Source organism: Rhodoferax sp. P2_H8_2 (assembly GCF_056403235.1).
Genome location: NZ_JBFUFW010000006.1, coordinates 112168 through 169838 on the forward strand (window position 1 = coordinate 112168; position 57671 = coordinate 169838).

48 protein-coding genes (2 of these 48 only partly in view) are annotated in these 57671 nt (G+C 59.6%); 31 read left to right on the top strand and 17 right to left on the bottom strand.

All coding sequences use genetic code 11. From position 1 onward, the window contains the following. The 3 genes in view from AC1DV6_RS12510 to dapC are tightly spaced (at most 14 nt apart) and all read right to left on the bottom strand, a layout consistent with a single transcriptional unit that may run on beyond the window. Positions 1-108: the start of a PilT/PilU family type 4a pilus ATPase gene (locus AC1DV6_RS12510; RefSeq protein ID WP_477977796.1), read on the bottom strand. Its footprint begins 1065 nt before the window's first position; 108 of the gene's 1173 nt are visible here — the first part of the coding sequence; its start codon is at positions 106-108; its stop codon lies beyond the left edge, outside the window. A gap of 14 nt (positions 109-122) precedes the next feature. Continuing rightward, entirely contained in the window at positions 123-947 is an 825-nt protein-coding gene (gene dapD, locus AC1DV6_RS12515; RefSeq protein WP_477977797.1) for a 2,3,4,5-tetrahydropyridine-2,6-dicarboxylate N-succinyltransferase, read from the bottom strand. A 13-nt stretch (positions 948-960) separates the two neighbouring features. After that, positions 961-2181 (bottom strand): succinyldiaminopimelate transaminase, encoded by a 1221-nt coding sequence (gene dapC / locus AC1DV6_RS12520; protein WP_477977798.1) that lies wholly within the window; start codon positions 2179-2181, stop codon positions 961-963. A 70-nt stretch (positions 2182-2251) separates the two neighbouring features. Here dapC and smc point away from each other — a divergent pair, with 70 nt between their 5' ends. From smc to AC1DV6_RS12560, 8 genes are all read left to right on the top strand, one after another. After that, positions 2252-5767: a chromosome segregation protein SMC gene (smc, locus tag AC1DV6_RS12525; protein WP_477977799.1), complete on the top strand. Its 3516-nt coding sequence runs from the start codon at positions 2252-2254 to the stop codon at positions 5765-5767. A gap of 7 nt (positions 5768-5774) precedes the next feature. Next, complete coding sequence (locus tag AC1DV6_RS12530; RefSeq protein ID WP_477977800.1) at positions 5775-6806, top strand: cell division protein ZipA C-terminal FtsZ-binding domain-containing protein; 1032 nt, start codon at positions 5775-5777, stop codon at positions 6804-6806. Positions 6807-6897: 91 nt separating this feature from the next. Next, entirely contained in the window at positions 6898-8973 is a 2076-nt protein-coding gene (gene ligA, locus AC1DV6_RS12535; protein WP_477977801.1) for an NAD-dependent DNA ligase LigA, read from the top strand. Further along, positions 8970-9509 (top strand): peptide deformylase, encoded by a 540-nt coding sequence (def, locus tag AC1DV6_RS12540; RefSeq protein ID WP_477977802.1) that lies wholly within the window; start codon positions 8970-8972, stop codon positions 9507-9509. Before ligA ends, def begins: the two co-directional genes overlap by 4 nt. Before the next feature lie 211 nt (positions 9510-9720). Then, complete coding sequence (locus AC1DV6_RS12545; protein ID WP_477977803.1) at positions 9721-10968, top strand: ABC transporter substrate-binding protein; 1248 nt, start codon at positions 9721-9723, stop codon at positions 10966-10968. 117 nt (positions 10969-11085) lie between these two features. Further along, a complete protein-coding gene (locus AC1DV6_RS12550; RefSeq protein ID WP_477977804.1) occupies positions 11086-11961 on the top strand; it encodes a branched-chain amino acid ABC transporter permease in 876 nt (291 codons plus the stop codon). A gap of 2 nt (positions 11962-11963) precedes the next feature. After that, positions 11964-13901 carry a branched-chain amino acid ABC transporter ATP-binding protein/permease gene (locus AC1DV6_RS12555; RefSeq protein ID WP_477977805.1) on the top strand — a complete coding sequence of 646 codons (1938 nt, stop codon included), beginning with the start codon at positions 11964-11966 and terminating at the stop codon, positions 13899-13901. Between the two features lie 32 nt (positions 13902-13933). Beyond that, the gene (locus AC1DV6_RS12560) at positions 13934-14656 is read left to right on the top strand and encodes an ABC transporter ATP-binding protein (RefSeq protein ID WP_477977806.1); all 723 of its coding nucleotides are present in this window, start codon (positions 13934-13936) and stop codon (positions 14654-14656) included. 292 nt (positions 14657-14948) lie between these two features. Here the strand turns inward: AC1DV6_RS12560 and AC1DV6_RS12565 are convergent, their stop codons facing one another. The 3 genes from AC1DV6_RS12565 to AC1DV6_RS12575 are packed head-to-tail and all read right to left on the bottom strand — an operon-like array spanning position 14949 to position 18962. Continuing rightward, a complete protein-coding gene (locus tag AC1DV6_RS12565; protein ID WP_477977807.1) occupies positions 14949-17546 on the bottom strand; it encodes a [protein-PII] uridylyltransferase in 2598 nt (865 codons plus the stop codon). A 10-nt stretch (positions 17547-17556) separates the two neighbouring features. Continuing rightward, positions 17557-18366, bottom strand: coding sequence for a type I methionyl aminopeptidase (map, locus tag AC1DV6_RS12570; RefSeq protein ID WP_477977808.1), 810 nt, complete (start codon positions 18364-18366; stop codon positions 17557-17559). Between the two features lie 41 nt (positions 18367-18407). Continuing rightward, positions 18408-18962: a response regulator gene (locus tag AC1DV6_RS12575; protein WP_477977809.1), complete on the bottom strand. Its 555-nt coding sequence runs from the start codon at positions 18960-18962 to the stop codon at positions 18408-18410. A gap of 159 nt (positions 18963-19121) precedes the next feature. On the opposite strand from AC1DV6_RS12575, the gene purL reads away from it, so the two are divergent. After that, a complete protein-coding gene (gene purL, locus AC1DV6_RS12580) occupies positions 19122-23147 on the top strand; it encodes a phosphoribosylformylglycinamidine synthase (RefSeq protein ID WP_477977810.1) in 4026 nt (1341 codons plus the stop codon). An 18-nt stretch (positions 23148-23165) separates the two neighbouring features. Here purL and AC1DV6_RS12585 read toward each other — a convergent pair whose 3' ends face one another. After that, positions 23166-23657, bottom strand: a complete 492-nt coding sequence (locus AC1DV6_RS12585) for a cyclic nucleotide-binding domain-containing protein (protein WP_477977811.1) — start codon at positions 23655-23657, stop codon at positions 23166-23168. A 269-nt stretch (positions 23658-23926) separates the two neighbouring features. Here AC1DV6_RS12585 and AC1DV6_RS12590 point away from each other — a divergent pair, with 269 nt between their 5' ends. Then, positions 23927-24655, top strand: a complete 729-nt coding sequence (locus AC1DV6_RS12590) for an energy transducer TonB (protein WP_477977812.1) — start codon at positions 23927-23929, stop codon at positions 24653-24655. Positions 24656-24702: 47 nt separating this feature from the next. On the opposite strand, the gene AC1DV6_RS12595 is transcribed toward AC1DV6_RS12590, so the two are convergent. Beyond that, positions 24703-27030 (bottom strand): TonB-dependent receptor plug domain-containing protein, encoded by a 2328-nt coding sequence (locus AC1DV6_RS12595; protein WP_477977813.1) that lies wholly within the window; start codon positions 27028-27030, stop codon positions 24703-24705. 98 nt (positions 27031-27128) lie between these two features. On the opposite strand from AC1DV6_RS12595, the gene AC1DV6_RS12600 reads away from it, so the two are divergent. After that, on the top strand, positions 27129-27893 hold the full coding sequence (locus AC1DV6_RS12600) for an acetyltransferase domain-containing protein (protein WP_477977814.1): 765 nt from the start codon (positions 27129-27131) through the stop codon (positions 27891-27893). Between the two features lie 269 nt (positions 27894-28162). On the opposite strand, the gene AC1DV6_RS12605 is transcribed toward AC1DV6_RS12600, so the two are convergent. The 6 genes from AC1DV6_RS12605 to AC1DV6_RS12630 form a co-directional block, all read right to left on the bottom strand. After that, entirely contained in the window at positions 28163-29770 is a 1608-nt protein-coding gene (locus tag AC1DV6_RS12605) for an EAL domain-containing protein (protein ID WP_477977815.1), read from the bottom strand. Between the two features lie 105 nt (positions 29771-29875). Continuing rightward, on the bottom strand, positions 29876-30661 hold the full coding sequence (locus AC1DV6_RS12610) for a peptidylprolyl isomerase (protein WP_477977816.1): 786 nt from the start codon (positions 30659-30661) through the stop codon (positions 29876-29878). A gap of 39 nt (positions 30662-30700) precedes the next feature. After that, on the bottom strand, positions 30701-30973 hold the full coding sequence (locus tag AC1DV6_RS12615) for a BolA family protein (protein WP_477977817.1): 273 nt from the start codon (positions 30971-30973) through the stop codon (positions 30701-30703). Continuing rightward, positions 30970-31509: an inner membrane-spanning protein YciB gene (locus AC1DV6_RS12620; RefSeq protein WP_477977818.1), complete on the bottom strand. Its 540-nt coding sequence runs from the start codon at positions 31507-31509 to the stop codon at positions 30970-30972. The genes AC1DV6_RS12615 and AC1DV6_RS12620 overlap by 4 nt, the downstream gene beginning before the upstream one ends. After that, positions 31506-31913 carry a peptide-methionine (R)-S-oxide reductase MsrB gene (msrB, locus tag AC1DV6_RS12625; protein ID WP_477977820.1) on the bottom strand — a complete coding sequence of 136 codons (408 nt, stop codon included), beginning with the start codon at positions 31911-31913 and terminating at the stop codon, positions 31506-31508. The genes AC1DV6_RS12620 and msrB overlap by 4 nt, the downstream gene beginning before the upstream one ends. 13 nt (positions 31914-31926) lie before the next feature. Next, the gene (locus tag AC1DV6_RS12630; RefSeq protein WP_477977822.1) at positions 31927-33423 is read right to left on the bottom strand and encodes a protein adenylyltransferase SelO; all 1497 of its coding nucleotides are present in this window, start codon (positions 33421-33423) and stop codon (positions 31927-31929) included. A gap of 98 nt (positions 33424-33521) precedes the next feature. On the opposite strand from AC1DV6_RS12630, the gene AC1DV6_RS12635 reads away from it, so the two are divergent. The 20 genes from AC1DV6_RS12635 to AC1DV6_RS12730 all read left to right on the top strand — a co-directional run bounded on the left by AC1DV6_RS12635 (position 33522) and on the right by AC1DV6_RS12730 (position 56266). After that, a complete protein-coding gene (locus AC1DV6_RS12635) occupies positions 33522-35150 on the top strand; it encodes a 3-(methylthio)propionyl-CoA ligase (protein ID WP_477977824.1) in 1629 nt (542 codons plus the stop codon). 117 nt (positions 35151-35267) lie between these two features. After that, positions 35268-36503, top strand: a complete 1236-nt coding sequence (locus AC1DV6_RS12640; protein WP_477977826.1) for a branched-chain amino acid ABC transporter substrate-binding protein — start codon at positions 35268-35270, stop codon at positions 36501-36503. A 97-nt stretch (positions 36504-36600) separates the two neighbouring features. Further along, positions 36601-37635 (top strand): branched-chain amino acid ABC transporter permease, encoded by a 1035-nt coding sequence (locus AC1DV6_RS12645; protein WP_477977828.1) that lies wholly within the window; start codon positions 36601-36603, stop codon positions 37633-37635. Between the two features lie 5 nt (positions 37636-37640). After that, entirely contained in the window at positions 37641-38921 is a 1281-nt protein-coding gene (locus tag AC1DV6_RS12650) for a branched-chain amino acid ABC transporter permease (RefSeq protein ID WP_477977830.1), read from the top strand. Next, entirely contained in the window at positions 38918-39706 is a 789-nt protein-coding gene (locus AC1DV6_RS12655) for an ABC transporter ATP-binding protein (protein ID WP_477977832.1), read from the top strand. The genes AC1DV6_RS12650 and AC1DV6_RS12655 overlap by 4 nt, the downstream gene beginning before the upstream one ends. A gap of 1 nt (position 39707) precedes the next feature. Continuing rightward, entirely contained in the window at positions 39708-40403 is a 696-nt protein-coding gene (locus tag AC1DV6_RS12660; RefSeq protein ID WP_477977834.1) for an ABC transporter ATP-binding protein, read from the top strand. 393 nt (positions 40404-40796) lie between these two features. After that, a complete protein-coding gene (locus AC1DV6_RS12665; protein WP_477977836.1) occupies positions 40797-42899 on the top strand; it encodes a 3-hydroxyacyl-CoA dehydrogenase NAD-binding domain-containing protein in 2103 nt (700 codons plus the stop codon). Positions 42900-42913: 14 nt separating this feature from the next. Next, positions 42914-44416 carry a M20 family peptidase gene (locus AC1DV6_RS12670; protein WP_477977838.1) on the top strand — a complete coding sequence of 501 codons (1503 nt, stop codon included), beginning with the start codon at positions 42914-42916 and terminating at the stop codon, positions 44414-44416. A 34-nt stretch (positions 44417-44450) separates the two neighbouring features. Beyond that, the gene (locus AC1DV6_RS12675) at positions 44451-45626 is read left to right on the top strand and encodes an acetyl-CoA C-acyltransferase (RefSeq protein ID WP_477977840.1); all 1176 of its coding nucleotides are present in this window, start codon (positions 44451-44453) and stop codon (positions 45624-45626) included. A 151-nt stretch (positions 45627-45777) separates the two neighbouring features. Further along, entirely contained in the window at positions 45778-46542 is a 765-nt protein-coding gene (locus AC1DV6_RS12680) for a hypothetical protein (RefSeq protein ID WP_477977842.1), read from the top strand. 89 nt (positions 46543-46631) lie between these two features. Then, complete coding sequence (locus AC1DV6_RS12685; protein WP_477977844.1) at positions 46632-48479, top strand: acyl-CoA dehydrogenase; 1848 nt, start codon at positions 46632-46634, stop codon at positions 48477-48479. Beyond that, positions 48479-48730, top strand: coding sequence for a hypothetical protein (locus tag AC1DV6_RS12690; RefSeq protein ID WP_477977846.1), 252 nt, complete (start codon positions 48479-48481; stop codon positions 48728-48730). Before AC1DV6_RS12685 ends, AC1DV6_RS12690 begins: the two co-directional genes overlap by 1 nt. Then, complete coding sequence (locus AC1DV6_RS12695; protein WP_477977848.1) at positions 48727-49521, top strand: SDR family oxidoreductase; 795 nt, start codon at positions 48727-48729, stop codon at positions 49519-49521. The genes AC1DV6_RS12690 and AC1DV6_RS12695 overlap by 4 nt, the downstream gene beginning before the upstream one ends. Continuing rightward, complete coding sequence (locus AC1DV6_RS12700) at positions 49514-49999, top strand: PaaI family thioesterase (RefSeq protein WP_477977850.1); 486 nt, start codon at positions 49514-49516, stop codon at positions 49997-49999. Before AC1DV6_RS12695 ends, AC1DV6_RS12700 begins: the two co-directional genes overlap by 8 nt. 81 nt (positions 50000-50080) lie before the next feature. Next, a complete protein-coding gene (locus tag AC1DV6_RS12705; protein ID WP_477977852.1) occupies positions 50081-51097 on the top strand; it encodes an NADP-dependent oxidoreductase in 1017 nt (338 codons plus the stop codon). A gap of 10 nt (positions 51098-51107) precedes the next feature. After that, the gene (locus tag AC1DV6_RS12710) at positions 51108-52763 is read left to right on the top strand and encodes an isovaleryl-CoA dehydrogenase (RefSeq protein WP_477977853.1); all 1656 of its coding nucleotides are present in this window, start codon (positions 51108-51110) and stop codon (positions 52761-52763) included. Positions 52764-52789: 26 nt separating this feature from the next. Then, complete coding sequence (locus tag AC1DV6_RS12715) at positions 52790-53755, top strand: glutathione S-transferase family protein (RefSeq protein ID WP_477977855.1); 966 nt, start codon at positions 52790-52792, stop codon at positions 53753-53755. After that, positions 53752-54216 (top strand): GNAT family N-acetyltransferase, encoded by a 465-nt coding sequence (locus AC1DV6_RS12720; RefSeq protein WP_477977857.1) that lies wholly within the window; start codon positions 53752-53754, stop codon positions 54214-54216. The genes AC1DV6_RS12715 and AC1DV6_RS12720 overlap by 4 nt, the downstream gene beginning before the upstream one ends. Before the next feature lie 21 nt (positions 54217-54237). Then, entirely contained in the window at positions 54238-55140 is a 903-nt protein-coding gene (locus tag AC1DV6_RS12725) for an SDR family oxidoreductase (RefSeq protein ID WP_477977859.1), read from the top strand. Between the two features lie 4 nt (positions 55141-55144). Next, positions 55145-56266 (top strand): GGDEF domain-containing protein, encoded by a 1122-nt coding sequence (locus tag AC1DV6_RS12730; RefSeq protein ID WP_477977861.1) that lies wholly within the window; start codon positions 55145-55147, stop codon positions 56264-56266. Here the strand turns inward: AC1DV6_RS12730 and AC1DV6_RS12735 are convergent. The 3 genes in view from AC1DV6_RS12735 to AC1DV6_RS12745 are tightly spaced (at most 33 nt apart) and all read right to left on the bottom strand, a layout consistent with a single transcriptional unit that may run on beyond the window. After that, positions 56260-56769 carry a DUF1993 domain-containing protein gene (locus AC1DV6_RS12735; protein WP_477977863.1) on the bottom strand — a complete coding sequence of 170 codons (510 nt, stop codon included), beginning with the start codon at positions 56767-56769 and terminating at the stop codon, positions 56260-56262. The two genes, AC1DV6_RS12730 and AC1DV6_RS12735, sit on opposite strands and share 7 nt — an antisense overlap. A gap of 33 nt (positions 56770-56802) precedes the next feature. Then, complete coding sequence (locus AC1DV6_RS12740) at positions 56803-57567, bottom strand: substrate-binding periplasmic protein (protein WP_477977865.1); 765 nt, start codon at positions 57565-57567, stop codon at positions 56803-56805. Between the two features lie 22 nt (positions 57568-57589). Continuing rightward, positions 57590-57671 carry the 3' portion of a methyltransferase gene (locus AC1DV6_RS12745; protein ID WP_477977867.1) on the bottom strand. The gene runs 1166 nt beyond the window's last position, so 82 of the gene's 1248 nt are visible here — the last part of the coding sequence; the start codon falls outside the window, past its right edge; its stop codon occupies positions 57590-57592.

Genomic DNA, 57671 nt, shown 5'->3' on the forward strand with positions numbered 1-57671 from the left:
CGGGGAATGGGCTGACAGATAGACGTCGGAGGCCTTCTTCTCGCTCATCAAGCGCAGGATGCGCTCCATGGTTCCAGAGGGTTGTGCCGGTGCGGGTGCCGTTGACATGCTCATTTCCTCAATCAGTCACGCAACAAATCGTTGAGTGAAGTTTTTGCACGGGTTTGCGCGTCAACCCGTTTGACGATCACTGCGCAATACAAGCTGTAGCTGCCGTCTGCGCTGGGCAGATTGCCTGATACCACCACCGAGCCGGATGGGATGCGCCCATAGGTCACGGTGCCGGTGGCGCGGTCATAAATCTTGGTGCTCTGGCCGATGTAAACGCCCATCGAGATCACCGAGTTCTCTTCGACGATAACGCCTTCGACCACTTCAGAACGGGCGCCGACAAAGCAATTGTCTTCAATGATGGTCGGGCCGGCCTGCATAGGCTCCAACACGCCACCAATACCGACCCCGCCAGACAGGTGCACGTTCTTGCCGATCTGCGCGCAGGAGCCAACGGTAGCCCAGGTGTCGACCATGGTGCCTTCGTCGACGAAGGCACCGATATTGACGTAAGAAGGCATCAGGATCACGCCCTTGCCGACATGGCTGCCGCGCCGTGCAACGGCAGGCGGCACCACGCGCACGCCAGTAGCCTTCATGGCCTCAGCGTCTAGGCCGCTGAACTTGGTTTGCACTTTGTCGTAAAAACCCAGATCGCCAGCATTGATGATGGCGTTGTCGTTCAGGCGAAAGCTCAACAGCACGGCCTTCTTGATCCATTGGTGGGTCGTCCACTGACCGACGGATTCGCGGGTGGCCACGCGCAGCTTGCCAGTGTCGAGTTGGTCAATTACGTGGTTGACGGCGTCGCGAATTTCGGCGGAGACGGCGTTGGCGCTTAAAGAGGCGCGGTTTTCCCACGCGGAATCAATGATTTGTTGCAGTTGAAGGGTCATGAGACTCGGAGTTTCAGGTGTTTCGGTTTTTGACAAATTGGACGATGCGCGCCGCAGCTTCTTCACATTCCTGGGTTTCGGCGACCAGCGCCATGCGAATTCGTGACGTGCCGGGGTTGCCTTGTGGGCTTTCACGCGCCAGATAACTGCCCGGCAATACCGTCACATTGTAAAGAGCGAACAGCTCGCGTGCGAAATCGGCATCACTTCCTTGCACGCCAGCCCACAAATAAAACCCGGCATCCGGCAGGCTGACATCCAGCACTTCAGCCAGCAGCGGTGTGACGCGTTCGAACTTCTCGCGATACTGCCGGCGGTTTTCGACGACATGCGCCTCGTCGTTCCATGCCGCGATACTGGCGGTTTGAACGACCGGGCTCATCGCACTGCCGTGGTAGGTGCGGTACAGCAGGAACTGCTTGACCAGTTTGGCATCTCCGGCACAGAAACCACTGCGCATGCCAGGCACATTGCTGCGCTTGGACAGGCTGCTGAGCACCAGCAGGTTTTTAAAATCTGGCCGCCCCAGTTGGGCTGCGGCTTGCAAAGCGCCTAGCGGAGGCTCTTCCCGGAAGTAAATCTCGCTGTAACACTCATCCGAAACGATGACGAAACCGTAGCGGTCGCTCAACTCAAACAAGAGCTTCCATTCTTCCAATGGCATTACCGCGCCCGTCGGGTTGCCCGGAGAGCAGACAAACAATAGCTGCGTTTGAGCCCAGACCGCCTCGGGTACTGTGGTCCAGTCCGGTGCGAAATTGCGTGTTGGGTCGGAGTCAACGAAGTAAGGTCGAGCCCCGGCCAGTAGCGCCGCGCCCTCGTAAATTTGGTAGAACGGATTGGGGCAAACCACCCAGGGGCGTCCGTCTTCGGCGCCTTGATGGGCTGGGTTGACTACCGTCTGTGCGATCGCAAATAAGGCTTCACGGGAGCCATTCACGGGCAGGATTTGGTCCGCTGCGCCCAATTCGAGGCCATAGCGGCGTTGCAACCATGCCGCAATCGATTGGCGCAGCCCCATTTCGCCAGCCGTAGCGGGGTAGCTGGCAAGGCCTCCGTCCGTCGACTGGATGGCGGCCACATAGGCGTCCTTGATCAGTTGGGGCGTGGGGTGCTTGGGCTCGCCAATACCGAGGCTGATAGGGCGAAAGGCCCGGTTGGGCGTGATGCCGGCGAAAAGCTGGCGCAGGCGCTCAAAAGGATAAGCCTGCAGGCGGGACAAATTCGGGTTCATGGGGCGCCATTATCAGGCGGTATCATTGCAGGCTCGCTCACTTACTGCCAAGCGTCAGCATCTTTCTCCCGTGCGTCTCAATTCCATCAAGTTATCTGGCTTCAAGTCATTTGCCGAACCTACCAATTTCCTGCTGCCAGGCCAGTTGGTAGGCGTGGTGGGGCCCAACGGCTGCGGCAAATCCAACATCATGGATGCCGTGCGCTGGGTTTTGGGCGAAAGCCGGGCCAGCGAGTTGCGCGGCGAGTCGATGCAGGACGTCATTTTCAACGGCACAACCACCCGCAAGGCTGCCAGCCGCTCCAGTGTGGAACTGGTGTTTGACAACGCCGACCATCGCGCTGGCGGCCAATGGGGGCAGTTTGGTGAAATCGCGGTCAAGCGCGTGCTGACACGTGACGGCACCAGCAGCTACTTCATTAACAACCAGCCGGTGCGCCGCCGCGACGTGCAGGACGTGTTCTTGGGCACCGGTCTCGGTCCACGCGCTTACGCGATCATCGGCCAGGGCACGATCAGCCGCATCATTGAATCCAAGCCCGAAGAGCTGCGCCTTTTCCTGGAAGAGGCCGCTGGCGTGTCCAAGTACAAGGAACGCCGCCGGGAAACCGAAAACCGCCTCTCCGACACTCGCGAAAACCTGACTCGCGTCGAAGACATCCTGCGCGAGTTGAATGCCAATCTGGAAAAACTGGAAAAACAGGCCGAAGTGGCCGCCAAGTACAACGCCTTGCAAAGCGAAGTAACCCAGAAGCAGCATCAGCAATGGTTCCTGAAGCGGGCCGAAGCCCAGTCTGACCAAGCCAAAGTACAGGCCGATGCACAAGGTGCGGTCAACGCGCTGGAAAGCCGCATGGCCGATCTGCGCCATATCGAAGCCGATCTGGAGACCGTGCGCCAGGCGCATTACGCGGCGGGCGATCAGGTCAACCAGGCGCAGGGTCTGTTGTACGAAGCCAGCACCGATGTGGGCCGTCTTGAAGCCGAAATCCGCTTTGTCGTCGAAGGTCGTCTGCGTGTAGAGCAGCGATTGGTCGCGCTGAAAGAACAATTGGCCCAATGGGGCACGCGCAGAGACGATGCCCAGGCTGAGCTGGAGCGTCTGGCTGAACTGGCGTTGCACGGCGACGAACAGACCGAATTGCTGGCCGCCCAGGTGGAAGAGCAGGCGATGCGTCTGCCTGAGCTGGAAGAAGCGCAGCAAACCGCCCAGAGCGCTGCGAACGATCAGCGTGGCAGCGTGATGCAGGTGCAGCAGCAGATTCAGGTGCTGGCCGCAGAACAACGCAATATTGAAGAACAGTCACGCCAGTTGCAAAACCGCCGCGACCGGCTGGACCAGGACCGCAATGCACTGACGTCGCCCGATGAGGCGCGTCTTGTAGCGCTGCAGCAGCAACTGGAAGAAGTTCAGGAAGCCAATGAAGTGGCGCAGGCCCGTCTGCATGAATTGCAGGACTCGGTGCCGCAGCTGGATGAAGCACGCCGCGAAGCGCAGCAGCATGTGAACACCGAATCCGCTAAACAAGCCGACTTGAGTGCGCGCCTCGAAGCGCTGAAGACCCTGCAGGAAAAGGTCAAAACCGACGGCAAGCTGCAACCCTGGCTGGCCAAGCACGGTCTGGACGGTTTGCAAGGCCTGTGGAGCCGCATCCATATCGAACAAGGCTGGGAAAACGCGCTGGAAAGCGCACTGCGGGAACGCATGGGCGCACTCGAAGTGTCCCGGCTGGACATGGTGCGCGCCTTTGGCAATGACGCACCGCCTGCCAAGCTGGCGTTCTTCTCGCCACCGCAAGCGGGTGCTGCGAATTCCAACTCCAATTTGCCCCGCCTGGCCGACTTGCTTCGCGTCAACGATGCCGGCCAGAAGGCCATCCTGACGGACTGGTTGCACGGCTGCTTTACCGCCAACAGCTTCGAAGAAGCGCTGGCGCAGCGCGACAAGCTGCAGGCCGGCGAGGGCATCTTCGTGAAGTCCGGCCATGTAGTCACCGCGCACAGCGTCAGCTTCTACGCGCCCGATTCCGAGCAGGCCGGCCTGTTGGCCCGCGCGCAGGAAATCGAGAACCTGGAAAAGCAGGTCCGTGCCCAGGTCTTCATCGCCGATGAATCCCGCGTGACGCTGGCCCGCAGCGAATCGGCCTACGCCGAAAGCGCACAGCGCCTGGTGCTGGCCCGCAAGGAAGCGGTGGAAGAACAAAGCAAGGCCCATGAGCTGCAGGTCGAAACCCTGCGCCTGAGCCAATTGGCTGAGCAGGCCCGTGCGCGCAGCGCGCAGATTGATTCGGACCTGTCGGAAATCCTGGCCCAGCTGCAAGACCTGCAAGAGCGTCGCGCCAATGCCGAAGGGCAATTCGAGTCGCTGGACATGCAACTGGCCGACAGCCAGGAGCGCCACGCCCAACTGGACGAACGCGTGATCGATGCACAACGCAAGCTGGTCGAGTGCCGTGAGCAACAGCGCAGCCTGGAGCGCCAGGCGCAAGAAGCAACCTTTGCGCAGCGGAGCCTGCAGGCCCGCAATGCCGAGTTGAACCGATCGATTGAGACGGCTGCACAGCAGGCCAACTCCATCCATTCGGAAGAACAACGCGCCCAGGAAGAATTGACCCGTTTAACCGATGCCGCAGCCCAGGCCGGATTGCAAACTGCGCTGGCCCTGAAGTTGGAGCGCGAACAGGCACTGGCTGCCAAGCGCAGCGAGTACGACGATCTGACCACCAAGCTGCGCGCCAGCGACGAGCGCCGCATGCAGCTGGAGCGCGAACTCGATCCGCTGCGTTCGCGCATCACAGAATTCCAGCTCAAGGAGCAGGCCGCACGTCTGGGCTTTGAGCAGTATGAGCAATTGCTGCTGGACGCGCAAGCCGACCTGGCTGCGGTAGAGACCAGCATCCGCGAAAACAATGTGCGCCTGACTGGCATGCAAAGCGATATCGACCGTATTCAGCGCGAGATCACCTCGCTGGGCGCGGTCAATCTGGCTGCGCTAGACGAACTGACGGCATCGCGCGAACGCAAGCAGTTCCTCGATTTGCAAAACGAAGACTTGATGGCGGCGATGAACACGCTGGAAGACGCGATCCGCAAGATCGACGCCGAAACGCGCGAGTTGCTGTCTGGCACCTTCAAGCAGGTCAACGACCACTTTGGCCGCATGTTCCCCGAGCTGTTTGGCGGCGGCAATGCGCGCCTGGTCATTACCGGTGACGAAATTCTGGACTCCGGCGTGCAGGTGATTGCGCAGCCGCCGGGCAAAAAGAATCAGACCATCCATTTGCTGTCGGGCGGTGAGAAGGCGCTAACGGCGATTGCGTTGGTGTTCGCGATCTTCCAGTTGAACCCAGCACCGTTCTGTTTGCTGGACGAAGTCGACGCGCCGCTGGACGATGCCAACACCGAGCGTTATGCCAAGCTGGTGTCCAGCATGAGCAAGGAAACGCAGTTCCTGTTCATCAGTCACAACAAGATTGCGATGGAGATGGCAGAACAACTGATCGGCGTGACCATGCAGGAGCAAGGCGTGTCACGCATCGTGGCGGTGGACATGGAATCCGCGGTCAGCCTGGCCGAATTGGCATAAAGCGACTATGAGCAATTTGCAAATTGGTTTGGCCATTGCGGGCGGTTTGGTTTTGGTAGGCGTGGTCGCCCACGGCGCATGGACCTCGCACAAGAACACGCCGCGGCAAGCTTTGCCCGAACCCCCGGATGGAAATCACCCTCCCGCAGAGCCCACGCTGGACACGGTGCCAGACGCCAACCAATTCAACCTGCCACCGGTTGCGCGCAAACCGGTGATGGATTCGCTGATCGATGTGATCGCCACGCTGGCGCTGGACAGCTCGGTGCACGCGGTGTCTGGCGATGCGGCGCTGGCGGCGATGCCTGCCACACGCCGCGCTGGCAGCAAACCTTTTTCAATTGAAGGCTACAACCTGCAAACGCTGGTCTGGGAGCAACCCCAGCCCGGCCAGCGCTATGGAGGTTTTCAGGCCGGCGTGCAAATGGCCAACCGCTCTGGCGCGCTGAACGAAATTGAATACTCCGAGTTCGTTGTCAAAACGCAAGCGTTTGCGGATGCGATTAACGCGACTCCTGAATTCCCGGAGATGCTGGACGAAGTGGCCCGGGCCCGCGAGCTGGACCAGTTTGCCAGCGCGCACGATGCCCAGCTCGGCTTCACGATCCGCGCGCGCAATGCGTCCTGGAGCCCTGGCTATGTGCACCAGAGCGCTGCGCGTCTGGGCTTTGTGGCTGGCGTGATTCCGGGACGTATGGTCTTGCCCGCGAGTGCCGATGGTTTGCCTCCGTTGCTGGTGTTGAGCTTTGATTCGCAAGCCGCGCTAGCAGACGATCCAGCCCAATCCGCGATTCGCGAGCTGGCCTTGCATCTCGATGTCGCACAGGTGGACCGGACAGAGCACGCCTTCGAGCGTATGCGCGAATCTGCAACAGCGCTGGCAGAAGCCATGGAAGGCGTGGTCACTGATGACAATGGCCAACCACTGGTGCCCGCCACCTTAGACATGATTGCCGCGGATCTGCAGGCCTTGTACGACACGTTGGAGCAGCGCGATCTGGCCGCGGGCTCTCCTTTGGCGCGCCGCTTGTTCTCCTGAGAATATGACCCCCACGCTCCCTCACTCCGTGTGGTCGCTGCCCCCCGAGGGGGTGCATCAGCACCTTCGGGCGGCCGGGCGGTGCTGATATATGCCGAATTTGGAGCTTTTTGGGGCTGCAGGCGGCGTAGATAGTGCGCAAGCAGCTATCAAATTGGAAGCGATCAAGAGCAAGCTGCATCACCATGCCCACCAGTATTACGTGCTGGACGCGCCGCAGGTTCCCGATGCCGAGTATGACAAGCTGTTCCAGGAGTTGCAGGCCATTGAAGCCGCGCATCCGGAATGGGTAACGCCGGATTCGCCGACCCAGCGCGTAGGCGGCAAGGTGCTGGACCAGTTTGCGCCGGTGCGCCACGCCGTGCCCATGCTCAGTATCCGCACCGAGACCGACACCGAATCGTCTGGCGCACAAGCCTTTGACGCGCGCGTACGCAAGGAATTGAAGCTGACAGACGCTGACCCACCAGTCGAGTATGTGGCCGAACTGAAGTTTGACGGGCTGGCGATGAGCCTGCGCTACGAACGAGGTGTGTTGGTGCAGGCCGCAACGCGTGGTGATGGTGAAACGGGCGAAGACGTGACGCAGAACATTCGCACGATTGGTCAGATTCCTTTAAAACTCCCTGAAGGTATGCCCGCTGTGCTGGAAGTGCGCGGCGAGGTCTATATGCGCCGCGACGATTTCGAGGCCATGAATGAGAAGCAGCGCGAGAAGGGCGAAAAGACCTTTGTGAATCCACGCAACGCTGCTGCTGGCGCGGTCCGCCAGTTGGATCCTGGCATTGCTGCGCAGCGGCCCTTGAGCTTCTTCGCCTACGGACTGGGTGAAGTTACTCCGGCAGACCATGGTGGACCCGACTTTGCGACCCACTACGCCATGCTGCAGACCCTGAAATCATGGGGGTTTCCGGTTGCAGCGCAGGTGGGAATTGCGCAAGGCGCTACTGAATTAATAGCGTATCACCAGCGTATTGGCCGTGAACGCGACCAGTTGCCGTACGACATTGACGGCGTGGTCTACAAGGTCAATAGCCTGGCGCTGCAACGCCAACTCGGCTTCGTGACCCGCGAGCCGCGCTGGGCCGTGGCGCACAAGTATCCAGCGCAAGAGCAGATTACCAAGGTGCTGGGCATTGATGTGCAGGTGGGGCGGACCGGCAAGCTGACGCCCGTTGCGCGTCTCGATCCGGTGTTTGTCGGTGGCACGACGGTGTCCAACGCGACGCTGCACAACCTGTTTGAATTGCGCCGCAAGAAAGTTCGCGTCGGTGACAACGCCATCGTGCGCCGCGCGGGCGATGTGATTCCCGAAGTGGTGGGCATTGTGAGCAGCGGGCCGCGCGCCACCTACGTTCCCAACTTCCGCATGCCCCGCACCTGCCCGATCTGCGGCAGCGCGGTAGTACGCGAGAAGTCCGAGATGAACCACCGCTGCAGTGGCGGCCTGTTCTGCGGCGCGCAGCGCAAGCAAGCGATCCTGCATTACGCGCAGCGTCGCGCGGTCGAAGTTGAAGGGCTGGGCGAGAAGCTGGTCGACCAGTTGGTCGAAACCAATGTGATACGCACGCTGCCCGATCTGTACAAGCTGGGTTTGACCTCGCTGGCAGCCCTGGACCGCATGGCCGAGAAGTCGGCTCAGAACATTGTCGACGCGCTGGAGAAATCCAAACAAACCACATTGCCACGCTTTCTGTACGGCCTCGGCATCCGCCATGTGGGCGAAGCGACCGCGAAAGATCTGGCGCGCCACTTTGGCAAGCTCGACGCCATCATGGACGCGACCGAGGCGCAACTGTTGGACGTCAACGACGTAGGCCCCATCGTTGCCAAAAGCATCCATACTTTCTTTGCGCAACCGCACAACCGCGAGGTCGTGGAACAGCTGCGCGCCTGTGGCGTAACCTGGGAAGAGGGCGACGCCGCGGTACAAACGCCCAAGCCTTTGGCGGGCAAGACCTTTGTGTTGACCGGCACCTTCCCGACTTTGAGCCGCGATGAAGCCAAAGACCTGCTGGAGGCGGCCGGCGCTAAGGTGGCCGGTTCGGTGAGCAAGAAGACCAGCTATGTGGTCGCAGGCACCGAGGCGGGCAGCAAGCTGGACAAGGCGAACGAGTTGGGCGTGCCGGTGCTGGACGAAGCAGCCATGTTGGAGATGCTGAAATGAGCATGAAGACGATTCTGAAGATGGGCGACCCGCGCCTGTTGTTGGTTGCAAAACCCGTCACCGAATTCGACACTGACGAACTGCACCTGTTGATTAGCGACATGCTGGACACGATGCGTTCAGTCAATGGCGCCGGCCTGGCTGCGCCGCAGATCGGCGTGGACCTGCAACTGGTGATCTTTGGCTCCAACGACCACAACCCGCGTTACCCGGACCGACCCACCGTGCCGCCCACAGTGTTGATCAACCCGGTGATCACACCGCTTGGCGCTGAAGAGGAAAGTGACTGGGAAGGCTGCCTGTCTGTGCCTGGCTTGCGCGGCGTGGTACCGCGCTGGGCGCATATCCGGTACACCGGATTTGACCAGTACGGCGACCCCATCGACCGTACCGTGGACGGCTTTCATGCCCGCGTGGTGCAACACGAGTGCGACCACTTGATCGGCAAGCTGTACCCGATGCGAGTGCGTGACTTTACGCAGTTTGGCTATACCGAAGTTCTGTTCCCTGGCATTGCGGCCAACGAAGACGACTGATCCGCCAGAGCCGTCTGGCGGCTTTATGCCCCAAGATGGAGCACGCATTTCCGCCATGGGGGCTTTGCGTGAAAAAAAATCCGAATTGATTCAAAATAGTTTCAGCCGCTTAGGTGACTGCCGTCAGCTAGTTGTTGGCTATCTGTAAGCCAGATAGCAGGCACGTTGATTAGATTGCGGTGTTGAGCTAATTTTTACAACAGGAGACAACATGACAAATCGTTTGAAAAGCATGATGACGCAGGTCGCATTTGCGGCGGCAACGCTGGCTGTGGGTGGTTTGGCAATGGCCGCCGACCCGATCAAGATCGGTGTGGCAGGTCCATTTACCGGTGGTTCATCCTCCATGGGTGTCAGCATGCGCGATGGCGTGCGCCTGGCAGTCGAAGAAATCAACAAGTCCGGCGGCGTGCTGGGTCGCCAGATTCAAGTCGTCGAGCGTGACGACGAAGCCAAGAACGAACGTGGCGTGCAGATTGCCCAGGAACTGATCAACAAGGAAAAAGTCACCGCTGCGGTCGGTTACATCAACACCGGCGTGGCACTGGCCTCGCAGCGCTTCTTCCAGGAAGCCAAGATTCCGGTGATGAACAACGTGGCCACTGGCTCCATCATCACCCACCAGTTTGACGACCAGCCCGAAAACTACATCTTCCGCAATGCTGCCCATGACAGCATCCAGGCGCCGATGATTGTGGAAGAGGCGATCACCCGCCGTGGCTTCAAGAAAGTCGCGATTCTGGCCGATTCGACCAACTACGGCCAATTGGGCCGCGCGGATCTGGAAAAGGCGCTGGCGCTGAAGAGCATCAAGGCTGTGGCAGTTGAAAAGTTCAACATCAAGGATGTGGACATGACCGCCCAGTTGCTCAAGGCCAAGGAAGCCGGTGCCGAAGCGGTGTTGACTTACGGTATTGGCCCTGAGCTGGCGCAAATTGCCAACGGCATGACCAAGCTGGGCTGGAAGGTGCCAATCATTGGCAGCTGGACATTGTCGATGGCTAACTACATTGACAACGCAGGCCCTGGCGGTGAAGGGGCGCGCATGCCGCAAACCTTTGTGCAGGAACCGACCACGCCCAAGCGCCAGTCGTTCATCATCAGCTATCTGAAGACCTTCAACCCGAAGAACGCACGCATCGATTCGCCCGTGTCTGCAGCCCAGGGTTACGACTCCATCTACCTGCTGGCAGCCGCCATCAAGCAGGCCAACTCCACTGAAGGCCCGAAGATCAAGGCTGCTCTGGAAGACTTGAAGACGCCTGTGGACGGTGTGGTCACCACTTACAACAAGCCGTTCACCAAGACAGACCACGAAGCCATTACCGCCAATATCCCCGTATTTGGCGAAGTCAAGGGCCAGCGCGTGGTGTATGCCTATGAAGCTGACTTCAAGAAGGCTTCGGAAGTGCGCGTGAAAGATGTCAATGCCAAGGGTGCGCTGGCCGTTAAAAAGTAAGCGCTGCTCGCATTTCGTAGCATGATGGCACCGCGTCGGTCTTTTAGACTGCCGCGGTGCCTTTTTATGCAGGCTGTTGTGTTGGTTTGAATTTGTTCTTTTTGGCGAGTCCTATCTATGGAAATCCTGCTTCAACTTGTCTATAGCGGTATTGCGCTGGGCATGATCTACGCGGTCATTGCGTTCGGCTACCAGCTCACGTTTCAGACATCTGACACGCTTAATTTCGGGCAGGGTGACGCCCTGATGCTGGGCGCCATGGTGGGCCTGACGCTGGTCAACATGGGCGTCAACTACTGGCTGATGCTGCCCATCGTGATCGTGTTCGGCATGTTGCAAGGCGGCGTGGTCGAATGGATAGGCGTGCGGCCAGCCATCAAGATCAAAAGCGAATTTGGCTGGATCATGTCCACCATCGCGCTGGGCATCATTTTCAAAAACGTGGCAGAAAACGTCTGGGGTCGAGATGATTTGAAGTTCCCATCGCCGTTGCCAGAATCTCCCATCAAGCTGCTGGGCGCCAACGTGTTGCCCATGGAAATTTTGGTGGTGGTGGGGGCCATCCTGATGATGCTGGCGGTGGAGTTTTTCAACCGCAAAACCATTTACGGCAAGGCCGTGGTGGCCACCTTCAATGACCGCGACGCGGCCAAGCTGATGGGCATCAACACCGGGCTGGTGATTACCTTCTCCTACGCACTGTCCTCCGCGACCGCTGCATTTGCGGGGGCGCTGATTGCGCCGCTGACATTGACTGGTGCAACGATGGGCTCAGTGCTGGGCTTGAAGGCCTTTGCGGTCGCCATCATTGGTGGCCTAACCAGCGGCTTGGGCATCATTGTGGGTGGCATTATTTTGGGCGTGGCCGAAACGACCACGGGTTTTTACCTTTCCACCGGCTACAAGGATGTACCCGGTCTGGTGTTGCTGTTGCTGGTACTGGCGTTGAAGCCGTCCGGCTTGTTCGGTAAAACCGCGATCAAGAAAGTCTGACGATGAATCGCAAATCTTTTTGGGTTGCACTGATTGGCCTGGCCTTGTTGGGTGCGGCGCCGCTGTTTATCAGCAACTCCTATTACATCCACATGATCGGCACGATCATGATTTACGCCATCCTGCTGTATGGGCTGGACATCGTGGTGGGTTACACCGGCCAGGTGTCACTGGGCCATGCGGGTTTATTCGGCGTGGGCTCTTACACCGCGGGTGTGTTGTTCCTGAAGTTCGGCGCACCGTTGTGGTTGATCATTCCGGCCAGCATTGCGGTCACTGCAGGCTTTGGTGCTTTGCTGGCCTTGCCTGCCTTGCGCGTGTCAGGCCCTTACCTTGCGATGGTTACGCTGGCCTTTGGCACCATCATCCAGATTCTGATCAACGAGATGGACTTCCTGACCGAAGGGCCGCTGGGCATCAAGATTCCCAAACCGTCGATTGCCGACACACAACTGAACGAACACGGCTTTTACTGGCTGGTGTTCGCGATGATGGTGCTGTCGCTGATAGTGGTGGACCGTATTCTCAAGTCCCAGCTCGGGCGTGCCTTTGAGGCATTGCGTGGCAGCCCGGTGGCTTCGGACTGTATGGGCGTGTCGGTGTACCGCTACAAGGTGTATGCATTCGTGATTAGCGCGGGGTTCGCCGGTCTGGGTGGCTGCCTGTACGCGTATTCCGAACAATACATTTCGCCTAATACCTACAACTTTGAATTGACCGTGATGTTCCTTTTGGCGGTCATCATGGGTGGGCGAAAAACCCGTTCTGGCGCTCTCTTGGGTGCTGCGATCATTGTGATCCTGCCCAAGCTGCTGGATGATCTGGAGTTGTTCCGCATCGTGGCCAGCACATTGGCGGTGTTGATAACGGTTGGTGCGGTGGTGGGCGTCGTGAAGAAGCTCACGACACCGCGTGCAGTAATCATCCCGGTGGTTGGCACCGTGGCCTTGGCCGGATTTTCGTTCTGGCTGCAGTCCATCACCGACTGGCGTTTGTCCATCTTCGGCTTGATGATCCTGTTCGTCGTCTATTACCTGCAGGACGGTATCGTCGGCTTTGCGCGTAACCTGTTTGTCCGCAAGACCAGCCGCACTGGCGCGCCTGTTGCGGACGTGCAGGCCTCGGTCAAGGATGCGGTGATGGTGGCCTCGAACGCTGGCCAAAGCGAAACTGGCAGCGATCTCTTGGTAGCCAAAGGCGTGCTGATGCAATTTGGCGGTCTGAAGGCCATCAACCTGGTGGACCTGGTCGTCAAGCGCGGAACTATCCATGGCCTGATTGGACCCAATGGTTCCGGTAAGAGCACGATGATGAATGTGCTGACAGGCATCTACGTGCCGACGGCAGGCAGCATTGAGTTTGCGGGCCACACGGTGGTGGGCCGCACGTCGTCCGACATTGCGCTCTCCGGCATTGCGCGCACCTTCCAGAACGTCCAATTGTTCGGAGAGATGACCGCACTGCAAAACGTACAGGTCGGCTTGCACCACACGTTTGCCAGCAATATTCTGGACGTTGCCCTGCACACGCCACGCTATTTGCGTGAAGACAAGGCGGCGATTGAGCGCGGTATGGGTCTGATCCAGTTCGTGGGCTTGGGCGATTTGGCCCATGAGGAAGCGCGTAATCTGCCCTATGGCAAACAGCGCTTGCTCGAAATCGCCCGTGCACTGGCGCTCGATCCGCAATTGCTTTTGCTGGACGAACCAGCCGCCGGCTTGACCGCCCCCGATATCAAGGAACTGGTTTCCATCATCCGCAAGATCCGCGACCACGGCATCACCGTGATCCTGATCGAGCACCACATGGATGTGGTGATGAGTATTTGCGACAACGTCTCGGTGCTGGACTTCGGCCAGAAGATTGCCGAAGGCAAACCCGCAGAAGTGCAAGCCGACGAGAAGGTCATCGAGGCCTACCTCGGCGGCACGGCGGCCTGAACGTCACAGTAATAGACACCAGGATTTCACCCATGTTGCAAATCAAGAATCTCGAAGCCGGTTACGGCAAGGTGCAGGTACTGCACGGTATTTCGCTGGACGTGCCCAAGGGCAAAGTGGTCACGCTGATCGGCTCCAACGGCGCCGGTAAGACCACGACGATGCGCGCCATCTCCGGAATGATCAAGCCCACCGCCGGTGAAATCACACTGCAGGGCAAGCGTGTGGATGGCTTGGAGTCGTACACCATTGCCAAGTTGGGCCTGGCCCATTCGCCCGAAGGACGGCGCGTGTTTGCCACGATGTCCGTCACCGACAACCTGACCCTCGGCGCCTTCCCTCGGTTGACCGGCAGCCGCCCCAAAGGCGATGTGGCAGGTGATCTGGAGCGGGCGATGGAATTGTTTCCGCGCCTGAAAGAACGCCGCAATCAGTTGGCTGGCACCTTGTCTGGCGGCGAGCAGCAAATGCTGGCGATGGCACGCGCGGTGATGTTGAACCCAGACATCGTGCTGCTGGACGAGCCCTCCATGGGCTTGGCGCCGATTCTGGTGGAAGAAGTCTTCCGCATCATTGCCGACTTAAAGTCACGTGGTGTGACGATGTTGCTGGTGGAGCAGTTTGCTGCTGCCGCACTCAAGGTTGCGGACTATGGCTATGTGCTGGAGAACGGAAACATCTCTGTGCACGGTGACGCCGAGAAGCTGCGTAACGATCCGGCTGTTAGGGCTGCGTATCTCGGCGGCGGGCACTAGAGTCCGTTTTTCGTAACGACCTTTTGTACCTGCCGGGGTTGGGTATGCCTCAGGGCCTCATGCTATTCGCTGCGCGACTAGAAAATCGGCTCTGAGGCATACCCAGCCCCAGCGAGTTGAAATGGTGCGGGCACCAAAGGTTTTTTAGTCAGAACAACCGCTCAGGCTCGGGTCGGTGTGCCTTGGCCCCAGTAGCCGATTTCCTGTTCGCGAAGAGAACAGCATGAGGCCACCGGGGCCAAGGCACGCTGACCCGCAAATACCAAGGAAGTTCTAGAGCAGGACCAAAGACTCAAGCCGCAAGCGCACTCAGCAATTCAGTTTCAATCTCGATCTGCGCCCGGTTCTGCTGTAGCTGCTCGCCCTGGATCAGGAAGGTGTCATCAACGCGCTCGCCCAGCGTGGCCACTTTGGCCATTTGTACTGCAATCTTGTGCTGAGCCAGGATGCGTGCCACGGAGTACAGCAAACCCACCCTGTCGCTGGCCGAGATGTTGAGCAGCCAGCGCTGCGCCTTTTCGTCCGGACGCAGGATGATGCGTGGTGCAATCGGGAAGCTCTTCACGCGGCGTGACACGCGGCCGCGGCTCGGCGGTGGCAGCGGCCCGGCTTTGGCAATCGCCTGGCTCAAGCCGTTCTCCAGCAGGCTGGTGATTTCACGGTAGTGGTCTTCCATCTCGGTGCCGCCGACCACTTGGAACGTATCCAGCGCATACCCTGTGTTGCTGGTGTGGATGTGGGCATCCTGAATGCTGAAGGCACCTTGGTCGAAGTAACCGCAGATACGGGCAAACAAGTCAGGCTGGTCTCGGGTGTACACCAGGACCTGCAGGCCCTCACCGACCGGGGAGCGGCGTGCCCGAACGATAGGCAAATCGGTTTTCACATGGCGTGACAGTTGTTTGGTGTGCCAGGCAATGTCGGACGCATCGTGACGCATGAAGTAGCTGACATCCAGTGTGTCCCACAGCGGTTTGTGCGCTTCAAAGGGCAGGGAATACAGCGCGACCTGCACTAGCGCTTCGCGTTTGCGCGCTTCGACATCTGCATCGGGGTCGGGCGCACGCCCACCCAGCACGCGGCTGGTGTATCTGTACAGGTCTTCCAGCAGCTTGCCTTTCCAAGCATTCCAGACTTTGGGCGAGGTGCCGCGGATATCGGCCACCGTCAACAGGTAAAGCGCCGTGAGCTGGCGTTCGTTTTTTACGCGTTTGGCAAAGTCGGCGATGACCTTGGGGTCGCTAAGGTCTGACTTCTGTGCAATGCGACTCATCGAGAGGTGTTCACCAACCAGAAACTCGATCAGTTCGCTGTCTTCCTGCGCGATGTCGTGCTGGCGGCAAAAGCGACGCACTTCGGCGCGGCCCAGGTCAGAGTGGTCACCGCCACGGCCTTTGGCGATGTCGTGGAAGATTGCTGCGATGTACAGGATCCACGGCTTGTCCCAGCCCGCGGCGAGTTGTGAACAAAACGGGTATTCGTGCGCGTGTTCGACGATGAAGAAGCGGCGCATATTGCGCAGCACCATCAGGATGTGCTGGTCCACCGTGTAGACATGGAACAGGTCGTGCTGCATCTGGCCGACGATGCGCCTAAACACCCACAGGTAGCGTCCCAATACCGAGGTCTGGTTCATCAGGCGCAGCGCGTGGGTGATGCCTTCCGTCTGCATCAGCATCTTGCGGAAGGTTGCACGATTTACCGGGTCGGCGCGGAACTTCGCGTCCATCAGATCGCGTGCGTTGTACAGCGCGCGCAACGTGCGTGCCGACAGACCCTTCACGCCTATCGTGGTCTGGTAAATCAGGAAGGTTTCCAGAATCGCGTGCGGGTTACGGCGGTACAGGTCATCGCTGACCACGTCAATGGTGCCCGCTTTTTCGTTGAAGTTTTCGTTGATGGGACGGGGTGCGTGGGTCGATGGGTTCAGCCGCTCCGCGATGTTCATCAACAGAATCTGGTTGAGCTGGGTGACCGCCTTGGCCGCCCAGTAATAGCGCTTCATCAGCAGTTCGCTGGCGCGAACCAGTGAACGCCTGTCGCCATCGACATTCTTCGTCACATATCCGAATGACTCGGCCACCGCGTTCTGCATGTCGAAGATCAGGCGGTCTTCCCGGCGCCCGGCGATCACGTGTAGACGCGAGCGGATATGAAACAGCAGGGTCTCATTGCGTTGGATTTGCCGCACCTCAAAGGGCGTTGCCAATCCGTTCTTCGCCAGTGCCGTCCAGTCGCCTCCGTAGCCTGCCGCCTTCGCCACCCAAAGAATCACTTGCAGGTCGCGCAAGCCGCCAGGCGACTCCTTGCAATTGGGTTCCAGCGAGTAGGGCGTGTCTTCGAATTTGGTATGCCGCTGGCGCATTTCCAGCGTCTTGGCGACGAAGAACGCCTTGGGGTCCATCGCGGCAAAAAATGCCTTTTGGAAATCATCTACCAGCGCTGCATTGCCCGTGATCAGGCGGCACTCCAGCAGAGAGGTTTGCACCGTGACATCTTTTTCCGCCTCGGCCAGACAATCATGCAGCGTGCGCACGCTGGAGCCAATCTCGAGCCCCAGATCCCAGCAGGCGCCGATGAAGGTTTCAACGCGACCTTTTAGTGCACTGTCGGATTCCAGAGCACGGTCATCAGGCAGAAGGACCAGTACGTCGACATCGCTGTGGGGAAAGAGTTCGCCGCGTCCGTAGCCACCCACCGCCAACAAGGCCAAGGGCTCCTGCAAACCACTGTGGTGCCACAGCTCTGTCAGCAAGCCATCGGTCAGATCGGACAGGCTGCGCAAAGCCCTGCGAACCTGCGTGCCTGTGGTCGCGGGCTTGCCTATGGATTGGAGGACCAGTGCTTTCTGGGCGCGGTAGCCGGTGCGAAGCGCCTGCAAATCGGCCATGCAGTGCGCCTTATGCAGTGACGAACGCAGGAGTGGGCGGGCTGCCGGCCGACAGGGTCAACACCTCGTAGCCGGTCGGTGTGACCAGTACCGTGTGTTCCCACTGTGCCGACAGCGAGTGGTCTTTGGTGACAATGGTCCAGCCGTCTTTCTCCGGGCCTTCCTTGATCTCTTTTTTGCCGGCGTTGATCATCGGCTCGATCGTGAAGGTCATGCCTTCAACCAGTTTTTCCAGCGTGCCCGGGCGGCCATAGTGCAGCACCTGCGGCTCTTCGTGAAAGATCTGGCCAATGCCGTGGCCACAAAATTCACGCACCACGCTAAAGCCATTGCCTTCGGCAAATTTCTGGATTGCATGACCGATGTCACCCAGGTGGATACCGGGCTTGACCATTTTGATGCCGTGCCACATCGCGTCATAGGTGATGGCGCTCAGGCGCTTGGCGGCGATGGAGACCTCGCCCACCGCGAACATGCGGCTGGTGTCGCCGTGCCAGCCGTCCTTGATGACGGTCACGTCGATATTGACGACGTCACCCTTCTTCAGGGGCTTGTCATTCGGGATGCCATGGCAGACTTGGTGGTTGACCGAGGTGCAGATGGATTTGGGGTAGGGCACGCTGCCGCCACCGGTGTAGTTCAGGGGTGCGGGAATGCCGCCTTGTACGCCCGTGATGTAGTCGTAGGCCAGTTTGTCCAGCGCATTGGTGGTGACGCCGGGTTTGACGAAAGGGGTCAGGTAGTCCAGAACTTCGGAGGCGAGCTTTCCGGCCACGCGCATTCCGGCAATGCCTTGTGCGTCTTTGTAGGTGATGGTCATGCCCCGATTATCCCAGACCCGCCCGCTACCCGCAGGCGTCCTCAAGGGGACAGCGAGGCAGGCTGTGTCATGGGCGCACGGCGGCGCGGAATGTGCTCGTTGTCCAGCAGGTGTTCCATGCGGCTAAACACCTCCATACGCGAAAAAGGTTTTTTCATGAAGTCGTCCGCACCGATGGCGCTACCGAAGAACTGCTCGGTGGCCTGTTCGTTGCCGCTGATCATAATGACCGGAATGTCACGTGTCAGCGGGTTGCGCCGCAGCACCCGAAGTGCCGAAAACCCATTCATCTTGGGCAATACGATGTCCAGAAAGACAAGGTCCGGGCGGTCCGCCAGGATCATCTCCAGGCCTTCTTCCGCACTGGACGCCATGCGCACACGCAGGCCTATGGATTGCAATATCTTGCGCAGTGCGGCGCAGACGGTGGCCGAGTCATCGATCACCACCACCCGCAGGTCGCCACGGGCGTTCAGACGGGGATGCTGCCTTCGCTCGGGCAGCTTGCCCGTAGGGTCGACGATGGGCAACGGCTCCGAGGGTGTCGGCGCGTCGGGTGCCCCAAAAATGCCACGAAATTTATTGAAAAGTTCCACTGAGATCGAGCCAGAGTACAAAGGTCTGCAGGCTGAACATGGATTTTCCGCCTTTTGCGACGGGGCGGATAGCCCGGAAGCGACCGTCCAGCCAGTTAAAATTGCCGCTCACCCATCCAGCCCCGCCGGGCGACGCTTCATCTTTCCTAGGCCACCACTGTGACCCTGCACATTTCCATCTTCGAGGGCAGCAACGCCCTGAGCAATTTCCGTGTCCAGCAACTGTTGCCCGCCATGCAGGGGGTGAGCGACAAGATCATCGGTATTTCGGCCCGATTCGTGCACCTGGTGGCGACCGACACACCGCTGGACAAGCCTTTGGCCGACAAATTGGCCGCGTTGCTGACCTATGGCGACCCCTATACCGGCCTCACCGAGGGCCCGGCGATTGTGGTCAGCCCGCGTTTCGGTACGGTGAGCCCCTGGGCCTCCAAGGCGACCGACATTGCGCACAACTGCGGTCTGAACGTCAAGCGCGTCGAGCGGTTGGTCGAGTACCGCGCCACGCTGAAGAGCGGTTTGCTGGTGAAGGCGGTGCTGAGTGTGGAGCAGTTGCAGCAGATTGCCGACTTGCTGCACGACCGCATGACCGAAAGCGCGATGCTGGACCGCAGCCAGGCCAAAGAACTGTTCAACGCCTTGCAACCTGCGCCCATGGACCATGTGGATGTGCTGGGCGGTGGCAAGGATGCCCTGGTCAAGGCCAACACCCAGTTCGGGCTGGCGCTGGCAGCTGACGAGATTGATTACCTGGTCAACGCTTTCACGACACTGGGCCGCAACCCGACCGACGTGGAGCTGATGATGTTCGCGCAGGCCAACAGCGAACATTGCCGCCACAAGATTTTCAATGCCGAGTTCACGATTGACGGCGTCGCGCAGGACAAGAGCATGTTCGGCATGATCCGCAACACGCACCAACTGGCGCCGCAGTACATGCTGGTAGCGTACTCGGACAACGCATCTGTGATGGAAGGCGTGCAGGTTGAGCGTTTCACTGCCAAATCGGCCTCTGAGGCAGGCGGAGTGTGCGTAGCCAGCTATCAAAAGAGTAGCGAGACCAACCACATCCTGATGAAGGTGGAAACCCACAACCACCCCACGGCCATCTCTCCATTCCCCGGCGCCTCCACCGGTGCAGGCGGCGAGATCCGCGACGAGGGCGCCACGGGTCGTGGCTCCAAGCCCAAAGCGGGTCTGACCGGTTTTACCGTCTCCAAGCTCTGGGGCAGCACCATGGGCAAGCCCGAGCACATCGCCAGCCCGCTGCAGATCATGGTCGAAGGTCCTTTGGGCGGCGCGGCCTTCAACAATGAATTTGGCCGACCCAACTTGTTGGGCTACTTCCGCGAATACGAACAGACCGTAGCCAGCGATGTGGACACCGTCGCGCGTGGCTACCACAAGCCCATCATGATCGCGGGCGGCCTCGGCATCATCGATGCGGGCCAGACCCACAAGATTGAATTTCCCGCCGGCAGCCTGCTGATCCAGCTGGGCGGCCCCGGCATGCGCATCGGCATGGGCGGCAGCGCCGCGAGTTCCATGGCGACCGGTGCGAACGCGGCCGAGCTGGACTTTGACTCGGTGCAGCGCGGCAACCCGGAGATCGAGCGCCGTGCGCAGGAGGTGATTAACCAGTGTTGGATGCAGGGTGACAAGAATCCCATCCTGGCGATCCACGACGTGGGCGCGGGCGGTTTGTCCAACGCATTTCCCGAGCTGACCAACGACGCCGGCCGTGGTGCGCGTTTCGATTTGCGCGCCGTGAAGCTCGAAGAGTCCGGCATGGCACCCAAGGAAATCTGGTGCAATGAGAGCCAGGAACGTTATGTGATGGCCATCGCCCCCGAGTCGCTGGCGCAGTTCACAGCGCTGTGTGAGCGCGAGCGTTGCCCGTTTGCTGTCATCGGTGTGGCGACTGAAGAACGCCAGTTGCAATTGCTCGACGAAGGAAAAGAATCTCCCGTCGATATGCCGATGAATGTGCTGCTGGGTAAGCCGCCCAAGATGCACCGCGATGTGAAGACCGTCGCCCGCACTTTCAAGCCGCTGGACCTGACCGGCGTGGACATCCAGAAGGCCGTCATCGACGTGCTTGCGCACCCGACCGTCGCCTCCAAACGCTTCCTGATCACTATTGGTGACCGCACCGTCGGTGGCCTAACGCACCGCGACCAGATGGTTGGCCCCTGGCAGGTGCCAGTGGCCGACTGCGCCGTCACGCTGGCCGACTTCAAGGGCTTTGCGGGTGAAGCCATGTCCATGGGCGAACGCACACCGCTGGCGGCGCTGGATGCGCCCGCGTCGGGCCGCATGGCTGTAGCCGAGGCGATTACCAATTTGCTGGCCGCACCTATCGAGCTGCCGCGCGTCAAGTTGTCCGCCAACTGGATGGCGGCTTGCGGCGAGCCGGGCGAAGACGCGGCGCTGTACGCCACGGTCAAGGCGGTGGGAATGGAGCTGTGCCCGGCGTTGGGCATCAGCATTCCGGTCGGCAAGGATTCGCTATCCATGCGCACGCAATGGAAAGCCAATGGCGCCGATAAGAAAGTCACCTCCCCGGTATCGCTGATCGTCAGCGGCTTTGCGACGCTGGCCGATGTGCGCAGCACCTTCACGCCCCAACTGAACGCTGAAGAAGACACCACCCTCGTGCTCGTCGATCTGGGCCACGGCAAGAACCGCATGGCGACCAGCATCCTGGCGCAGACGCTGGACCAGGTGGGCGATTCCGTCCCCGATCTGGAAGACCCGCAGGATCTGGTCAACCTCGTGGAAGCGGTGAACTACCTGCGCGGCAAGGGAATGGTCTTGGCGTACCACGACCGAAGCGACGGCGGCCTGTTGGCGACCGTGGCCGAGATGGCCTTTGCAGGCAAGGTGGGCGTATCGCTGAATGTCGACATGCTGGTCACCGAAGGTGATGGCATCAGCGACAGCCGCATGGACGTGGGCGACAGCAAGAACTGGGCAGGGCAGGTGGGTGCCCGCCGTGAAGAGCTCACGCTCAAGGCCCTGTTCAGCGAAGAGCTGGGCGTTGTGCTGCAGGTGCGCACGTTGGAGCGCGGTGACGTGATGCAAGTGCTGCGCGCGCATGGTCTTTCGCAACACAGCCATTTCATCGGCAAGACCCGGCCCGCGTCGAGCAAGCTCGAAGGCGGCAAAGGCGAGCTGCAAGTCTGGCGCGATGCCAAGAGCATCTTCAGCGCCAAGCTGTCTGACCTGCATCAGGTCTGGGACGCGGTGAGTTGGAAGATTGCGCAGCAGCGTGACAACCCGGCCTGTGCTGACTCCGAGCACGCCGCAGTCGGGGCTGTGAATGATCCCGGGTTGCACATTTACCTGCCAAATCAGGCCGCAGAGCTTATGGAACGTGCGCAAGCAGCTACGAAAAATGTAGCGCCTGCCATTCTGAAAAACCGCCCAAAGGTGGCCGTTCTGCGCGAGCAGGGCGTCAACTCGCATGTGGAAATGGCTTACGCGTTCTCAGAATCGGGCTTCGAAGCCTACGACGTGCACATGACCGATCTGCAGACCGGCCGCGCGAAGCTTGCGGACTTCAAGGGCGTCGTCGCCTGTGGCGGCTTCTCGTATGGCGACACACTGGGTGCCGGTATCGGCTGGGCGCGTTCTGTCACGTTCAATGACGTGCTGTCCGACGAGTTCAAGGCCTTCTTTGCCCGCCAGGACACGTTTGGCCTGGGCGTGTGCAACGGCTGCCAGATGTTTGCCGAGCTGGCCGACATCATTCCTGGCGCACAAGACTGGCCGCGCTTCACGACCAACCAGAGCGAGCGCTTCGAGGCGCGCTTGTCGATGGTCGAAGTGCTGGAGTCACCTTCGCTGTTTTTCAAGGATTTGGCTGGCATGCGCCTGCCCATCGCCGTGGCGCACGGCGAAGGCTTTGCGAACTTCAAATACCGCGGCAATGCGGACAAGGCCATCGCCGCGATGCGCTATGTGGACAACAGCGGCGCGGCTACCGAGGCCTATCCGTTCAACCCGAACGGCAGCCCGGGTGGTCTGACCGCTGTGACGACGGCCGACGGCCGCTTCACCGCGATGATGCCGCACCCGGAGCGCGTGTTCCGCAATGTGCAGATGAGTTGGACGAACCTGGACAAGAACGCGCATAGCCCGTGGATGCAGCTGTGGCATAACGCCCGCAAGTGGGTTGGCTAGCAGCCCGCTGAACTGGGGTCAGGTGATCGCCAGACGCCGGGTCAGGTCGGACATGCGCGCGGACAGCACGGCGCCCAAGGCGAGGGTGAGGGCCAGCGCGACACTGGGGTGCTCGTGGGACAGGTCGTTGAAGTGGGCAGGGTCCAGCTCCCACAGCTTGCAGTCGCTATAGACGGAGACCGAGGCATTGCGGCTTGCGTGGGAGAAGAAATTGCCTTCACCTACCACAGTGCCCGGGCCGAGGATGGCCAGGTGGATCAGCCCGGCGCTGGTTTTCATGTCCACTTTCAGGTCGCCAGATTCCACGAAAAACAGTTTGCGGTCGCGGTCTCCCTGGGAAATCAATAAGTGGCCGCGTTCCAGTGTCAGAGGCCTGACGTATTGAGCCAACACGCTCCATCGGTATGGCTCCAGAAAATGGGCCAGGGTACCGTCCTCTGCGTTGCGGGCAATTGCCGCAATCAGGGCACTCACATCGTATTCCGAACCGACCGCGTTTTCGCTTGGCATGGTGGCTTCCAGATGGTGGCTGAAGTGCGAATCAGTGTAGGCGATGTGACAAATTGCACAAGAGGGTTAGCACCGGGCGCGCATTTCTGCGCGCTTTACCAAGATATCGCTCCAAATTCGGGGAAAATTCTGTTTTTAGGAACGCTGTTTCTGTAACAATTCGGCACGTTTCGTGCTCTTGAAAAAGGCTTGCACTTGACCCCGGCCCATTTTGGGGCGTGGCCGCAGTATTGATGTATTTAGTTTGGGTGATTTGGGAGAGAGTTTCAATGGAGAGATTTGCACAGAATGCGTTGGACAATGGTCGCCAGGCGACCCGCGGCGTATGGGTGGCGGGTTGGACTTTATTTCTGTCGCAAGCGTCGGGGCTTGCGCTGGCACAAACACCACCGCCAGCAAAGACAGACGGCGATATCAAGACTCCTTATCTGGACAACTACACCCCGAGCGAAGAAGTAAAGCGCCGTGCCATGGGCCCGCTGCGCATCATCAAGCAGATGGGAGACCAGAAGAAACCGGCTGCTGCACCGGCACCTGCTCCGACACCCGCACCAGTTGCCAGCCCAGCCCCTGCCGCGGCACCTAAGCCCAGGGTAGAAGAGACATCCGTTAGAGCCGAGAAGAAATCCCCTTCGGTTGAAACGCCTGCACCGCCGCCGCCTGCCGTTGTGGCTGCTCCAGCAACTGCGCCTGTAACTACTCCTGTTGCGCCTCCGCCTGAGCCCCCCAAGGTGGCCAAGCAAGTAAACCTCGAGTTGATCCCTATTCGGCAGGATCCACCTATCTACAACCGCACCCTGATGCGGGATTCTGTCAACGCGCTTGTAAAGGTTGCGTTTGACGTCAATCCGGATGGCAGCACGTCTGGCATTCAGGTGACGTCCAGCAATAATCGGCGTTTGAACTCTTCAGCCACCGACGCTGTAGCAAAGTGGAAATTCCGGCCCATCGACGAGGTGGTGCGGGTCGAAGTCGATATCTCGTTCTCGATGGACTAATGAAAAAAAGGCCCCAAGGGCCTTTTTTCTTGTCCGCCCTTTTCCGGCTACAGCTTCATCTCAAATCGCACCTGCACCATCGTGGCCGTTGGTGCGGTATTGATGTTGCTCACGCGCATGGCTTGACCCTGCGCATTCGTTGTCAGCAGCGTGCCGGATGACACGTAGTCACGTGGCGTCAGATTGCTGGCCGAGATGCGCATCTGATAACCCGGGGCGAACACCCACAGGCCGTAGGCTTCGATCTGCAGCTTGTCGGGCTGTGTCGAGGTCTGGTCGTCGCTGATCTGTGTCGTGTAGGCCGGCGTGTAGTTGATGTTGCCGCCAATCGTCAGCGGTGATTTGGCAAGCTTGTAGTCGGCGCCCAGATTCAGCGTGCCGTCGGGCTGTTCGGTCAGGCGGTTGTTAGGGCCATTGATGCCGTCTACCTGAGAGCGGAACAGGCTGGCGTTGGCACGGATGTCGACCTTGGGTGCATCCGCAATCATGTCGCTCAGGCGGAACTTGGCTTCCAATTCGATGCCTTGAGTCGTCGCGTCGCCAATATTGCGCGGACGTGAGACCCAGCGCGGCACATCGGCCCAGGACACAGTTTCCAGCGCTGTCTGGTTGCGGATCAGGTTGTTGATCTGGCGGTAGAACACATTGGCGCTGAGCAGGCCGCCTTCGACATAGTGCTCAAACGCGACGTCCAGACCGCTGGCCAGTTCTGGCATCAAATCCGGGTTGCCGGCGCGGTCGGCGTACAGCTCGGTGTTGGCACCGCGGCCCAGGTAGTTGGAATTGATGGTCGGTCGTGCGATCAGGTTGCCCAGATCAGGGGAGCGGTAACTGCGCGTCAGGCTGAAGCGCACCTGGTCGCGGCTCTTCGGGTCGAACTTCCAGACCGCATGCAGCAAGGGCGTCAGCACGCTGCTGGTGTTGGCCACTTGCTGGTCGCCAGAGGCCGAGCCTTCGGTGCGGATGCCTTCCCAGCGAATGCCAGCGTGCGCGGCCCATTCCTTGCTGAGATTCCATTCGTCCTGTGCGTACAGCGCGATGCGCGTGCTGCTGGCGCTCAGGTTGCCGTCCAGGTCGTCCAGCGAGGCGGCATCCACCACACCGACTGTCGTTGCCGTTTCTTCGCGGCGGTTTTGCTCCACTTCAGCGCCGGTCACTAGGCTGTGGTCGTTGCCCAGGCCTACGCTCCACTTCGCCGTGCTGGTCAAACTGGTGTCCTGCTTTTGCGAGCGTGTGTCCAAGCTCGTGGTCTGGCCGGGCTGGGTGCCGAAGTTCTGGCGCAGGCTGTGGGCGTCCAGCAGTACCTTGCCGATGCCGCCGCTCCAATTGAAGCTGCCACCGCTTTCCAGCTGGTGCGTCCATTGGCCGTTCAGGCGCAGCATCGCGTTCTGGCTGTCAGAGCCCGTCTGGCTGCGGTCGTATGGCCCCTGACCATCCGTCTGAGTCAATTTGGAGCTGGAGTCGCTATAGCCCTTGGACAGCACGATCATCGGTGTCAGCACCAGACTGTCACCATTGGCGCTGCGCCATTGCAGCCGGGTGTTGGCATGCAGGCCATCGCGCAGACCGCTCGAGCTGGTGTTGACATTCTGTGTGTACTGCGCGCCGGTCACCAGGTTTTCGCCGACCTGTACGCTGGAGCCATCGTTCTCGCGCTTGCCATGAAAGCCGGACACCGAGATGTTGTACGTCATGTCATCCAGTGTGTCGTTGCGGCTCCAGGTGAAGCCTGGCATCACATTGTTGTTCTCCGCGCCCACGCCCAGCCGCAGGTCGTTAACCTTGCGCATGTAGCCACCGCGGGTGATGATGTTGATGGTGCCGGCAATCGCCCGCGCGCCGGTTTCGGCAGTCGGTGCACGCAGGATTTCAATGCGCTCGATCTGCTCCGGCGCCAGGTCATCCAGTGAGAAGCCAGGCGCCATGCGCTGGCCGTCGATCATGATCTGGGTGTAACCGCCACCCAATCCGCGCATGCGCGGCGGGCCGCCGCGCCCCGGGCGTCCAGGGGATGTAATGCCGGGCAGGCGCTTGAGCAATTCGCTCATCGTGCTGTCGCCGTATTTCTCAATTTCGTCACGACCCACGATGATCTTGGCCGCAGTGGATTGGCGACGCTGGTCGGTTTCGGTCTGGGTTTTTCCAACGACTTCAACAGGCTTCAGCGTATCTTTTTCTTGCTTTGCGGCCGGTGCACGCTGTGGCGTCGCGGCAGGCTTGGCGGGCGTGGTAACTTCAGCGCTCGGTTCGACTGGCGCAGTTTGCGCAATGGCCGCCATGGGTAGCACCAGCGCGCACAGCAGTTGGAAAGACAATGGCGCCAGTGCAAACGGAGGCACGAGGCGAGGGCGGAGGGAGTGCGAGGTCGAAGACATGGCGCGATTATCCCGGCGATGCATGCCATTGCCTCAGGCTTGCGCGGCAACTTCATCAGCTTTTACGCTACCTTCACACATTTGACTAAAGGACAACAGTGGGTAAGCAGGCAATCAGCAGTTCGACAACCCGGCTGGGCAGCGTAGACATCGCGCGCGGCCTCGCGATGGTGTGGATGACCATTTACCACTTCTCGTTCGATCTGAACCAGGCGCGCTATATCCAGCAGGATTTCTATGCCGACCCGGTCTGGACCTGGCAGCGCACCGGCATCCTGAGCCTTTTTCTGCTGTGCGCCGGTGCGGGCCAGGCGCTGGCCTTGCACAACGGGCAAAGCTGGCCGCATTTCTGGCGTCGCTGGCTGCAGATTGCGGGGTGTGCAGCCTTGGTCAGCCTGGGGAGCTTCGTAATGTTTCCAGGCAGTTTCATCTACTTCGGTGTGCTACAGGGCATGGCGGTGATGCTGGTGATTGCGCGCTTGACGGCAGGGTGGGGACGCTGGTTATGGCCGTTGGGCCTGCTCGTGATTGCTATGAAATTCGTAGCTGCTTACGCAATATCTGCGGGCGTTACAGGCACTTTTGAGCATGTACTTAATGGACGCTGGCTGAACTGGCTGGGCATGGTGAGCCAGCTTCCGGTTACCGAGGACTATGTGCCGCTGGTGCCGTGGATGGGGGTGATGTGGTGGGGTATGGCGGGCACGCAGTGGTGGCTCGCACGTTCCAAATCTCCTCCTCCAAAGGTCGCTGATGGTGCCAATCCGCTGGCGTTTTTGGGGCGGTGGAGTTTGAGTTATTACATGTTGCATCAGCCGGTGATGCTTGCCGTTTTGGCTGCCTGGACTGTTGCCTTTCGGTAAGTTTTAGGCACTTCCTTTGTGTGCGCTGGTCAGTGTGCCTTGCTCCCGGTGGCCTCATGCTGTTCTCTTCGCGAACAAGAAATCGGCTACCTGGAGCAAGGCACACTGACCCGACGGTGAGCGGTAGTTCTGCATCCGGTATTCAAGCCTTGCGCGCTAGCATCACTTCAACTCGCCGGGGTTGGGTATGCCTCAGAGCCGATTTCCTGTTCGCGCAGAGAACAGCATGAGGCCCTGAGGCATGCCCAATCCCGGCAGGTACAAAAGCTTCAACCAGAGGCCTGCGCTTCAACAAACTTTCGCAAAGCGCTCATCCGCATAGGCCTGGCAAACAACCAGCCCTGCGCAAACTGCACGCCGCGGTCCTGCAATAGCGTGGCCTGGGATTCGGTCTCCACGCCCTCGGCAATCATCTTCAGATTCAGTGCCTTGGCCATCTCGATGATGTGCAATGCAACCTGGCTGGTGGCGGCGTCGGTCTGTAGCGTGTCCACAAACGACTTGTCGATCTTCAAGTAATCCAGATCAAACGTGCCCAGGTAAGACAGACTGGAGTAGCCAGTGCCAAAGTCGTCCACTGCGACCTCAATGCCCAGACCGTGGATGTCATGGATTACCTGGCGTACCCGCTCGGCATCCATCAGGCCGCGCTCTGTCGCCTCCACCATAATACTTTGCGGCCCGGCGTTGGTCGTGCGCATCAGGTCGGCCAGTAATTCAACCGTGCGCGGCGACTGCAGATCTGCCGCGGCGAGGTTGATTCCAATGTGGAAGGTGGGCAAGCGTACGAAGATGTCTCCCAGATCGGTTGCAACAGTATCCAGTACACGCGCCGTGATGTCCTGTATCAGGCCCGACTTTTCGGCCACAGGGATGAAAACATCGGGCGCAGTCATTTGGCCATCGCTGCGCTGCCAACGTATCAGTGCTTCGGCACCTATGCATTTGCGGGTCGCCAGCTCAATGATGGGCTGATACAGCAAGAACAGCTCGCGTCGGCGCAGCGCACGACGCAGCAACGCGGCCATACCCATCTGGCGACGGGCCAGCAGAAAGGTCAACAGCGCCAGCGCAATGCCAGCCAACACACCGAAGAGCCGCAAAGCGGTTGCCTCCGGGCTGGTGTGTGCGGCCAGGTTGGTGAGTGGCTGGGCGGCAAAAGTCTGCGTAGGAAAGCGTTGAGAGCTGATCACCGCAACCAGGAATTCGCCGTCGTCAAAGCAACCTTCGCCAATGGAATTTGCACGGTCGGCCCATTCCTGCTTGATAGCGCCGCGTGTAGATCGAAAGACTTTGCCGAGCTTGGCATAGGTCGCCAAAGAGATGTTGGCGGGGGTGGTAGCTATGTCGACGGTAATGGCCTGGTGCACAAAAGCGGCATAGCCCGCTCGTTCGACGATCGTAAAGGCCGTGCCAGGTGCAAATGGAAGTATGGCCCTGGCGCGTACTGTACTGCCGTCCATGCTGGCGCGTGGTGAATCGTTCTCCAGCGGCAGGCCAGCGCCGTGGCGGCCATAAGAACTGCACAGTAAACGACCGTCAACGATGTAACCCATTGCCTGAATGTCGGTTGACACCAGATCGATTTCGCCCATGCGCGCGATCTGCCGGTCAGAGCAGGGGTCGCCCGCTCCGCGAGCCGCAATCAATTTTTCCAATCCGTCGAACACTTGTACGCTGGCGCGCTCCGAGCGCAAGAGCACGTCGCGCGCGTAACCCAGCAAGCGCTCCTCCTCCGCGTGCCGGGTCTGCCATTTGGAGAGCTGCCAGGACAAAGCCACGGGCAGTGCGCCAGCAATCAGGCTGGCACACAGCGCGAGGATCAAGCCTGCTTCACGTTTCAATGTCGCTCCCACTGTGTAGTTCTTCGTGTCCACGTCTGGCGTGGTGTGGCTCGGACCTTAAGCAAAAGACCCGCGGGAGTCAACAAGGCATAAAAAAACGCGGCCTAAGCCGCGTCTTTTGGGAAGCGAAGGGTTCGATTACTCGACCTTGGCTTTGCCGCGCAGTTCTTCCTGGAACTTGGCCATGCGTTGCTGTTGCATCTGCTGGGCCACTTGAGGTTTCACATCTTCAAACTTGGGCAGTTGTGCATCGCGCACGTCGTCCACACGGATGATGTGGTAGCCGAACTGGGTCTTCACCGGAGTTTCGGTCATCTTGCCCTTGCCCAATGCCGCCAGCGCTTCGGAGAATTCCTTCACGTAGCTGTTGGGGTTGGCCCAATCCAGATCACCACCCTTGGCGCCGGAGCCTGGGTCCTTGGAGTTCTTCTTGGCCAGGTCTTCAAACTTGGCACCCTTCTTGATCTGGGCGATCAGGGCTTTGGCAGTTTCTTCCTTTTCCACCAGGATGTGGCGGGCCTTGAATTCCTTGCCGCTGTTCGCTGCTGCGAAACGGTCGTATTCGGCCTTCACGTCTTCATCGGAAATCGGGTTCTTCTTCGTGTAGTCGGAGAACAACTCACGAATCAGGATGGACTGACGGGCCAGTTCCAGTTGGGTTTTGAAATCAGCGGTCGCATCCAGGCCGCGGGCTTGCGCTTCCTGCATGAAAATTTCACGGGCGATCACTTCTTCCTTCAGCTGTTTTTCAACTTCAGGGGTGATGGGGCGGCCGGAACGGGCGACCTGTTCCTTCAGCGCGTCTACGCGAGAGCTGGGAACAGCCTTGCCATTGACGATAGCCACGTTCTGGGCATTTGCCACCGGGGCCAGGGTGCCGAGCAGGGCAACCAGAGCCAGAGACGACAAGATTTGCTTCTTCATTCAGTTTCCTTCAGGATTGTTCAATTCAGGATTACCTACTCAGGCATCCCCGGTTTCAATAGCCAGGGCGTGCAGTCCCTGTTCCATGAAATCACGCAGCGCATCATACACAAGGCGGTGACGGGCCACCCGGGCCTTACCGGTAAAGAAGGGTGAAGCAATCTTCACCCGAAAATGCGTTCCAGCCCCCAGCCCATTGGCGCCAGCGTGCCCAGCGTGCTGGTAACTCTCGTCAATCACCTCCAACCGGGTAGGTTGTAACAATTGGTTCAAGCGGGTTTCCAGCTCGGCGGCGGTGGGGAATTGGCTCATGACTCCGTCTCATCGGAAGGCAAGTGCTTGACCATGTATGCCACTTGACCAAAGATAAAAAGCACCATCAACCCGAGGCTCCAGAGTTTGAAACTGACCCACTCACTAGTGGTGTAGTTCAGCACGACATAGGAATTCAACAGTGCGAGAAACACGAAATACAGGATCCACGCCAGATTGAGCCTGTCCCACACCTGATCCGGCAGCGGAAATTTATCGGCAAGCCCGACCTTGGTCAGGTTCATTTTTTTTACCCATGTGACGTAACCGAACGCCAATGCGAAGAGCGCATACAGCACCGTTGGCTTCCATTTGATGAAATCCTCGTTGCGAAGAATCAGCGTTACTGCGCCAAAGACCAGTATCAGGACTAACGCTCCTGCTTGCATGCCGGTGAGTTTTTTGTACAGCGCATACAAAGCAATGGCCGCAACCACACTGCTACCCATCAATACGGCAGTGGCGGTATAGATATCAGAGAACTTGTACGCAATCGCGAAAAGAACGATAGGAAACAGGTCAAGAAAGGTGCTCATTTAGGCGTGAAGTTTAGCGATGCCGAGTTCATGCAGTAACGCAGGCCGGTATCGGTGGGGCCGTCATCAAACACATGGCCCAGATGCGCACCGCATTGAGCACACACGGTCTCCACCCGGCGCATGCCGTGGCTCGTGTCCGTGATTTCTTTGATCGCGCCCGGAACCGCCAGTGAGAAGCTGGGCCAACCGCAGTGCGCGTCGAACTTGGTTTCCGAGTCAAACAGCGTATTGCCGCAGCAAATGCAGTGGTAGCTGCCGTCGGCCCATTCGCGCTCGTACTTGCCGCTGAAAGGGCGCTCGGTGGCAGCATGGCGCGTGACCTCGAAGGCGACGGGTTCAGCACCTTTTTCGGCCAACACGGCTTTCCACTCTTGATCGGTTTTGGCAACTGGGAAGGTCATGATTTTTCCAATGTTATGAGCTACAGGAAATGGAGATGTCAGAAGCCCAGGTCGGCGGGAAACCGGCCCAAGCGTCGTGCTCCGGGTGTTCGTCGAACGGGCGCTCCAAAACTTTCAGCAATTGGGCCACGATGGTGAAATCTTTGCGTTTGGCGGCTTGGATAGCTTCTTCACCCAGATGATTGCGCAACACGTATTTGGGGTTGGTTTTTAGCATCAAATCGGCCGCTAGCGCGCTATCTGCCTGCGTAAGCAGCTCTGAATAGGATAGCAACCAGGCATCAAACACTGAGCGGTCCAGGAACAAATCCCGCACCGATGCATCGTCCGCGCGCTGCTCCACCGCCCAGTGGCTCAGGCGCCGCCAGAAGATCGTGAAGTCCACTTTGTCGGCCGCCAGCAGCTTCAATATGCCTTCGATCAAAGGTGTATGTGCCTCTTGCACCTTCGCAAACCCGAGCTTGGCCGCCATGCGTTTGGCAAATGCTTGGGGGTACAGCGTGCGATACGTCTCCAGTGCAGCAATCGCCTGCTCCTGCTCGCCAATCAGCGGCAGCAACGCCTGGCCCAGGCAAAACAGGTTCCAGTAGGCCACGTTCGGTTGTTTATAAAACGCGTAGCGGCCCTGGGTGTCGGAGTGATTGCAGATATGGCCAGGGTCGTAAGCGTCCATGAACTGGAACGGGCCGTAGTCAATCGTCAGCCCGAGGATGCTCATGTTGTCGGTGTTCATCACGCCATGACAGAACCCCACGGACTGCCACTGCGCGACCATTTCCGCGGTGCGCTCGGTCACCGCAGCCAGCAGCGCCACATACGGGTTGCCGCCCCAGCGTGCGTCCATGCGGCATTCCGAGTAATGGTTGTCGATCACGAAATCGGCCAGCACCTTGAGCTGATCGTGCAGGCCGTTGTGGGAAAAATGCTCGAAGTGGCCAAAGCGAATGAAGCTGGGCGCCAGGCGGGTGACTACGGCAGCGGTTTCGATCTCTTCGCGCCGTATCGGTGCGTCGGAGCCGGTGACGCACAGCGCACGCGAGGTAGGAATGCCTAGGCCATGCATGGCCTCGCTGCCCAAAAACTCGCGGATGCTGCTGCGCAAGACGGCGCGCCCATCGCCCATGCGCGAGAACGGCGTCAGCCCTGCGCCTTTCAGTTGCACTTCCCAGCCGAGTGTTTCACCGAGCAGGATGGCGCGGCCATCGCCCAACTGCCCAGCCCATTGGCCGAACTGGTGGCCGCTGTAGACGCTGGCCAGAGACCTCCCACCAGCTAGCTGCCTATTGCCGGTAAAGGCTTGAAGGGCCTCCTCCGACTCCAGCCACTGCGAAGCTAGTCCCAATTCTGAAGCAGCGGCAGTGCTGCGCCCTACCCAATACGGAGCAGGCAATGGAGTAGGGGAAAGCGCGGCGTAAAAATCTTCGCCCAATGTGGCAAAGCGGTTGACCCACGGAAGACCCAGATCCAGCGCGTCATCTTCGGGGACACGCAACTGTGACGAAATAGACATGGCTGAATTGTCCCGCATATGACTAATACGGGCATTTTCCGGGGGCTTGGTGGGATTACCATGCGCCACAGAATTCTGTATTTACAAAGAGGTGACACATGCTAGGGTTGATGCAAAGCCAGCAAATGCTGATTTCCACGCTGATCGATTTCGCCGAACGGCACCACGGCGAGGGCGAGATTGTTTCCCGGCGGGTGGAAGGTGATCTCCACCGCACGAACTACAAAGAGATTGCCGTGCGTTCGCGCCAGGTGGCCAATGCATTGGACAACCTGAAGCTGGCCTTCAGCGACCGTGTAGCGACGTTGGCCTGGAATGGTTACCGCCACCTGGAGCTGTACTTCGGCGTCAGCGGTTCTGGCCGAGTGTTGCACACACTGAACCCGCGCCTGCACCCCGACCAGATCACATGGATTGCCAACCACGCCGAAGACCAGGTGCTGTGCTTTGACATGACCTTTCTGCCCATCGTCAAGGCGATTCACAGCAAGTGCACGACGATCAAGCACTACATCGCGATGTGCGATGCCGACAAACTGCCCGCAGACACCGGCATCCCCGGTTTGCAAAGCTACGAAGCCTGGGTCGGCGCGCAGCCCAAAACCTACACATGGCCGCAGTTTGACGAGAATTCGGCGTCCAGCATGTGCTACACCAGTGGCACTACCGGCAACCCCAAGGCCGCGCTGTACAGCCATCGCTCCACGATGCTGCACGCCTACGCGGTGGCTATGCCCGATGTGATGTGCGTCAGCGCGCGGGATTCCATCCTGCCCGTTGTGCCTATGTTCCACGTCAATGCCTGGGGTCTGCCGTACACGGCGGCGATGACCGGCGCCAAGCTGGTGTTTCCTGGCCCGGCGATGGACGGCAAATCCATTTTTGAATTGATCGAGGGGGAGAAGGTCAGCTTCGCTGCCGGTGTGCCAACTGTTTGGCAAATGATGCTGGGCCACATCCAGTCCAACAACTTGAAGTTCTCGACATTGAAGCGCACAGTGATTGGCGGCTCGGCCTGCCCGCCGGCCATGATCACCGCGTTCAACGATGTCTATGGTGTCGAAGTGCTGCACGCATGGGGCATGACCGAGATGTCACCGCTGGGAACGGTGTGCACCCTGAAGAATCAGCACCTGACGATGAATCCGGACGACAAGATGAAGATCCGCCTGAAACAGGGGCGCGGCATCTTTGGCGTGGACATGAAGATCGTCGACGAAGAGGGTAAAGAGTTGCCATGGGACGGCAAGGCCTATGGCGATCTGCTGGTCAAAGGCCCCTGGGTCATCAACGAATATTTCAAAGGCGAGGGCCGCTCACCGTTGGTGGACGGTTGGTTTCCCACCGGCGACGTTGCCACGATCAACGCCGAGGGCTATATGCAGATCACCGACCGCAGCAAGGACGTGATCAAGTCCGGCGGCGAGTGGATCAGCTCCATCGACGTGGAAAACATTGCGATGGCACATCCTGCTGTAGCAATGGCCGCTTGCATTGGCATGAAGCACCCCAAGTGGGATGAACGGCCCATCATTGCGGTGGTGAAAAAGCCCGGCGCTGAAGTTACACGCGATGAGTTGATTGCGTTTTACGAAGGCAAAACCGCCAAGTGGCAGATACCGGACGATGTCGTTTTTGTCGACGCAATTCCGCTGGGAGGCACCGGAAAGATGCAGAAAACCAAACTGCGCGAAGTGCTGAAGGACTACGTCTTGCCCGGACTCTGACTGAAGGCTGACACGCCCCCAAGTCACGTTGGTGATAGCTCTTGGGGGAAACCCTTGTGGTGCAGCGCACAAAAAGAATTACGCTGCAAGTTGTTCAAGATTAAACGGAGACAAGCCATGAAATTGACACTGAAATTCGTTGCCCTGGGTACCTTGATGGCATGCGCAAGCATGGCCATGGCGCAAAAGGGCGAGGTCGTGAAAATGGTCCGCATCGATGCACAGACCGGCCTGATGGGCCCCGTCGGCCTCAACCAGCTCAAGAGCTACCAGTTCTTCGCTGAGAAGTTCAGCGGTGCGGGCAACCCCGCTGGCGTGAAATTCGAAGTCACCGGTATTGACAACAAGCTGTCTCCGACTGAGAGCCTGAACGCTCTCAAAGCCGCGATTGACCAAGGCGTGCGCTACATCATTCAGGGCAACGGTTCCTCCGTCGCGCTGGCACTGTCTGATGCGGTTGCCAAACACAACGAACGCAATCCCGGCAAGGAAGTCATTTACCTGAACGACGCTGCCGTCGATCCAGACCTGACCAATGGCAAGTGCAACTACTGGCACTTCCGTTTTGACGCAGACACATCGATGAAGATGGAAGCCATGTCCAGCTTTATCGAAGGACAAAAGGACGTCAAGAAGGTCTACATCCTCGGCCAAAACTATTCGCACGGCGTACAGGTTGCCAAGTACACCAAGGAAACATTTGCCCGCAAGCGTCCGGACATCCAAATCGTTGGCGAAGACCTGCATCCGATCGCCCAAGTGCGTGACTTCGCGCCCTACATCGCCAAGATCAAAGCCTCCGGTGCTGACACCGTGGTTACCGGCAACTGGGGCTCCGATCTGTCGCTGTTGATCAAGGCGGCCAATGAAGGCGGCTACACCGGCAAGTTCTACACCTACTACGCTGGCGTCACCGGTACCCCTGCTGCGTTGGGCACTGGCGGCGCAGGCCGTGTGTACATGGTGGCCTACAGCCACTACAACATGGGCGGTCAAACACAGAAGTGGATGGACGAGTTCAAGGCCAAGTACGACGACGACTTCTACACCGGCTCCGTGCTGCGCATTTACCAAATGCTGGGCGCAGCGATGGCCAAGGCCAAGTCCACCGACCCCGTCAAGGTGGCAGCGGCCCTGGAAGGCCTGAAAGTGGACAGCTTCAACGGCGAAGTCGAAATGCGCAAGTCTGACCACCAGTTGCAGCAACCGCTGTACATGACAGTGTGGGAAAAGGCCAGCAAGAAGTACCCCTACAGCCCGGAAAAAACTGGCATGACCTTTGCGCCGGTGAAGGAGTTCCCGAACTACGTTTCGAGCACGCCAACGAGCTGCCAGATGAAGCGTCCTGGCTGATCAGGACCTGATCGCGAAGAGCCCGTGTGGGAAGTACCCAGCGGGCTTTTTTTCTGTAGTGTTTGGTTTTGAAGTGTTCCAGGTAAGGGTGAGTTGAATGGAGTTTTTCATCATCTCGATGCTCAACGGACTGAGTTACGGCTTGCTGCTGTTCATGCTCAGTTCCGGTTTGACATTGATCTTCAGCATGATGGGTGTGCTGAACTTTGCACACGCTTCTTTTTACATGCTGGGTGCCTATGTGGGCTACAGCATCTCGCGCGTCGTCGGTTTCTGGCCTGCGCTGTTTATCGCACCGCTGGTCGTCGGCGGCATTGGCGCGCTGTTCGAACGCTTCAGCCTGCGCCGTGTGCACAAGTATGGCCACGTGGCTGAGCTGTTGCTGACCTTTGGCCTGTCGTATGTGGTGCTTGAAATCGTGCAACTGATCTGGGGTCGCATCGCTTTGGAGTTCCGCCCACCAGATGCATTGCAAGGCCCGGCCTTCACGCTGATCAACCATTCCATCAACGGCCTCAGCGTCCTGTGGGGCGCGGCGCCTGCCGAGATGTGCAGCGCGGCCGATGCCGCGATTCGCGTCGTCTGCTCACCATTCCCCGCCACCCGTGGTTTCATGATGCTGGTCGCTCTGGTGATGCTGGGCTCGGTATGGCTGCTGCTGACCCGCACCCGCATTGGTCTGGTGATTCAGGCCGCCTTGACGCACCCCGATGCGGTGGAATCCCTGGGCCACAACGTGCCACGCGTGTTCATGCTGGTGTTCGGTGCGGGCACTGCGCTGGCTGGGCTGGCTGGCGTGATTGGCGGCAGCACCTATCTGACCGAACCGGCCATGGCTTCCACCGTTGGCTCCATCATCTTCGTGGTCGTTGTGGTTGGGGGCATGGGTTCATTGTCCGGCGCATTCTTGGCATCGGTGTTGATCGGCGTGATCCAGACTTTTGCTGTAGCGATGGACTATTCGCTGGGTAGCCTGATGCAATCCTTGGGCGTGCAGTTGAGTGCGGGCGTCAGCAACAACACGCTTGCCAAGCTGACGCTGTCGCAAGTGGCGCCCATATTGCCGTACCTGTTTTTGGTGCTGATCCTGATCTTCCGGCCCAAGGGTCTCTTGGGTAACAGGGAGGGATGAACAGCATGCTTCTCAAACCTACCAAACGTGGACGCGTCATCGTTTGGGGCCTGTTCGCTGCATTGTTGATCGCAGCGCCACTGGTGTTCACCAGCGGCCTGTCGCTGACCATGCTGTCGCAAATGGGCATTGCCATTATTGCCTGCCTGTCATTCAACATGCTGCTGGGACAGGGCGGCATGCTCAGCTTCGGCCATGCGGTGTACAGCGGCTTAGGCGCGTTTGTCGCCATCCACGCGCTCAACGATTATTCCGGCGGTGCCTGGCCGCTGCCGGTGTCTCTGGTGCCACTCGTCGGCGGTGTTGCAGGCATGTTTTTCGCGATGCTGTTCGGCTTCGTGACCACCCGCAAGGCGGGCACTACGTTCTCGATGATTACGCTGGGCCTGGGCGAACTGGTGTTTGCGATGTCGCTGATGGTGCCGGAGTTCTTCGGCGGTGAGGGCGGTGTCTCTGGCAATCGCGTCGTCGGCGAGGCTTTCATGGGCATCACCTACGGCCCGGCGCGACAGGTCTACTACCTGATTGCCGTCTACACCTTCATCTCGGTCGCGCTGATGTTCGCCTTCACGCAAACGCCTTTGGGCCGCATGCTCAACGCCGTGCGCGACAACCCCGAGCGGGTTGAGTTTGTTGGCTACAACACGCAACGCGTGCGCTACATCGCCTTCATCATTGCCGGCTTCTTCGCTGGCATCTCTGGTGGCTTGGGCGCGTTGAACTTTGAGATCGTCAATGCCGAAGTGGTGCACGCGGCGCGCTCTGGCGCTTACCTGCTGTTCACTTTCCTCGGTGGTGCCACCTTCTTCTTCGGCCCCATCATTGGCGCCGTGCTGATGGTGCTTGCCTTTGTGCTGTTCAGCGAGTTCACCAAGGCCTGGCTGCTGTACCTGGGCCTGATCTTCCTGTTCATGGTGATGTATGCGCCGGGCGGTATTGCCAGCCTGATCATGATGAACCTGCGGGTTGCAGCGTATGGCCAATGGCGCCGCAGTTGGCTGCTGCATTACCTGGCGATGGCCATCACACTGCTGGTGGCGCTGGCCGGTGCGGGCGCGATCATTGAAATGATTTACCACCTGCAGCTGAGTTCTACGGCCAGTTCGGAGTTGCGCTTCATCGGCGTTGACCTGGACGTCGCCCGTGTCGGTAGCTGGCTGGGCGCTAGTCTGGTGTTGCTGGTGGGCGGTGGCCTGTTCGAAGTCTGCCGCCGCCAATTCGCCAAGGCATGGAGCCACGCGCAAGAACAAATCCAGCAAGAAATTCAGCGGAGGGAAGCCCTGTGAGCACGGCATCCAACACAACGCCCGCGCTCGAATTGCGCAGTGTGCGCAAGAGCTTTGGCAAAACAGAAATCATCCGCGGCGTGGATCTGGCTGTACGGGCCGGCGAGCGCATCGCGATCATCGGCCCCAACGGTGCTGGCAAGTCCACGCTGTTCAACCTGATCAGCGGCCGTTTCTCGCCCACCAGTGGCGACATGCTGCTGCACGGCCAGCGCATCAATGGCCTCAAGCCATTCGAGATCAACCGTCTGGGTCTTTCGCGCAGCTTCCAGATCACCAACATCTTTCCCAACCTCAGCGTGTTTGAAAACCTGCGCTGCAGCGTGCTGTGGAGCCTGGGCTACAAGTACACCTTCCTGAAGTTCCTATCTGGCCTGACCGACGCGAATGACCGCGCGCAGCAGTTGATGGAAATGATCAAGCTCGACAAGAAGCGCGACGTGCTGGCAGTCAACCTGACTTACGCCGAGCAGCGTGCGCTGGAAATCGGCATCACGATTGGCGGCGGCGCCAGCGTGATCCTGCTGGACGAACCGACCGCGGGCATGAGCAAGAGCGAGACCTCGCGCTTCATCAATTTGATCAAGGAAGTGACGACCGGCAAGACGCTGCTGACAGTGGAGCATGACATGGGTGTGGTGTTTGGACTGGCCGACAAGATTGCGGTGGTGGTGTACGGGGAAGTGATCGCCTTTGACACACCCGATGCGGTGCGCGCCAATGCAGCGGTGCAAGAGGCCTATCTGGGCTCCTCGGTTGCTGACGCGCAGGCGGGAGGGCACTGACATGTTGACCGTCTCCAACCTCAACGCGTATTACGGCAAGGGCCATGTGCTGCATGGCGTGGACATGCAGGTCGGCGCAGGCGAAATTGTCTCGCTATTGGGCCGCAACGGCTCTGGCCGCTCCACCACCGCCAAAGCCATCATGGGCCTGGTGAACTGCAATGGTTCCATTGTCTGGAAAGGCAAGGAAACCCTCGGTCGCAAGACCTTCGAGATCGCCAACCTCGGCATTGGCTATGTGCCAGAGAACCGCGACATCTTCCCCAAGCTGACTGTGCACCAAAACCTGTTGCTCGGCCAAAAAGGCAAGGGCAAAGGCGCTCGCTGGTCGTTTGACGACATGTACCAGATGTTCCCGCGCCTGAAAGAGCGGGAGCACACCGAAGCGGGCGTGTTGTCTGGCGGTGAACAACAGATGCTGACGCTTTGCCGGACTCTGATGGGCGACCCGGATCTGATCATCATCGACGAGCCGACCGAAGGCTTGGCGCCCAAGATTGTGGAACTGGTTGCCCTGTACCTGCAGGAACTGCGCAAGCGCGGTATTTCCGTCTTGCTCATTGAACAGAAGCTGACGATTGCTATGCAGATCTCGGATCGCTGCCTGGTGATGGGTCACGGGAGTATCGTTTTTGAGGGTACGCCGGATGCTTTGCGCGCCAACTCCGATATTCGTAAGGAGTGGTTGGAGGTTTAGGTTCGTTACGTAGTTTCTGTCGCCCGCGGCTGTCGCGGGGTATGCGTTTTGCTCCGTGTCCCCCGCCCCCTTTGCGGGCTCCTCCTTGACCTACGCAAAACCCACACCCCACACCAACCGCTCGAAGGGTAGTTGCCTGCGGCAAACAAGCCAAGCCACTTTGGGACGGGTGGGCTATGCGTTTTGCGCAGGTCAAGGAGGAGGGCCGAAGGCCCGGGGGACACGGAGCAAAACGTATAGCCCGCCTGCACCTGAGCTAAAGATTCGCATGAAACTGGGAAAGGATGGAGCGAGTCCCACCCGTGACAACCGACACTTTTGATTCACCATTAGCCAATACAATGTACAAAAAAGAACGATCGTTCTATTTTCTATTCTGAAGAAGGATTCCGTATGACCGCTCACTACCAAGTTCAAGGCGACGTCGCCGTAATTACGCTGGACAACCCGCCCGTCAACGGCCTGGGCTTGTCTACACGCCAAGGCATTGCCGATGGCATGGCCAAGGCCAATGCTGATGCGGCGGTGAAGGCCATCGTGATCACCGGCGCTGGCAAGGCGTTTTCGGGTGGCGCGGACATCAAGGAATTCGGCAAGCCCACGGCGATGCAGGAACCCAACCTCAACAGCGTCATCGGTGTGCTGGAAAACTCCACCAAGCCCGTAGTCGCCGCTATCCACACAACAGTCATGGGCGGTGGCCTGGAATTGGCGCTGGGTTGCCACTACCGCATCGCTGCCCCCGGCACTGCGGTAGCGCTGCCAGAAGTCAAGCTGGGTCTTTTGCCCGGCGCAGGCGGTACTCAACGTCTGCCACGCGTATTGGGCGTGGAAGCTGCACTGAACATGATCGTCAGCGGCGAAACCATCCAAAGCGAAATGCTGGCGATGTTGCCCGGCCAAAAACTGTTCGACAAGTTGGCCAAATCTGCCGAATCGCTGGCCGAAGAGGCGCTGGCGTTTGCCAAGTCGGTAGCCGATACCAAGCCGCTGCCACGCGTGCGTGACCTGAAGTGCAAGCACCCGCAAGGCGATGCGTATTTCGCTTTCGTGCGCAACATGGTTGGCGCAGTGTCCAAGAACTATCCCGCGCCGCTGAAGTGCATCGACGCTGTTGAAGCCGCCACCACCAAGAAGAACTTTGACGACGGCATGGCCGTTGAGCGCGACATCTTCATCAACCTGATGTGGACGGCAGAAAGCAAGTCGCTGCGCCACCTGTTCCTAGCCGAACGTGCTGCCTCCAAAATCCCGGATGTGCCCGCAGACACTGCGCAACGCGCTATCAACTCTGTAGCAATCATCGGTGCTGGCACCATGGGTGGCGGCATTGCGATGAACTTCCTGAACGCTGGCATCCCCGTCAAGATGCTGGAAATGAAGCAGGAAGCGCTGGACCGTGGCATTGCCACCATCCGCAAGAACTACGAAGCCCAGGTGGCCAAGAAGAAGCTCAAACAAGATAAGTACGACCAGCGCATGGCACTGCTGACCACCACGCTGAGCTATGACGATCTGGGCGCTGCCGATTTGGTGATCGAAGCCGTGTTCGAAGAAATCGGCGTCAAGGAGGCTGTTTTCAAGGAACTCGACCGCGTGATGAAACCCGGCGCGATTTTGGCTTCCAACACCTCCACACTGGACGTCAACAAGATTGCCTCCTTCACCAAGCGCCCAGAAGACGTCGTGGGCCTGCACTTCTTCAGCCCGGCCAACGTGATGAAGCTGCTGGAAGTAGTGCGCGGCGAAAAGACTGCCAAGGACGTGATGGCCACCGTGATGGCGGTTGCCAAGAAGATCAAGAAGACCGCTGTGGTGTCCGGCGTCTGCGACGGCTTTATCGGCAACCGCATGATCGAACAGTACGGCCGCCAGGGCGGTTTCCTGCTGGACGAGGGCGCGACCCCCGAGCAGGTCGACAAGGCGATGGAAAAATTTGGCATGGCCATGGGCCCGTTCCGCATGGGCGATCTGGCTGGCAACGACATCGGCTGGGCGATCCGCAAGCGCCGTGCTACCGAGCGCGCCGACATGAAATACAGCAAGACCGCTGATTTGCTGTGCGAGAAGGGCCGCTTTGGTCAGAAGACCGGCGCAGGCTGGTACGACTACCTGCCCGGCAAGCGCGATGCAATCCCGAACGCCGAAGTGGTCAAGATGATTGAAGACTACCGTGCGTCCAAGGGCATCGTGCCGCGCAAGATTTCTGACGAAGAAATCGTGCAACGCCTGGTGTTCGCGCTGGTCAACGAAGCCGCCCACATCCTCGAAGAAGGCATTGCCAACAAGGCCAGCGATATCGACATCGTCTATATCTTCGGCTATGGCTTCCCTCCCTACCGCGGTGGCCCAATGAACTACGCCGACCAGGTTGGCCTGTTCAACGTGGTGCAGGCGATGAACCGTTTTGCGCAGAACCCGTTGGACGACGCAAACTTCTGGAAGCCCGCGCCTCTGTTGGCCAAGCTGGCTGCTGAAGGCAAGACCTTCAACTGATCCGCGCACGCTCCATGATCAAGAAGATTGCGTTCTGGACTGCAGGCCTGGTGCTGCTGTTGGTGGCCGTACTGGCTGTCAACACGCTGCGCAAAGGCTCACGCCAACTGGATGTGCCGCCGCTGGCGGTGCTGCCAGTCGACGAAGCGGCAGTGGCAGAACGTCTGGGCGAAGCCGTGCGCTTGCGCACGATTTCGTCACGCGACGACGCCAACCTCAACGCCGACCAGTTCAAGGCCATGCACGTGTTGCTGGAAAAGCGTTTTCCCAAGCTGCACGCCGCGTTGCAGCGTGAAGTCGTCGGTGACCTGAGCCTGCTTTACACCTGGAAGGGCAGCAAACCCGACGCCAAGCCCATCCTGCTGATGGCGCACACCGACGTCGTGCCGATTGCACCTGGTACCGAAAAGGACTGGGCGCAGGAGCCATTCTCCGGCGCGGTGAAGGATGGCTTTGTCTGGGGCCGTGGCGCATGGGATGACAAGGGCAACCTGATGTCGCAGATGGAGGCCGTTGAAATGCTGGTCGCCAGCGGCTACAAGCCCGAGCGCACCGTTTACCTGTCTTTCGGTGCAGATGAAGAAGTGCTGGGCCAGCGTGGCGCCGCCAAAATCGCCGCCTTGCTGAAAGAGCGCAAGGTGCAGCTCGACTTCATCATCGACGAAGGCCTGCTGGTCACCGAGGGCATCATGCCCGGCTTGGCAAAGCCTGCTGCGCTCATTGGTGTCGCCGAGAAGGGCTTCCTGTCGGTCGTGCTGAAGACATCGGCCACACCCGGCCATTCGTCGATGCCGCCGCCCAAGGGCACCAGTGCGATTGCGATGATGAGCGCTGCGCTCAAGCGCGTGGACGATGAACAGTTGCCCGGTGGTATCCGTGGCGTGGCGGGCGAAATGTTTGCGACGGTTGCTCCGGAAATGAGCGGCTTCTCGCGCGTGGCGCTGTCCAACCTGTGGCTGTTTGGCCCGGTCGTGCAAAAGCAGTTGGAGAACGGTGCCAGCACCAACGCCATGCTGCGCACCACCACTGCGCTGACCATCATCAACGCCGGCAACAAGGAAAACGTGTTGCCCGGCCGCGCCGAGGCGACGGTGAACTTTCGCCTGCTGCCCGGTGACACCAAGGAAATGGTGCTTGAGCACATGAAGAGCAAGGTGGCGCAGGCTATCGGTGCCGACAAGTTCGAGCTCTATGCGCTGCCCGGCGCTGTGGATGCGTCCAAGGTTGCGCCCACAGATTCTGCCCAATATGCGTTGTTCAACCGAACCATTCGCGAAGTCTTCCCTGGCACGCTGGTCGCCCCGGGCCTGATGATTGGCGCGACGGACTCGATCAACTTCAGCGACATCAGCGATCACATTTTCAAGTTCTCGCCGGTGCGCGCGAACGCCGAAGACTTGAAGCGCTTCCACGGTACCAACGAACGCATCTCCACCAGCAATTACGCAGAAGCGATTCGCTTCTACCACCGCCTGATCAGCGAGGGCGCCAAAGTGTCCTCGTCGGCGCAGCCATAAACACCCAGCCCATTTTTTAAGAGAAGGATTGACCATGACATCCGCAGTAATCGTTTCCACCGCACGTACCCCGTTGACCAAGGCCTGGAAGGGCGCTTTCAACATGACCCACGGCGCCACCATGGGCGGCCACACCGTGGAGCACGCCATCAAGCGCGCCGGCATTGAAGCCGCCGAAGTCGACGACGTCATCATGGGTTGCGGCACGCCCGAAGGCGCGACCGGTGCCAACATCGCGCGCCAGATCGCGCTGCGCGCCGGCTGCCCGGTCACCGTCTCCGGCATGACCATCAACCGCTTCTGCTCGTCCGGTCTGCAGACCATTGCTACCGCCGCGCAACGCATCATTGCGGGCGAAGGCGACATCTATGTCGCTGGCGGCGTCGAAGCCATCTCCTGCACCGCGCAAGAGATGAACAAGCACATGCTGCAAGACCCGTGGCTGATGAAGAACAAGCCTGAGGTGTACTGGGCCATGCTGCAAACCGCAGAGCAGGTCGCCAGCCGCTACAACATCAGCCGCGAAGCGATGGACGAATACGGCGCAAGCAGCCAGCAAAAGGCTTCCGCTGCGCTGGAAAAGGGCCTGTTCAAGGACGAAATCGCCCCCATCACCGTCACCATGGGTGTGGCCGACAAGGTCATGGGCATGATGACGAAGCAAGTCACCGTTAGCGATGACGAAGGCATCCGCGCTGGCACCACCTATGACGGCATCAAGGGCCTGCGCTCCGCGCTGCCGGGAGGCCTGATTACCGCAGGTAACGCCAGCCAGTTGTCCGATGGCGCAGGCGCGACCGTCGTGATGCACGAGAAGGTTGCCGAGCAAAAGGGCCTGAAGCCGCTGGGCCGCTTCCTCGGCTTCGCGGTCGCTGGCTGCGAGCCAGACGAAATGGGCATCGGCCCTGTGTTCGCCATCCCCAAGGTGCTCAAGCGCCTGGGCCTGACGATGAACGACATCGACCTGTGGGAACTGAACGAAGCCTTCGCCGTGCAGGTGATTTACTGCCGCGACAAGCTGGGCATCCCCGCCGACAAGCTGAACGTCAACGGCGGCGCCATCGCCGTCGGCCACCCCTTCGGCATGAGCGGCCAACGCCTGACCGGCGCCGCGCTGCTGGAAGGCAAACGCCGTGGTGCCAAGAAGGTCATGGTGACCATGTGTATCGGTGGCGGTATGGGTGCGGCTGGGGTGTTTGAGGTGCTGTAAGCCTTAGCCAGACGCTACCAAATCAGTAGCTGGCCGTGCACGTCCCACGGGGCTGCGCGGCTTTTTTTTGAAATTTGATGTCCTGCAATTGCATTGATATAGCATTCCGTGGCGGTACGTTCCATCAGAGCTGCCAACCTCCTGCCACCTTATGACTTACCTGCGCATAGTTTCCATCATTTGGTTATTGATCATTGTCCCGGCACAGGGCAGTGCAGAGGCACTTGTCGATGTCACCGTCAAGTCGTTTGTCAAACGCTGCAATGTTTATGTGAATGCCGAGTCGAGGGATAACGCGAGCGTCAGACTGACCAGAGAAAGAGCAAAGCTGAGGAAGCATAAGGTTCCCATCTCACTTCATTTAGCTGATTGCGAAAATGCTCACTATAAGATTGGCTTGCGAAATGGCGGGGTAACCCTCATCACGTTTGGCTATCCAACCAATGAGGATCCCGATTACAAAGGCGATCAGTACGAATGGACGGCGGATAGCCCATCGAGTGACTTCTGGCGTTTCGACTTTTATGGATGGGAATGGGGTGGGTGGGTGCTCGTTGACAAACGAACCGGCAGGAAAATAGAAACCAAGACGGAATGCGGAGGTGGAGCAGTCAACCTCATAAAAAACTACATCGCTACCATGTGTTCCGGTGCCTACGAAAATAAAGTTGATACCTTGTATATCGCCGATATGGGTTCGGAACCTGTGAACTGGTCAAAGGGCATTCAGCAAGGTCTCTGTCCAAACGATGAACGCTTTTCCCTCTACGAATTTCAGTCTCAAAAACCAGGCATGTTTGCCATCGAATACCAGTGTGAGTCGGGTGCGGTCGTCAAGGCAGTTTTTTCAGTCGACAACTCCGGGCTGAAAAGCCTCATCCGCGGAGTCAATCGACACTGGGAGTGGGATAGGTAACCGTCGTCACCAACATGACAGTGAATGCCTCCACAGCCCGCCGCAGTACGCAAAAATGCGACTCTGGCTTCCTTCTTTTAGGCCCATCCATGACGCTCCGCAACACCCTCGATTTCCTCCTGAACGACTGGCTGGACACCACGGCCCTGACCGAGCGCGAGCGCTTCGCCGATCACAGCCGTGAAACCTTTGATGCTGTGCTGGAAACTTGCGAGCGGATTGCGCGCGAAAAGTACGCGCCGTTCAATCGGTTGGCGGATGTGGAAGAGCCGCGCACGGTGAACGAGCCGGACGGCAGCTTGCGTGTGGTGTTGCCGCAGGCTACGCACGATGCGCAGAAAGCCTATGCCGAATCCGGCATGCTCTCCGCGGCGCAGGATTACGAGATGGGCGGCATGCAGCTGCCCTATACCGTGGAGGCTGCTGCCAATTCCTTCTTTGCTTGCGCATCGGTCAGCATTGGCACGGGCATGCTGACCACGGGCAACGCCAACCTGTTGATGAAGCATGGCACCGAGATGCAAAAAGAGGTGTTTGCGAAGAACGAGTTTTCTGGCCGCTGGTCGGGCACGATGTGCCTATCCGAACCACAAGCGGGTTCGTCGCTGAGCGACGTGGCGACGCGGGCCAACCCTGACGGCGCCGACTTTGAAAACGATCCGCTGGGTCCACGCTACCGCCTCAAGGGCAACAAGATGTGGATCTCGTCGGGCGAGCACGAGATCAACGAGAACATCATTCATTTGGTGCTGGCGAAGATTCCGGACGAGAACGGCAAGCTGGTGCCTGGTACGCGCGGGATTTCGCTGTTCATCGTGCCCAAAAAGATGGTCAATACGAAGGGCGAGCTGACTGGCGTGCGCAACGATGTGGCGCTGGCGGGGCTGAACCACAAGCTGGGCTGGCGCGGCACGACGAATACGCTGCTGAACTTTGGCGAGGGCAAGTTCCCTGTCGATGGACAAGCCGGTGCCGTGGGCTACCTCGTCGGCAAGCCCGGCAAAGGCTTGGCTTGCATGTTCCACATGATGAACGAGGCGCGCATTGGCGTGGGCATTGCGGCGACGATGCTGGGCATGGCGGGCTATTACGCTTCGCTGGAATACGCAAAGAACCGTCCACAAGGCCGTCCGATCACGGGCGGCGGCAAGGACGCCGCCGCGCCGCAAAGCCGCATCATTGAACACGCAGATGTGAAGCGCATGCTGCTGGCGCAAAAGGCTTATTCGGAGGGCGCGTTGGCGCTGGAGCTGTATTGCGCGCGGCTGGTGGACGAGCACCACACAGCGGGCGGCGAACAGGCCGAAGAAGCGCGCCTGTTGCTGGAAGTGTTGACGCCGATTGCCAAGAGCTGGCCCAGCGAATGGTGCCTGGAAGCGAACTCGCTGGCGATCCAGATCCACGGCGGCTATGGCTATACGCGCGATTTCCCGGTGGAGCAGTACTGGCGCGACAACCGCCTGAACATGATCCACGAAGGCACGCATGGCATCCAGGCGATGGACCTGCTGGGCCGCAAGGTGCTAATGGAAGACGGCAAGGGCATGACTTTGCTGGCCAACCGCATGACCGCCACCATTCACCGCGCCAGCGGCATCCCCGCGCTGGCCGCGCACGCCAAGGCGCTAGGCCGCGCGTTGCAGGACGTGGGTGCGGCTACGCAACAAGCCTGGTTGACCGGCCAACCTTCTGATGCGCTGGCCAATGCCGTGCCGTATCTGCAGGCCTTTGGTCACACGGTGTTGGCATGGATCTGGCTGGATGTGGCGGCCTGCGCGCTGGATAACGACCCTAAGCAGGAGCAACTCTCCACGCAAGGCCATGTCGGCTGCGCACGCTTTTTCTTCCATTACGAACTACCAAAAATCGGCGCCTGGCTGGGTGTGGTGCAATCACGGGACTTGACCTGTGCATCATTCCCAGAAGGAGCCTTTTAATGCCTTTTTTCAACATCAACGGTAGCGGCACCAATTCCAAAAAACTGAAGCGCATCGAAACTGCGATCTGGGTCCTGATTTATGGCGGTCTGCTGGCTTTCATCATTGGACATTTCACGGCCGAAGCCGACGCGAACACGGCGCACGTTTTGCGCGTATTGGGCCTGATTGCTGCCATAACTGGCGTAGTGCTGATTTATGTGCGCTCCCGCCTGCGCGAAGAAAATAAACCTACTGGAGACAAACCATGACAACACACACCGTCCAACAACTGTTTGACCTCAAAGGCAAAACCGCGCTGATCACCGGCGGCTCGCGCGGCCTGGGCCTGCAAATGGCCCACGCGCTCGGCGAAGCGGGCGCCAAGATCATGCTGAGCTCGCGCAAGGCGGCTGACCTGGAGGAGGCTGCTGCCGAACTGCAAGCCGCGGGCATTGACGCGCGCTGGATTGCTGCCGATTGCGCCAAGGAAACCGAAATCCACCGCTTGGCGAATGAAACCTTGGAGCGCATGGGCGATGTGGACATTCTGGTCAACAACGCAGGCGCGTCCTGGGGCGCACCGGCCGAAGACCATCCCGTAGAAGCATGGGACAAGGTGATGAACCTGAACGTGCGCGGCTATTTCCTGCTGAGCCAGATCATTGCCAAGAAGAGCATGATTCCGCGCAAGAGCGGCCGCATCATCAATATCGCTTCCATCGCCGGCCTGGGCGGCAACCCGACGGCGATGAAGACCATTGCGTACAACACCTCGAAGGGCGCGGTCATCAACTTCACGCGCGCGCTGGCGGCGGAGTGGGGCGTCTACGGCATCAACGTCAACGCGATTTGCCCCGGTTTCTTCAAGACCAAGATGGCGTCGGCATTGATCGAGAGCTTGGGCGAAGACAACATGGCCAGCCACGCGCCACTCAAGCGGCTGGGCGATGAAGAAGACTTGAAGGGCCTGACCTTGCTGTTTGCCTCCAACGCAGGCAAGCACATCACAGGCCAGTGGCTCGCGGTTGACGGCGGTGTATCCGTAGTAACTGGTGGCTGAATCTAAGGAATCCATCTGGGAGCGGGCAGTCGGCTTTGGTGTCGACATCCCGTTCGTCAGCCTGCTCGGTTTCGAATTGACGAAGTTTGCAGGCGGGCAGTCGGAGATTCTGTTTGCGCCCAAGCCCGAGCATCTCAACTCCTTCAGCGTGACCCACGGCGGCGCGCTGATGACGTTGCTGGATGTGTCCATGGCCACCGCAGCGCGCAGCCAGGTGCCGGAGATGGGCGTGGTCACGATTGAGATGAAGACCAGCTTCATGCAGCCAGCGATACCCGGCTCTGGCCCGCTGTTCGCCAAGGGTACTCTGATGCACCGCACGGCGACGATGGCGTTCACACAGTCCACCGTGTTTGACGCGCAGGGCAGGGCGTGTGCCCATGCCACAGGGACCTTCAAATTCGTCAAACGGCTGGCTACGGGGGCGCGCAGTGTCAACGACCTGAATGCGCCGCCTGGCCCCATTTCTACCGACTAATTTCCAGTCAAATTGGCCTGCAAGGCGCATAGAACGTGCGTAAGCAGCTAGCAAAACAATAGCATCCCCAAGGAGAACACGATGCCCACCAACCAACAAATCCACCTCGACAACCGCCCAGTGGGCGAAGCCGTGGCCAGCAATTTCAAGCTGGTGACCAGCGAGACACCTGCGTTGCAGGACGGTCAGGTGCTGGTGCGCCACCACTACCTGAGCCTGGACCCGTACATGCGCGGCCGCATGAACGACGGCAAGAATTACGCCCAACCCCAGCCACTGGGGCAGACCATGATTGGCGGCACGGTAGGTGAGGTGGTTGAGTCCAAGAATCCGAAGTTCGAGGTCGGTGACAAGGTCGTCGGCATGGGCGGCTGGCAGGAGTACAGCGTGGTCGACGCGGGCCAGCCCGGCGCGCTGCGCAAGGTGGACACCACCCATGTGCCGCTGAGCCACTACCTGGGGGCGGTGGGCATGCCCGGCGTGACTGCCTGGTACGGCCTGGTCAAAATCATTGCGCCCCAAGTGGGCCAGACCATGGTCATCAGCGCCGCGACCGGTGCTGTGGGCAGCGCGTTTGCAGCACTCTCAAAAGCACGCGGTTGCCGCACGGTAGGCATTGCCGGCGGCCCGGACAAATGCAAATACGCAGTCGACGAGCTGGGCTTTGACGCGTGCATTGACTACAAAGAACACAAAGATGCAGCGTCGCTGTCCAAGGCTCTGAAAGAAGCCTGCCCCAATGGCGTTGACGGTTACTTTGAAAATGTCGGCGGCATGATCCTTGATGCGGTGCTGACACGCATGAACGCCTTTGGCCGCATTGCGGTGTGCGGAATGATTGCGGGCTACGACGGCCAGCCTTTGCCGCTGGCATACCCGGCGCTGATCCTGACCAACCGCCTGAAGGTCGAAGGCTTTATCGTCAGCGAACACATGGAAGTCTGGCCCGAAGCGCTGAAGGAGTTGGGTGGCCTGGTGGCGACCGGCATGCTGAAGCCGCGCGAGAGCGTTGCGCAAGGCATTGCCGCCGCGCCAGAGGCATTCCTGGGTCTGCTCAAAGGCAAGAACTTTGGCAAGCAATTGGTCAAGCTGATCTGAGGAGCGCGCCGTGAGCACTGAGGTTCTCTATCCTCCCACCCATGCGGTCACCAACCAGGTGGAGCCGCTGGAGAACTACAACGTTTTCACTGGCAACCAAGCGCTGCGCGATGCGCTGAAGTTCAATGCGCCGGACTTGGACACCGCATCTTTTGCGGCGCTTGGCGACAAGCTGGGCAGCACCGAATACCAGACCCACGCGCGTTTGGCCAACGTCCACACCCCGGTGCTGCACGCGCATGACCGCTTTGGCAACCGCGTGGATAAGGTGGAGTTCCATCCCAGCTACCACGCGCTGATGGACCTTGCCGCTGAGTCGGGTTTACACGGCAGCCCGTGGTTAGACACGAAACATGGCCACATCAAGCGCGCGGCAGGCTTCACGATGTTTACCGAGACGGAGCCGTCCATCCTGTGCCCGATCTCGATGACCTATGCGGTGATGCCCGCGCTGCATGGCAACGAAGCGATCTTCAAGGACTGGGCACCGGGCCTCTCGGCGCGCGCCTACGACCCCGAGTTGAAACTGTTCTCCAAGAAGCGCGGTCTGACGATGGGCATGGGCATGACGGAGAAGCAGGGCGGTTCCGACCTGCGCGCCAATACGACGCAGGCGACTGCGGACGGCACCGATGCCTGGGGCCAGCGCTTCAAACTGGTGGGCCACAAGTGGTTTTTCTCGGCGCCCATGTGCGACGCGTTTCTGGTGTTGGCGCAAAGCGCGGCGGGCCTGTCGTGCTTCTTCATTCCGCGCGTTTTGCCTGATGGCAGCCTCAACACCATCCGTGTGCAGCGGCTGAAAGACAAGCTTGGCAACAAGGCCAACGCCAGTTCCGAAGTCGAGTTCCAGGGCGCGACGGCCTGGCTGGTCGGCGTGGAAGGGCGCGGCGTGCCGCAGATTCTGGAGATGGGCACGATGACGCGGCTGGACTGCGCATTGGGCACCAGCGGCCTGATGCGCCAGGCGCTTTCCATTGCGATGAACCACGCCGCGCAGCGCGAAGCCTTTGGCAAACGCCTGATCGACCAGCCGTTGATGCGCAATGTGCTGGCCGACCTTGCGTTGGAAAGCGAAGCAGCGACAGCGCTCTCCATGCGGCTTGCGCGCTCTTTTGATAATAAATCTGACCCACATGAACAACTGATGGGCCGCCTGCTGACGCCGATCGCCAAGTACTGGATCTGCAAGCGCGGCAGCGCGTTTGCGCAGGAGGCGATGGAGTGCCTGGGCGGCAACGGCTATGTGGAAGCGGGCGGGGAGGGCATCATGGCCCGTATCTACCGTGAGATGCCGCTGAACTCCATCTGGGAAGGTGCGGGCAACATCATGGCGCTGGACCTGTTGCGCGCCTTGCGCAAAGGAGACGCTGCGGCCGCGCTGGCCAAAGAGCTGGCACCCGCGAAAGGCGCGCATGCCGCGCTGGACCGTCTGGCTGCGGCCTTGCCATCTCGCGTGGAGCTGATGGCGACCGAGATGGAAGCGCGCCGACTGGCGCAGGATGTGGCGCTGGCCGTGCAGGCCGCGATCCTGTACCAGAGCGCACCCACTGCGGTGTTCAGCGCATTCTGCGATTCACGCCTGGGCGGCGACTGGGGTTACACCTTTGGCACGTTGGGCGCTGCGGTGGACTTTGACGCCATCATCACCCGCGCGATGCCTCGCTAATCACACCGAACAACAAGGAGACTTTCATGGCCGACATCATTCTTCACCACTACCCCACCTCGCCGTTCTCCGAAAAAATCCGCCTCGTGCTGGGCTACAAAAAGCTGGCCTGGAAGTCGGTGATCATTCCGTCCATCATGCCCAAGCCCGATGTGCTGGCGCTGACCGGCGGCTACCGCAAGACGCCATTCATGCAGATCGGCAGCGACGTTTACTGCGACAGCGCGCTGATCTGCGATGTGCTGGAACACATCCAGCCCACGCCCACTTTGTACCCGGCTTCGCACAAGGGTTTGGCCCGCGTGCTGGCGCAGTGGGCTGACACGACATTGTTCTGGGCCGCGATGGCTTACAACCTGCAGCCAAAAGGCGCGGCTACGATGTTTGAAGGCGCGCCGCCCGAAGCCGCCAAAGCCTTCGGCGCAGATCGTGGTGCCATGTCTACCGGCATGACACGCCTGCGCCCAGGCGATGCGACCGCCGCCTACAAAAGCTACCTGCGCCGCATTGCGACGATGCTGGAGAGCCACCATTTCCTGATGGGCGACGCGCCCTGCGTGGCCGACTTCGCGGTCTATCACCCACTGTGGTTCAGCCGCGTGCGCGTGCCCGTGATGGCGGGCATTCTGGACGCGACGCCCTCGGTACTGGCGTGGATGGACCGTATGGCGTCATTGGGTCATGGAGCTATGGAAAAGTTTTCTGCTGCAGATTCGATAGCAGCTTGCGCGCATTCTGCGGGCGGTTCAGGGCAATTTGGGGCCGTTTTCTCCTCTGATGCAGATGGCGTATTCCAGGACGAGCATGGCATCCCGCTGGGCAGCCAGGTGACGATTGCCGCCGAAATCTTCGGCCAGGAAACGACGACAGGCGAGCTGGTCGCGGCCACCCGCACGCGCTACACGCTCAAGCGCGTGGACGAACGCGCAGGCACAGTGCATGTGCACTTCCCACGCATTGGCTATGTGTTGAAAGCGGTTCAGCCTGCATGAGCTCAGCCATCCAGTGGCAGCTGTTGCCATTCACCGCATTGAGCGGCGCGCAGATGTATGAAACCATGCAGTTGCGCAGCGAAGTGTTTGTGGTGGAGCAGAACTGCGTGTTCCCGGACATGGATGGCAAGGACGCGCAGTGCATGCACCTGCTGGGCACCCAACAGATAGACGGCGCGTCAGTGCTGGTGGCCTACGCGCGCTGCCTGCCCAAAGGCTTGGCGTTTGCCGAGGTCAGCATAGGCCGCGTCGTTACCCGGCCCAGCGCGCGTGGCATGGGTCTGGGCCATCCGCTGATCAAGCAAGCGATTACCGCTTGTGATGACACCTGGGGCCCGCAACCCATACGCATTGGCGCCCAGGCCCGCTTGAAAGATTTTTACCAACAGCATGGCTTTGTTGACATGCACCTTCCGTACATGGAAGACGGCATCGCCCATCTGGAAATGCTGCGTTCTTAGATTTTGTATAGGAGCAAACCTGTGATTACCGATTTCAAAAACAAGACAGCCGTATTGACCGGCGGCGGTTCGGGCTTCGGCCTGGAGTGCGCCCGCATTGGCGCCAAGCTGGGTATGAATTTGGTGCTGGCCGATGTACAGCAGGATGCGCTGGACAAAGCCGTCGCCGAGATGGAAGCCGCCGGCGCGCAGGTGTTGGGCATGCGCGTGGATGTCTCCAAAGCCGATCAAGTGGAAGCATTGGGCGCAGCCACGCTGAAGCGCTTTGGAGCACCGCATTTCGTGTTCAACAACGCCGGTGTTGGTGCTGGCGGCCTGATCTGGGAGAACACCGCGGCGGACTGGGAATGGGTGATTGGCGTGAATCTGATGGGTGTGGCACACGGCATTCGCGTGTTCACACCGATGATGCTGGAGGCTGCGGCCAAAGACCCGGCTTACCAGGGCCACATCGTCAACACCGCCAGCATGGCCGGGCTGTTGAACGCGCCCAACATGGGCATCTACAACGCCAGCAAGCATGCCGTGGTCAGCATGAGCGAGACGCTGTACCAGGACTTGGCCTTGATGACGGACCAGATCAGCGCCAGCGTCTTGTGTCCATTCTTTGTGCCCACCGGCATTAGCCAGAGCCACCGCAATCGCCCCGGCGAACTGGCGGCCGACAAGCCTACGCGCAGCCAGCTGATCGGGCAGGCGATGAGCGACAAGGCCGTGGGCAGCGGCAAAGTCACGGCCGAACAGGTTGCCCAAAAAGTGTTCGACGCGATTGCCGCCAACCAGTTCTATATCTACAGCCACCCCAAGGCGATTGGTTCGGTGCAGACCCGGCTGGAAGATGTGCTGATGGCGCGCAACCCGACCGACCCGTTTTCTCACAAGCCCGAATTGGGAGTAGAGTTGAAGAAAGCACTACGCACCTGAGTTAATGACCAAGCCCACTACCAAAACCGCTCCCCGGTTTGTCTGGTTGTTGGGCCAGGATTCTTACCAGCGCCTGTACCTGGGTTTCTGGCTGACGACCACCGGTGTGTATCTGGTGATGTTGGCCCTGCAACTGGTGGCGGTGTATCTGGGGCTTGCCAGTGCCATGGGCGCCACCATCATTCTGGCGAGCGCCCTGTGCGGGATTGCTGCGTTCTACGCTGCCATGCGGTCTGGCTGGAGCAAGCAACTGGCCGATCCGGCGATGACGGCACCGCAAATGGTGTTTGCTTTCCTGATACTGGGTCTGGCCTATATGCTGAACCCGAAATTGCGCGCCATGCTGTTGATCATCACACCACTTGTGCTGGTATTTGGTGCGTTCACACTGTCGCCGCAGCGCTGTCGCCAACTGGGTGTGGTGTCCGTGCTGATGTTGGGCCTGTCCATTGGCGTCTCGGTCGTGCTGCGGCTGGAAGAAAGCACGCCGTATGTGGAGGCCATTGTGTTTGTCTGCTGTGCGGTCATCTTCACGGTGGTCGCCGACATGGCGGCAAGGCTCAGCGCGATCCGTGAAAACCTCCGTATCCAGAAAAAGGAGTTGAACGTCGCGCTCGAGCGCAACCAGTTGCTGGCGCGCCAGGACCCCTTGACCGGTTTGCCCAACCGCCGCAGTGCGATGGAGCTGCTGGAATACGAAGACCGCCGCGCTGTGCGCGAGACGGTGCCGCCCTGTCTTTGCATGATCGACCTGGACTACTTCAAGAAGGTCAATGACACTTATGGACATGCTGCGGGCGACGAGGTGTTGCAGCGCTTCGCCCATGGTGCCTCCGCAGCCCTGCGCGGGCCGGACATGCTGGCGCGCTGGGGTGGAGAAGAGTTCCTGCTGATGATGCCCAGCACCACAGTGGAAGAAGCCTTGCTGGTGGTGGAGCGTTTGCGGCAGGTGTTGGCCACGCCGTTCGTCTGGGCCAACCAGCCTGCGGTGCAAGTCACCTTCTCGGCGGGTCTTGCCAGCCTGCATTACGGCGAAAGCTGCCTTGAAGCGGTGGCCCGGGCCGATGCGGCGCTGTACCAGTCCAAGCAGGATGGCCGCAACCGCACCGTGCTGGCAGATCAATAGGTGCCGATGTAATCCTTCTTGCCAACCGCCACACCGTTGTGGCGCAGGATGGCGTAGGCCGTCGTGGTGTGGAAGAAGAAATGCGGCAGGCCGTAGTTGAACAGGTAGGACTGGCCGGTGAAACGCTTTTCCTTCGGCGTACCGGCCTGGGTCACGATCTCGCGCTGGGCCGCGTCGTCAAATTGTGCAACGTCCAGCGCGCTGATGTAGGCCAGCACCACGTCAATTCGGCCCTGCAGCTGTGCAAACGTTTCTTCGTTGTCTTCCAGCTTGGGCACTTCGGCGCCGGCCAGGCGTGCCGAGACGCTTTTCGCAAAATCGGTGGCCACTTGCACTTGGCGCAGCAAAGTGAACATGTCGGGGAACAGGCGAGCCTGCAACAGTGCGTTGGGGTCGAGCTTCTTTTCGGCGACGTGCGCTTCGGCTTTGGTCAGCACGGTTTTCAATCCGCCCAGCATTTGCTGAAACACGGGGACGGAGGCGGTATAGATGGGGCTCGTCATGAGAATGTCCGATGTAGAAAGAGGCCGAGCGTATCAGGGCTGCAGATAGGCGGCGTATTTCTTCATGATCGCGTCATAGACGCCGTTGGTCTGTATGGTCTTCAGGCCCGCATTGAAGCGGTCGCGCACCATCGCATCGCGAAACACCGCCTTGCGCGGAGTAGGCGGAAAGATGGTTTGGATGGTGACATCCTGCTTCGCGTCTATGGAGGGGTCCATCCGGGTGCTGAAGTATCGAAGAATGCGCCGGTCGCCAACCAGCACGTCCACATGGCTGGTGTAGAGCAGGTTGCTCTGGATGATTTGCTGTGCGTACTCCCGGTAGTCGGGGTGCCTATCCACCACGGCTTTGAAGCGCTCACCCAGTATGACATTGGCGTTCTGAAACGCAGCAACTGAATAGTTGGCGAGGTCTTCAATGCTTTTAAGCTGGATATTGCGCCGGGTCAGCGTGATCGCCACATTCTGGTACGTGATGTAGGGCGCGGAAAAGAAATCCTTGCCGCCTATGCCTTCGTCCACGGTCAGCAGGCCGTCCAGTTGTCCGGCGCGCTGCATGTACAGGCCACGAGCGGGCGGCACATGCACGGCAATCATCTGGTAACCCGCGGCGGCCAACGCCTGGTCGGCGATCTCGTATTCCAGGCCTGCCTTGTCCGACTCCATGATGTAGGGCGGCTTGAACAGGCCCATGCCCACGCGCAGCTTGATGGGTGACGCAGCCAATGCCGGTGGCATCGCAAAGCACCACATTACGCCAACGCATGCAAACACCCGGAGCGGGGTTTTCCAAGTCATGGCGCCAGTGTATGCCTGTCTTTTAGGCAGCGCCGCCTTTTTCTTGCACGCCCAAGCGCCACAGCGAAGTCACTTCCGCGGTGCGTGCGGCGTGCAGAGCGTCG

Bases quoted from the DNA above. Each gene is read 5' to 3' on its own strand.
- dapD (WP_477977797.1), bottom strand. From the start codon at position 947: ATGACCCTTCAACTGCAACAAATCATTGATTCCGCGTGGGAAAACCGC.
- dapC (WP_477977798.1), bottom strand. From the start codon at position 2,181: ATGAACCCGAATTTGTCCCGCCTGCAGGCTTATCCTTTTGAGCGCCTG.
- AC1DV6_RS12530 (WP_477977800.1), top strand. From the start codon at position 5,775: ATGAGCAATTTGCAAATTGGTTTGGCCATTGCGGGCGGTTTGGTTTTG.
- ligA (WP_477977801.1), top strand. From the start codon at position 6,898: ATGCCGAATTTGGAGCTTTTTGGGGCTGCAGGCGGCGTAGATAGTGCG.
- def (WP_477977802.1), top strand. From the start codon at position 8,970: ATGAGCATGAAGACGATTCTGAAGATGGGCGACCCGCGCCTGTTGTTG.
- AC1DV6_RS12545 (WP_477977803.1), top strand. From the start codon at position 9,721: ATGACAAATCGTTTGAAAAGCATGATGACGCAGGTCGCATTTGCGGCG.
- AC1DV6_RS12550 (WP_477977804.1), top strand. From the start codon at position 11,086: ATGGAAATCCTGCTTCAACTTGTCTATAGCGGTATTGCGCTGGGCATG.
- AC1DV6_RS12555 (WP_477977805.1), top strand. From the start codon at position 11,964: ATGAATCGCAAATCTTTTTGGGTTGCACTGATTGGCCTGGCCTTGTTG.
- AC1DV6_RS12560 (WP_477977806.1), top strand. From the start codon at position 13,934: ATGTTGCAAATCAAGAATCTCGAAGCCGGTTACGGCAAGGTGCAGGTA.
- AC1DV6_RS12565 (WP_477977807.1), bottom strand. From the start codon at position 17,546: ATGGCCGATTTGCAGGCGCTTCGCACCGGCTACCGCGCCCAGAAAGCA.
- map (WP_477977808.1), bottom strand. From the start codon at position 18,366: ATGACCATCACCTACAAAGACGCACAAGGCATTGCCGGAATGCGCGTG.
- AC1DV6_RS12585 (WP_477977811.1), bottom strand. From the start codon at position 23,657: ATGCCAAGCGAAAACGCGGTCGGTTCGGAATACGATGTGAGTGCCCTG.
- AC1DV6_RS12590 (WP_477977812.1), top strand. From the start codon at position 23,927: ATGGAGAGATTTGCACAGAATGCGTTGGACAATGGTCGCCAGGCGACC.
- AC1DV6_RS12595 (WP_477977813.1), bottom strand. From the start codon at position 27,030: ATGTCTTCGACCTCGCACTCCCTCCGCCCTCGCCTCGTGCCTCCGTTT.
- AC1DV6_RS12610 (WP_477977816.1), bottom strand. From the start codon at position 30,661: ATGAAGAAGCAAATCTTGTCGTCTCTGGCTCTGGTTGCCCTGCTCGGC.
- AC1DV6_RS12615 (WP_477977817.1), bottom strand. From the start codon at position 30,973: ATGAGCCAATTCCCCACCGCCGCCGAGCTGGAAACCCGCTTGAACCAA.
- AC1DV6_RS12620 (WP_477977818.1), bottom strand. From the start codon at position 31,509: ATGAGCACCTTTCTTGACCTGTTTCCTATCGTTCTTTTCGCGATTGCG.
- msrB (WP_477977820.1), bottom strand. From the start codon at position 31,913: ATGACCTTCCCAGTTGCCAAAACCGATCAAGAGTGGAAAGCCGTGTTG.
- AC1DV6_RS12630 (WP_477977822.1), bottom strand. From the start codon at position 33,423: ATGTCTATTTCGTCACAGTTGCGTGTCCCCGAAGATGACGCGCTGGAT.
- AC1DV6_RS12635 (WP_477977824.1), top strand. From the start codon at position 33,522: ATGCTAGGGTTGATGCAAAGCCAGCAAATGCTGATTTCCACGCTGATC.
- AC1DV6_RS12640 (WP_477977826.1), top strand. From the start codon at position 35,268: ATGAAATTGACACTGAAATTCGTTGCCCTGGGTACCTTGATGGCATGC.
- AC1DV6_RS12645 (WP_477977828.1), top strand. From the start codon at position 36,601: ATGGAGTTTTTCATCATCTCGATGCTCAACGGACTGAGTTACGGCTTG.
- AC1DV6_RS12650 (WP_477977830.1), top strand. From the start codon at position 37,641: ATGCTTCTCAAACCTACCAAACGTGGACGCGTCATCGTTTGGGGCCTG.
- AC1DV6_RS12660 (WP_477977834.1), top strand. From the start codon at position 39,708: ATGTTGACCGTCTCCAACCTCAACGCGTATTACGGCAAGGGCCATGTG.
- AC1DV6_RS12665 (WP_477977836.1), top strand. From the start codon at position 40,797: ATGACCGCTCACTACCAAGTTCAAGGCGACGTCGCCGTAATTACGCTG.
- AC1DV6_RS12670 (WP_477977838.1), top strand. From the start codon at position 42,914: ATGATCAAGAAGATTGCGTTCTGGACTGCAGGCCTGGTGCTGCTGTTG.
- AC1DV6_RS12675 (WP_477977840.1), top strand. From the start codon at position 44,451: ATGACATCCGCAGTAATCGTTTCCACCGCACGTACCCCGTTGACCAAG.
- AC1DV6_RS12680 (WP_477977842.1), top strand. From the start codon at position 45,778: ATGACTTACCTGCGCATAGTTTCCATCATTTGGTTATTGATCATTGTC.
- AC1DV6_RS12685 (WP_477977844.1), top strand. From the start codon at position 46,632: ATGACGCTCCGCAACACCCTCGATTTCCTCCTGAACGACTGGCTGGAC.
- AC1DV6_RS12690 (WP_477977846.1), top strand. From the start codon at position 48,479: ATGCCTTTTTTCAACATCAACGGTAGCGGCACCAATTCCAAAAAACTG.
- AC1DV6_RS12695 (WP_477977848.1), top strand. From the start codon at position 48,727: ATGACAACACACACCGTCCAACAACTGTTTGACCTCAAAGGCAAAACC.
- AC1DV6_RS12705 (WP_477977852.1), top strand. From the start codon at position 50,081: ATGCCCACCAACCAACAAATCCACCTCGACAACCGCCCAGTGGGCGAA.
- AC1DV6_RS12715 (WP_477977855.1), top strand. From the start codon at position 52,790: ATGGCCGACATCATTCTTCACCACTACCCCACCTCGCCGTTCTCCGAA.
- AC1DV6_RS12720 (WP_477977857.1), top strand. From the start codon at position 53,752: ATGAGCTCAGCCATCCAGTGGCAGCTGTTGCCATTCACCGCATTGAGC.
- AC1DV6_RS12730 (WP_477977861.1), top strand. From the start codon at position 55,145: ATGACCAAGCCCACTACCAAAACCGCTCCCCGGTTTGTCTGGTTGTTG.
- AC1DV6_RS12735 (WP_477977863.1), bottom strand. From the start codon at position 56,769: ATGACGAGCCCCATCTATACCGCCTCCGTCCCCGTGTTTCAGCAAATG.
- AC1DV6_RS12740 (WP_477977865.1), bottom strand. From the start codon at position 57,567: ATGACTTGGAAAACCCCGCTCCGGGTGTTTGCATGCGTTGGCGTAATG.